At 61.7% G+C, this 56,688-nt stretch carries 58 protein-coding genes (2 of these 58 running past the window's edge); 25 read left to right on the top strand and 33 right to left on the bottom strand.

What is annotated here, in order from left to right; genetic code table 11:
- The 4 genes in view from GRI58_RS08110 to GRI58_RS08095 are tightly spaced (at most 45 nt apart) and all read left to right on the top strand, a layout consistent with a single transcriptional unit that may run on beyond the window.
- On the top strand, nt 1-569 hold the 3' portion of the coding sequence (locus GRI58_RS08110; RefSeq protein WP_160753065.1) for a DsbA family protein. It extends 184 nt beyond the left edge of the window; only the last 569 of its 753 coding nucleotides appear in the window; the start codon falls outside the window, past its left edge; it ends in the stop codon at nt 567-569.
- A gap of 28 nt (nt 570-597) precedes the next feature.
- On the top strand, nt 598-4,020 hold the full coding sequence (locus GRI58_RS08105; protein WP_160753064.1) for an AAA family ATPase: 3,423 nt from the start codon (nt 598-600) through the stop codon (nt 4,018-4,020).
- Between the two features lie 45 nt (nt 4,021-4,065).
- On the top strand, nt 4,066-5,610 hold the full coding sequence (locus GRI58_RS08100) for a sensor histidine kinase (RefSeq protein WP_237452183.1): 1,545 nt from the start codon (nt 4,066-4,068) through the stop codon (nt 5,608-5,610).
- Nucleotides 5,607-5,963, top strand: coding sequence for a response regulator (locus GRI58_RS08095; RefSeq protein WP_160753063.1), 357 nt, complete (start codon nt 5,607-5,609; stop codon nt 5,961-5,963). Before GRI58_RS08100 ends, GRI58_RS08095 begins: the two co-directional genes overlap by 4 nt.
- 80 nt (nt 5,964-6,043) lie before the next feature.
- Here the strand turns inward: GRI58_RS08095 and GRI58_RS08090 are convergent, their stop codons facing one another.
- The 5 genes from GRI58_RS08090 to rpmF form a co-directional block, all read right to left on the bottom strand.
- Nucleotides 6,044-6,412 (bottom strand): MerR family transcriptional regulator, encoded by a 369-nt coding sequence (locus GRI58_RS08090; RefSeq protein WP_160753062.1) that lies wholly within the window; start codon nt 6,410-6,412, stop codon nt 6,044-6,046.
- Between the two features lie 4 nt (nt 6,413-6,416).
- Entirely contained in the window at nt 6,417-6,713 is a 297-nt protein-coding gene (locus tag GRI58_RS08085) for an integration host factor subunit alpha (RefSeq protein WP_202386878.1), read from the bottom strand.
- A 107-nt stretch (nt 6,714-6,820) separates the two neighbouring features.
- Nucleotides 6,821-7,786: a beta-ketoacyl-ACP synthase 3 gene (locus GRI58_RS08080; RefSeq protein ID WP_160753061.1), complete on the bottom strand. Its 966-nt coding sequence runs from the start codon at nt 7,784-7,786 to the stop codon at nt 6,821-6,823.
- Complete coding sequence (plsX, locus tag GRI58_RS08075) at nt 7,783-8,844, bottom strand: phosphate acyltransferase PlsX (protein WP_160753060.1); 1,062 nt, start codon at nt 8,842-8,844, stop codon at nt 7,783-7,785. The genes GRI58_RS08080 and plsX overlap by 4 nt, the downstream gene beginning before the upstream one ends.
- A 23-nt stretch (nt 8,845-8,867) precedes the next feature.
- Nucleotides 8,868-9,047: a 50S ribosomal protein L32 gene (gene rpmF / locus GRI58_RS08070; protein ID WP_160753059.1), complete on the bottom strand. Its 180-nt coding sequence runs from the start codon at nt 9,045-9,047 to the stop codon at nt 8,868-8,870.
- A 224-nt stretch (nt 9,048-9,271) separates the two neighbouring features.
- Between rpmF and GRI58_RS08065 the strand changes: the two genes are divergently transcribed.
- Nucleotides 9,272-9,667: an MAPEG family protein gene (locus tag GRI58_RS08065; RefSeq protein WP_202386877.1), complete on the top strand. Its 396-nt coding sequence runs from the start codon at nt 9,272-9,274 to the stop codon at nt 9,665-9,667.
- Nucleotides 9,668-9,675: 8 nt separating this feature from the next.
- Here GRI58_RS08065 and GRI58_RS08060 read toward each other — a convergent pair whose 3' ends face one another.
- From GRI58_RS08060 to GRI58_RS08015, 11 genes are all read right to left on the bottom strand, one after another.
- Nucleotides 9,676-10,344, bottom strand: coding sequence for an MBL fold metallo-hydrolase (locus GRI58_RS08060; protein WP_419957034.1), 669 nt, complete (start codon nt 10,342-10,344; stop codon nt 9,676-9,678).
- A gap of 165 nt (nt 10,345-10,509) precedes the next feature.
- Entirely contained in the window at nt 10,510-10,701 is a 192-nt protein-coding gene (locus GRI58_RS15660) for a hypothetical protein (protein WP_237452182.1), read from the bottom strand.
- 410 nt (nt 10,702-11,111) lie between these two features.
- Nucleotides 11,112-11,474: a S24 family peptidase gene (locus GRI58_RS15865; RefSeq protein WP_474093240.1), complete on the bottom strand. Its 363-nt coding sequence runs from the start codon at nt 11,472-11,474 to the stop codon at nt 11,112-11,114.
- Nucleotides 11,475-11,823: 349 nt separating this feature from the next.
- On the bottom strand, nt 11,824-12,738 hold the full coding sequence (locus tag GRI58_RS08050) for an NAD(P)-dependent oxidoreductase (protein WP_160753166.1): 915 nt from the start codon (nt 12,736-12,738) through the stop codon (nt 11,824-11,826).
- A gap of 29 nt (nt 12,739-12,767) precedes the next feature.
- Complete coding sequence (cysS, locus tag GRI58_RS08045) at nt 12,768-14,213, bottom strand: cysteine--tRNA ligase (protein ID WP_160753058.1); 1,446 nt, start codon at nt 14,211-14,213, stop codon at nt 12,768-12,770.
- 32 nt (nt 14,214-14,245) lie between these two features.
- Nucleotides 14,246-15,166 (bottom strand): DMT family transporter, encoded by a 921-nt coding sequence (locus GRI58_RS08040; protein WP_337190923.1) that lies wholly within the window; start codon nt 15,164-15,166, stop codon nt 14,246-14,248.
- Between the two features lie 10 nt (nt 15,167-15,176).
- Nucleotides 15,177-15,848 carry a nitroreductase gene (locus tag GRI58_RS08035; protein ID WP_160753057.1) on the bottom strand — a complete coding sequence of 224 codons (672 nt, stop codon included), beginning with the start codon at nt 15,846-15,848 and terminating at the stop codon, nt 15,177-15,179.
- Nucleotides 15,845-16,276, bottom strand: coding sequence for a hypothetical protein (locus GRI58_RS08030; protein WP_202386876.1), 432 nt, complete (start codon nt 16,274-16,276; stop codon nt 15,845-15,847). Before GRI58_RS08030 ends, GRI58_RS08035 begins: the two co-directional genes overlap by 4 nt.
- Nucleotides 16,276-18,096, bottom strand: coding sequence for a cobaltochelatase subunit CobT (gene cobT / locus GRI58_RS08025; protein WP_160753056.1), 1,821 nt, complete (start codon nt 18,094-18,096; stop codon nt 16,276-16,278). Before cobT ends, GRI58_RS08030 begins: the two co-directional genes overlap by 1 nt.
- Complete coding sequence (gene fsa, locus GRI58_RS08020; RefSeq protein ID WP_160753055.1) at nt 18,097-18,756, bottom strand: fructose-6-phosphate aldolase; 660 nt, start codon at nt 18,754-18,756, stop codon at nt 18,097-18,099.
- 111 nt (nt 18,757-18,867) lie between these two features.
- A complete protein-coding gene (locus GRI58_RS08015; RefSeq protein ID WP_160753054.1) occupies nt 18,868-19,608 on the bottom strand; it encodes a PEPxxWA-CTERM sorting domain-containing protein in 741 nt (246 codons plus the stop codon).
- 279 nt (nt 19,609-19,887) lie between these two features.
- On the opposite strand from GRI58_RS08015, the gene GRI58_RS08010 reads away from it, so the two are divergent.
- Both GRI58_RS08010 and GRI58_RS08005 read left to right on the top strand, forming a co-directional pair.
- A complete protein-coding gene (locus tag GRI58_RS08010) occupies nt 19,888-22,053 on the top strand; it encodes a primosomal protein N' (RefSeq protein WP_160753053.1) in 2,166 nt (721 codons plus the stop codon).
- A 35-nt stretch (nt 22,054-22,088) separates the two neighbouring features.
- The gene (locus tag GRI58_RS08005; RefSeq protein ID WP_160753052.1) at nt 22,089-23,645 is read left to right on the top strand and encodes a cryptochrome/photolyase family protein; all 1,557 of its coding nucleotides are present in this window, start codon (nt 22,089-22,091) and stop codon (nt 23,643-23,645) included.
- 54 nt (nt 23,646-23,699) lie between these two features.
- Here the strand turns inward: GRI58_RS08005 and GRI58_RS08000 are convergent, their stop codons facing one another.
- Nucleotides 23,700-24,137, bottom strand: a complete 438-nt coding sequence (locus tag GRI58_RS08000; RefSeq protein WP_160753051.1) for an FKBP-type peptidyl-prolyl cis-trans isomerase — start codon at nt 24,135-24,137, stop codon at nt 23,700-23,702.
- A 328-nt stretch (nt 24,138-24,465) separates the two neighbouring features.
- Between GRI58_RS08000 and GRI58_RS07995 the strand changes: the two genes are divergently transcribed.
- Together GRI58_RS07995 and GRI58_RS07990 are read left to right on the top strand one after the other, a co-directional pair.
- A complete protein-coding gene (locus tag GRI58_RS07995; protein WP_160753050.1) occupies nt 24,466-25,707 on the top strand; it encodes a cyclic di-GMP phosphodiesterase in 1,242 nt (413 codons plus the stop codon).
- Nucleotides 25,708-25,924: 217 nt separating this feature from the next.
- A complete protein-coding gene (locus GRI58_RS07990; protein WP_237452181.1) occupies nt 25,925-26,488 on the top strand; it encodes a hypothetical protein in 564 nt (187 codons plus the stop codon).
- 228 nt (nt 26,489-26,716) lie between these two features.
- Here the strand turns inward: GRI58_RS07990 and GRI58_RS07985 are convergent, their stop codons facing one another.
- Nucleotides 26,717-27,751, bottom strand: a complete 1,035-nt coding sequence (locus tag GRI58_RS07985) for a bifunctional transcriptional activator/DNA repair enzyme AdaA (protein ID WP_160753048.1) — start codon at nt 27,749-27,751, stop codon at nt 26,717-26,719.
- On the bottom strand, nt 27,744-28,217 hold the full coding sequence (locus GRI58_RS07980) for a DUF1203 domain-containing protein (RefSeq protein ID WP_337190922.1): 474 nt from the start codon (nt 28,215-28,217) through the stop codon (nt 27,744-27,746). The genes GRI58_RS07985 and GRI58_RS07980 overlap by 8 nt, the downstream gene beginning before the upstream one ends.
- Between GRI58_RS07980 and GRI58_RS07975 the strand changes: the two genes are divergently transcribed.
- Complete coding sequence (locus GRI58_RS07975) at nt 28,185-29,921, top strand: S1C family serine protease (protein ID WP_237452180.1); 1,737 nt, start codon at nt 28,185-28,187, stop codon at nt 29,919-29,921. The two genes, GRI58_RS07980 and GRI58_RS07975, sit on opposite strands and share 33 nt — an antisense overlap.
- Before the next feature lie 12 nt (nt 29,922-29,933).
- Here the strand turns inward: GRI58_RS07975 and GRI58_RS07970 are convergent, their stop codons facing one another.
- Nucleotides 29,934-30,761 (bottom strand): TauD/TfdA dioxygenase family protein, encoded by an 828-nt coding sequence (locus tag GRI58_RS07970; RefSeq protein WP_160753047.1) that lies wholly within the window; start codon nt 30,759-30,761, stop codon nt 29,934-29,936.
- A 192-nt stretch (nt 30,762-30,953) separates the two neighbouring features.
- Here GRI58_RS07970 and GRI58_RS07965 point away from each other — a divergent pair, with 192 nt between their 5' ends.
- The 7 genes from GRI58_RS07965 to GRI58_RS07935 all read left to right on the top strand — a co-directional run bounded on the left by GRI58_RS07965 (nt 30,954) and on the right by GRI58_RS07935 (nt 36,824).
- A complete protein-coding gene (locus GRI58_RS07965) occupies nt 30,954-31,508 on the top strand; it encodes a F0F1 ATP synthase subunit delta (RefSeq protein WP_160753161.1) in 555 nt (184 codons plus the stop codon).
- A gap of 28 nt (nt 31,509-31,536) precedes the next feature.
- On the top strand, nt 31,537-33,066 hold the full coding sequence (gene atpA / locus GRI58_RS07960) for a F0F1 ATP synthase subunit alpha (protein ID WP_160753046.1): 1,530 nt from the start codon (nt 31,537-31,539) through the stop codon (nt 33,064-33,066).
- Nucleotides 33,067-33,078: 12 nt separating this feature from the next.
- Entirely contained in the window at nt 33,079-33,966 is an 888-nt protein-coding gene (locus GRI58_RS07955; protein ID WP_160753045.1) for a F0F1 ATP synthase subunit gamma, read from the top strand.
- Between the two features lie 46 nt (nt 33,967-34,012).
- A complete protein-coding gene (locus GRI58_RS07950) occupies nt 34,013-34,378 on the top strand; it encodes a hypothetical protein (RefSeq protein ID WP_160753044.1) in 366 nt (121 codons plus the stop codon).
- A 33-nt stretch (nt 34,379-34,411) separates the two neighbouring features.
- Nucleotides 34,412-35,869 carry a F0F1 ATP synthase subunit beta gene (gene atpD / locus GRI58_RS07945; protein ID WP_160753043.1) on the top strand — a complete coding sequence of 486 codons (1,458 nt, stop codon included), beginning with the start codon at nt 34,412-34,414 and terminating at the stop codon, nt 35,867-35,869.
- Nucleotides 35,870-35,885: 16 nt separating this feature from the next.
- Nucleotides 35,886-36,143: an ATP synthase F1 subunit epsilon gene (locus GRI58_RS07940; protein ID WP_160753042.1), complete on the top strand. Its 258-nt coding sequence runs from the start codon at nt 35,886-35,888 to the stop codon at nt 36,141-36,143.
- Between the two features lie 162 nt (nt 36,144-36,305).
- Nucleotides 36,306-36,824, top strand: coding sequence for a PilZ domain-containing protein (locus GRI58_RS07935; RefSeq protein ID WP_160753041.1), 519 nt, complete (start codon nt 36,306-36,308; stop codon nt 36,822-36,824).
- A 193-nt stretch (nt 36,825-37,017) separates the two neighbouring features.
- Here GRI58_RS07935 and GRI58_RS07930 read toward each other — a convergent pair whose 3' ends face one another.
- The 3 genes from GRI58_RS07930 to GRI58_RS07920 all read right to left on the bottom strand — a co-directional run bounded on the left by GRI58_RS07930 (nt 37,018) and on the right by GRI58_RS07920 (nt 39,182).
- A complete protein-coding gene (locus GRI58_RS07930) occupies nt 37,018-37,779 on the bottom strand; it encodes a CAP domain-containing protein (RefSeq protein ID WP_202386875.1) in 762 nt (253 codons plus the stop codon).
- Between the two features lie 100 nt (nt 37,780-37,879).
- Nucleotides 37,880-38,542 (bottom strand): L,D-transpeptidase family protein, encoded by a 663-nt coding sequence (locus GRI58_RS07925; RefSeq protein WP_160753039.1) that lies wholly within the window; start codon nt 38,540-38,542, stop codon nt 37,880-37,882.
- Nucleotides 38,543-38,549: 7 nt separating this feature from the next.
- Nucleotides 38,550-39,182, bottom strand: coding sequence for a PEPxxWA-CTERM sorting domain-containing protein (locus GRI58_RS07920; RefSeq protein ID WP_160753038.1), 633 nt, complete (start codon nt 39,180-39,182; stop codon nt 38,550-38,552).
- Nucleotides 39,183-39,741: 559 nt separating this feature from the next.
- On the opposite strand from GRI58_RS07920, the gene GRI58_RS07915 reads away from it, so the two are divergent.
- Complete coding sequence (locus GRI58_RS07915; RefSeq protein ID WP_160753037.1) at nt 39,742-41,214, top strand: ArnT family glycosyltransferase; 1,473 nt, start codon at nt 39,742-39,744, stop codon at nt 41,212-41,214.
- Nucleotides 41,215-41,225: 11 nt separating this feature from the next.
- Here GRI58_RS07915 and glmU read toward each other — a convergent pair whose 3' ends face one another.
- On the bottom strand, nt 41,226-42,608 hold the full coding sequence (glmU, locus tag GRI58_RS07910) for a bifunctional UDP-N-acetylglucosamine diphosphorylase/glucosamine-1-phosphate N-acetyltransferase GlmU (protein ID WP_160753036.1): 1,383 nt from the start codon (nt 42,606-42,608) through the stop codon (nt 41,226-41,228).
- A 61-nt stretch (nt 42,609-42,669) separates the two neighbouring features.
- Between glmU and GRI58_RS07905 the strand changes: the two genes are divergently transcribed.
- The 3 genes from GRI58_RS07905 to GRI58_RS07895 all read left to right on the top strand — a co-directional run bounded on the left by GRI58_RS07905 (nt 42,670) and on the right by GRI58_RS07895 (nt 45,609).
- Nucleotides 42,670-43,338, top strand: a complete 669-nt coding sequence (locus GRI58_RS07905) for an HAD-IA family hydrolase (RefSeq protein ID WP_160753035.1) — start codon at nt 42,670-42,672, stop codon at nt 43,336-43,338.
- A 111-nt stretch (nt 43,339-43,449) separates the two neighbouring features.
- Nucleotides 43,450-44,385, top strand: a complete 936-nt coding sequence (locus GRI58_RS07900) for an SDR family NAD(P)-dependent oxidoreductase (protein ID WP_160753034.1) — start codon at nt 43,450-43,452, stop codon at nt 44,383-44,385.
- 69 nt (nt 44,386-44,454) lie between these two features.
- Entirely contained in the window at nt 44,455-45,609 is a 1,155-nt protein-coding gene (locus GRI58_RS07895; protein WP_160753033.1) for a hypothetical protein, read from the top strand.
- Nucleotides 45,610-45,712: 103 nt separating this feature from the next.
- Here the strand turns inward: GRI58_RS07895 and GRI58_RS07890 are convergent, their stop codons facing one another.
- Nucleotides 45,713-45,853 carry a hypothetical protein gene (locus GRI58_RS07890; RefSeq protein WP_160753032.1) on the bottom strand — a complete coding sequence of 47 codons (141 nt, stop codon included), beginning with the start codon at nt 45,851-45,853 and terminating at the stop codon, nt 45,713-45,715.
- 51 nt (nt 45,854-45,904) lie between these two features.
- Between GRI58_RS07890 and GRI58_RS07885 the strand changes: the two genes are divergently transcribed.
- Nucleotides 45,905-46,375, top strand: coding sequence for a hypothetical protein (locus GRI58_RS07885; RefSeq protein WP_160753031.1), 471 nt, complete (start codon nt 45,905-45,907; stop codon nt 46,373-46,375).
- A gap of 498 nt (nt 46,376-46,873) precedes the next feature.
- Here GRI58_RS07885 and GRI58_RS07880 read toward each other — a convergent pair whose 3' ends face one another.
- From GRI58_RS07880 to GRI58_RS07865, 4 genes are read right to left on the bottom strand one after another with little or no spacing between them, the layout of a single operon-like run.
- On the bottom strand, nt 46,874-47,215 hold the full coding sequence (locus tag GRI58_RS07880) for a DUF2794 domain-containing protein (protein WP_160753160.1): 342 nt from the start codon (nt 47,213-47,215) through the stop codon (nt 46,874-46,876).
- Between the two features lie 35 nt (nt 47,216-47,250).
- A complete protein-coding gene (epsC, locus tag GRI58_RS07875) occupies nt 47,251-47,949 on the bottom strand; it encodes a serine O-acetyltransferase EpsC (protein ID WP_160753030.1) in 699 nt (232 codons plus the stop codon).
- A 30-nt stretch (nt 47,950-47,979) separates the two neighbouring features.
- Nucleotides 47,980-48,588 (bottom strand): HdaA/DnaA family protein, encoded by a 609-nt coding sequence (locus tag GRI58_RS07870; RefSeq protein WP_160753029.1) that lies wholly within the window; start codon nt 48,586-48,588, stop codon nt 47,980-47,982.
- A gap of 17 nt (nt 48,589-48,605) precedes the next feature.
- Complete coding sequence (locus tag GRI58_RS07865) at nt 48,606-49,913, bottom strand: heavy-metal-associated domain-containing protein (protein WP_237452179.1); 1,308 nt, start codon at nt 49,911-49,913, stop codon at nt 48,606-48,608.
- Between the two features lie 73 nt (nt 49,914-49,986).
- Here GRI58_RS07865 and purM point away from each other — a divergent pair, with 73 nt between their 5' ends.
- The gene (purM, locus tag GRI58_RS07860) at nt 49,987-51,084 is read left to right on the top strand and encodes a phosphoribosylformylglycinamidine cyclo-ligase (protein ID WP_160753027.1); all 1,098 of its coding nucleotides are present in this window, start codon (nt 49,987-49,989) and stop codon (nt 51,082-51,084) included.
- Nucleotides 51,056-52,054, top strand: a complete 999-nt coding sequence (gene purN, locus GRI58_RS07855; protein WP_160753026.1) for a phosphoribosylglycinamide formyltransferase — start codon at nt 51,056-51,058, stop codon at nt 52,052-52,054. Before purM ends, purN begins: the two co-directional genes overlap by 29 nt.
- 13 nt (nt 52,055-52,067) lie before the next feature.
- Here purN and GRI58_RS07850 read toward each other — a convergent pair whose 3' ends face one another.
- The 4 genes from GRI58_RS07850 to GRI58_RS07835 all read right to left on the bottom strand — a co-directional run bounded on the left by GRI58_RS07850 (nt 52,068) and on the right by GRI58_RS07835 (nt 55,016).
- Nucleotides 52,068-52,505 carry a nuclear transport factor 2 family protein gene (locus tag GRI58_RS07850; RefSeq protein ID WP_160753025.1) on the bottom strand — a complete coding sequence of 146 codons (438 nt, stop codon included), beginning with the start codon at nt 52,503-52,505 and terminating at the stop codon, nt 52,068-52,070.
- Between the two features lie 83 nt (nt 52,506-52,588).
- Nucleotides 52,589-53,011, bottom strand: coding sequence for a nucleoside-diphosphate kinase (ndk, locus tag GRI58_RS07845; RefSeq protein WP_160753024.1), 423 nt, complete (start codon nt 53,009-53,011; stop codon nt 52,589-52,591).
- A gap of 114 nt (nt 53,012-53,125) precedes the next feature.
- A complete protein-coding gene (locus GRI58_RS07840) occupies nt 53,126-53,557 on the bottom strand; it encodes a DNA polymerase III subunit chi (protein WP_160753159.1) in 432 nt (143 codons plus the stop codon).
- Nucleotides 53,558-53,561: 4 nt separating this feature from the next.
- Entirely contained in the window at nt 53,562-55,016 is a 1,455-nt protein-coding gene (locus GRI58_RS07835; protein ID WP_160753023.1) for a leucyl aminopeptidase, read from the bottom strand.
- A 160-nt stretch (nt 55,017-55,176) separates the two neighbouring features.
- On the opposite strand from GRI58_RS07835, the gene GRI58_RS07830 reads away from it, so the two are divergent.
- Nucleotides 55,177-56,688: the 5' portion of an LPS-assembly protein LptD gene (locus GRI58_RS07830; RefSeq protein ID WP_419957033.1), read on the top strand. Its footprint extends 774 nt past the window's final position; only the first 1,512 of its 2,286 coding nucleotides appear in the window; the start codon lies at nt 55,177-55,179; its stop codon lies off the right edge, out of view.

Genomic DNA, 56,688 nt, shown 5'->3' with positions numbered 1-56,688 from the left:
TCGGAAACCCCGATGCCCCGATCAAGCTGGTGGAATATGGTTCGCTGAGCTGCCCGGTCTGCGCGCGTTTCGGGCAGGAAGGCTACGAGCCGCTGATGAACAATTACGTCAACACCGGCAAGGTGAGCTACGAACTGCGCAATTTCGCAGTTCACGGCCCGATTGACCTCGTCCTGGCGCGGATCGTGCGCTGCGGCTCGACCGAGGCGGTGATGCCGCTGTCCGAGCAGGTCTGGATGGATATCCCCAAGCTGATCGAACCTCTCGAAGAGAACCAGGCCGGTTATCAGGCGGCGATGAACCAGCCGATGAATCAGCGCTTCATCGCGATTGCAGAGGCCGCCAAGCTGTTCGACTTCTTTGCCCAGCGCGGGATTAGTCCCGCACAAGCGAAGCAATGTCTGGCCGATGTGCCGGCGATGGAGAAACTCGCCAATGATACGCAGGAACAGGGCGACAAGTTCAACATCAACGCCACTCCGACCTTCTTGATCAACGGTCAGAAGCTCGACAATGTGACCACCTGGTCGGCACTCGAACCCGCCTTGCAGCGCGCCGGCGCTCGGTAGGCGCGGGCGCGGGGGGCCGATAGCGACGATGCTCTTCCGGCAGCTCAGACTGAGCGGCTTCAAGAGCTTCGTCGAGCCGTCCACCCTGCGCATCGAACCGGGGCTGACCGGCGTTGTCGGTCCCAACGGTTGCGGCAAGTCCAACCTTCTCGAAGCTATACGCTGGGTGATGGGCGAAAATTCGCCCAAATCCATGCGGTCTGGCGGGATGGAAGATGTCATATTCGCCGGGACCGATCGCCGCCCTCCCCGCGATTTCGCCGAGGTCGTGCTCCAGGCGACCGGTGACGACGGCGAGGATTTCGATGTCGTCCGCCGGATCGAGCGTGGCGCTGGCAGCGCCTATCGCCTCAATGGCAAGGACGTCCGGGCCAAGGACGTTGCGCTGACTTTTGCAGATGCGGCCACCGGAGCGCACAGCCCCGCTCTCGTCAGCCAGGGCAAGATCGCGCAGGTGATTGCCGCCAAGCCGACCGAACGCCGCATGATGCTGGAAGAGGCTGCCGGTATCGCAGGCCTCCACGTACGCCGCCGCGATGCGGAATCGAAACTCCGCCAGACCGAGGCCAACCTCGCCCGGCTCGAAGACCTGATGGCCGGACTCGACAGCCAGATTGCCTCTCTGCGACGGCAGGCAAAGCAGGCCGAACGCTATCGCAAGCTGTCCGACGACATCCGCCAGGCCGAAGCGCGGCTGGTGTTTGCGCGCTGGCGCGATGCCGCCGCCGCTGCCGATGAAGCGAAACGTGCCGCCGGTGCAGCCGATGCGGCAGTCGAACAGGCCAATTCAGCGGCCAGCACAGCGCAAAAGGCCCAGCGGGCGGCAGCAGAATCGCTCGCCGAAGCGCGCGAGGAGCAGGCCGATCGGCGCGATGATGCCAGCGCTCATGGCCATCGCATGGCCGCACTCACCAGCCAGCTCGAGGCCGCAGAACAGCGTCTCGCCGATCTCGACCGCCAGCGCGAACGGCTGGAGGCGGATCGTGGCGATGCCGACCGGCTGACCAGCGATGCCGCCGCGGCGCTTTCACGGCTGGAGAAGGAACTGGCCGCGAGCCAGAAATCGCTCAAAGCCGACGAACAGCGCCGCCCCTCCCTGATCGCGCAATCCGAAGACGCCGAACGCGCCAGCCGGGCCGCCGAACTCGCCCTCGCCAAAGCCACCGCCGACAACGCCGGGGTAGAGGCGGAGTGGCGCGTGGTCGAAGCCGAGATCGCACAGGCGCAGTCGCGGCTCGACCGGCTCGAAGGAGAACAGCGACGACTGGCGGACCAGCGCGCCGCGTTGCTGGCGCAGGGTGACGGCAAAGCGGCTCGCGATGCCGCACAACAGCAGGTGGACCGGTCGGCGAAGGCCATCGTGGCTTCGCGCAAAGCTCTCGAAGCGATGCAGGGCCGCAAAGCCAGCTTGCAGCAGGCGCGCGACGAGGCCGGCTCGGCGCTGGCCTCGGCAAAGGCAGAACTCGCCGGGATCGAACGCGAGTATGAGGCCCTGCGGCGCGATCGCGAAGCGCGTGCGCGGGCCGCGGGCAAGCGCGCGGGCAAGCGGCAGGCGCTCGACGCGGTGCGCGCAAAAAAGGGGTATGAGCGCGCCCTAGCCGCCGTCCTCGGACGCGACGGCAAGGCCGTGCTGGGGGAAGCCGAAGGCGAGGACGGTCGGTTCTGGACTGGCGCCAGCGCGCCTTCTCCGGTCGCTGACAATCTCGCGGCACACCTGGCCGATTGCCCCGATGAGCTCGCAGCAAGACTGGCACTGGTACATGTCGCAAAGGAAGACGACGACCGCGTTCTTGGCCCCGGCGAATGGTTGGTGACGCTCGACGGAAGGCTGCGTCGCTGGGATGGCTTCGTCGCGCGCGGTGAAGGTGCGGCAGAAGCGGCAAGGCTGGAGGCGGAAAACCGCTTCCACGAACTGGAAGACCAATTGCCGGCCCTGCGCGACGCCGTAAACACTGCCGCAAGCGCGCAGGATCAAGCCGCGAGCGAGTTGGCCGAATTGCAGCGCACGCTCATTGCTGCGGAGCGACAGGTGAACGAGGATGCCGAGGGCGAGCGGCAGGCGTTGCGCGCACTCGATCAGGCCGAGGCTGCGCTCGAACGAATTGCCACGCGCTCTGCCGAACTCGACGTCGCTCTGGACGAGCAGCAGACCGCCATCGAGACTGCACGCACCGATCTGGCCACCGCGGAAGCCAAGCGCGACGCCCTGCCCGATCCGGCCGCAGGGCGCGCCGGGCTGGAAGCTGCGAGGGCCAAGAACGAAGCCGCACGCACCACCTTGCAAGCGCGTATCGCCGAGTTGGCCGCACACGATCAGGGGCTCGCCGTCGCGCGCGAGCGGACGGCGGCGCAGCGCAGCGACATGGCCAACTGGCAGGCCCGCTCGAGCGAAGCGGCGCGGCGTCTATCCGACATGGCCCGGCGCTTCGAGGAAATCGAAGAGGAGCGCGCGGTTGTCGCCGCCAAGCCCGAGGGGCTGATGCGTGAGATCGAGCAAGGCGATGCGGTCCGGGAACGGCTGACGCGCGATCTTGCCGAAGCCGAGGCCAGACTGAAGTCGGCCAGCGAGGCGGCTGACGAAGCGGATCGTGCCTTTGCCGCCGCCAACGAAGTGCTGGCCGAAGCGCGCGAGAACCGCGCCGGGCTGGCGGCACGCGCGGAAAATCAGGAAGCCCGCCGGATCGAGATGGCGCGCATCTCGGGCGAGCGTTTCCAGTGCCCTCCTCCCCTGCTGGCGGACAAATTTGGGTTCGAGCCGGACACTGTTGCCAGTGCCGAAACCGAAGGCGAGGAAATGGACCGCCTCAGCGCCAGCCGCGAGCGGATCGGTCCGGTCAACCTCGTCGCGGCCGAGGAACTGGAGAAGATCGAGGCCGAACATGGCGCAAGCGCGGAGGAACAGGCGGAACTGGCCGAAGCGGTCAATCGCCTGCGCGGCTCCATCGGATCGCTCAACCGCGAAGGACGCGAGCGGTTGCGCGCTGCGTTCGAACAGGTCGATGCCCATTTCCGTACGCTGTTTTCGCAATTGTTCGAAGGTGGGCAAGCTCATCTGGCGCTGATCGACAGCGACGATCCGCTTGAAGCCGGGCTTGAAATCTATGCCCAGCCGCCGGGCAAGCGGCTGCAATCGCTCACCCTGCTGTCAGGCGGCGAGCAGGCGCTGACCGCTGTGGCGCTGATCTTCGCGCTGTTCCTGACCAACCCCGCGCCGATCTGCGTGCTCGACGAAGTCGACGCCCCGCTCGACGATGCCAATATCGAACGCTTCTGCGACCTGCTCGACGCAATGGTGAACGAGACCACCACCCGCTATCTTATCGTCACGCACAACGCCGTGACCATGAGCCGGATGCACCGCCTGTTCGGTGTAACGATGATCGAAAAGGGCGTTAGCCGACTTGTCAGCGTGGACCTTGGCGGAGCGGAGGAACTGCTGGCGGCGGAATAATGGTGGCTTGCCCGGATCGACACCGGCACGCAACACGCACAGACATTGCAACCTGCTGCGATTGCTGCTTCAGACTCAATCCCGGTTCAAAATGATGAATTTGCGTATTTTGCTGCAGGACATCCCAATTTGTGGGACTGGTGGAGAATCGCATATCTATATTTGCCTATGAACATAGATTTTGAACAGGTTCTCGGCCTTTCGCCGAACCCCTATGTGCTGATGGACAGCGATCTGCAGCTCGTCTGGATGAACGATGCCTATTTGCGCGCGACGATGCGCGAGCGCGGGGCGATCATCGGGCGAAAGATGTTCGAAGCCTTTCCAAGCGAGGGTGAAAGCTTCCAACTGCTTTCCTCCTCGCTCGAGCATGTACTGAAAACGGGTGAGCCGGACGAGATCGCACTGATCCGCTATCCGATTCAAAATCGCGACGGCTCTGTGGACACCCACTATTGGAGCGCGACGCATACGCCGATCCTTCGCGACGGTTCAGTCGAGTTCATTCTTCAACACACAGTCAACGTCACCGAAATTGAAAAGCTGCGTCAGACCCGCGACGAGATGGGAATCATGCGACGCGCGCAATCCGTTCAGGCGGAAAACCTCAGCCTGAAGAACGAAACCAAGGCCTTACTCGACTATTTCGAACATGCGCCAAGCTTTACAGCAGTTTTGTTGGGTCCGGACCATCGCTTTGGCGCGGCCAACGAGGCCTATCGCAAACTCGTCGGTCGCGAGGATCTTATCGGGCAGACTGTCGCCAGTGTCCTGCCGGAAGTCGTGGATCAAGGCTTCGTAACGCTCCTCGACAAGGTCTATCAGAGCGGCGAGGCCTATCTGGGCCAGCAAGAGGAACTTTCGCTAGCCGTAGACGGTCAACCGGAGCACCAGAAATTTGTGCTGAACTTCGTCTACCAGCCGATATTCGATGATGACGGTTCGGTATCCGGCATTATCGTTCAAGGCCACGACGTCTCCCAGGAAGTACAAGCGATCGAGCGGCAAAGCGTCCTCGTCAACGAGCTTAACCATCGGGTCAAGAACACGCTTTCGATCGTGCAGGGTCTGGCGATGCAATCGCTCAAGGACCGGGAGGCCGAGGAAGGTAGAGCGATTTTCAATGCCCGGCTCCGCGCGCTAGCAGCTGCTCACAATCTGCTGACCGAGGCATACTGGAAAGAAGCGCTGGTCGAAGAAATCGTCAAAGCGACCAGCGAAGCTGCCGTCGGCGAGGCCATACGGCAATTCGATTTGGACGGCGACCGGGTCATGCTCGAACCGCAGGCGGCGGTATCGCTGGCAATGATCGTTCATGAGCTTTGCACCAACGCGTTGAAATACGGCGCGTTATCCTCGGACAAGGGACGGATAAAGGTTCGCTGGAAGCGAGATCCTGAAGCAGCAAGCCGGTTCATTTTCTCCTGGGAGGAGAAGAATGGTCCACAAGTTTCAACACCGCAGGGCACCGGATTTGGAACCAGATTGATTTCCCGCGGTATTGATCAAAACGGTGAGGAAAGCGCGATAATTACGTTCGACCCGAAAGGCATGCGTTATACGATGCGTGCTGGATATTTTCAGCAATGAACATCGCTGGCTTGGAAGTCCTGCTTGTAGAAGACGAGATCATAATCGGTTTCGCGCTCGATGATCTTGTGTCGGACCTGGGCGCTCGCACGACACTTGTGACCACAATCGAAAATGCGATATCGACACTGGCGGTCCGAAAGTTCGATCTGGCCATTCTGGATGTCAACTTGCACGGCGAACTTACCTATCCCCTGGCCGATCTTCTCTCAGAGCAAGGCTGTCTGTTCATATTTGCCACCGGATACGGCGCCGTTGCGCATCCCGACCGTTTCGCCAACGTTCCGACCGTGAGCAAGCCGTATAGTTCGACCGAAATCCTCGCCGCGCTGAAGCAAACCGAAACGACTTAGCTTAACGCATCGTCGCACAAGGATAAGGCTCGAATATCGGCCAACCCTGCCAGTTTGAGAGTCTATTACAGACTCTGAGTTCAGTCCTGTAATGCTTCAACCAAGGTTGCACGAAGGGTTTTCAACCGCGGTAGGACGTCTTGCGCCGGCTCCGTTCGTATCGATTTTTCCCGCGCGGGCGCTTCGCCTGCTGGTCCACTTTTCAAAGCCCCCTTCGCGCCTTTCAGCGTGTAGCCTTCGCGGTTTACCAGACGGTCGATCGTGCGGACCGTTTCGACATCTTCGGGACGATAATAGCGCCGCCTACCACTGCGCTTCAGTGGCTTGAGCGTGGGAAACTGCTGTTCCCAATAACGCAACACATGGGGCTTGATGCCGAGCGCTTCGCTGACTTCGCCGATGGTGCGCAGCGCACCATCATCCTTGCCGTCGTCGAACAGCCCGGCCATCAAGTCAATCCTTGGATATCCGGTCCTTGAGCAACTGGCTCGCCCGGAAAGTCAGCACGCGGCGCGGCGTGATCGGCACTTCCACCCCGGTCTTGGGATTGCGGCCTACCCGCTCGCGCTTGTCACGCAGGATAAAGCTACCGAAACCGGAGATCTTGACGTTCTCTCCCTCGGTCAGAGCCTTACCCATCTTGTCGAGAATCGATTCGACCATATCGAGCGATTCCGCTCGACTGAGGCCCATTTTGCGGTTGATCGTTTCAGCCAAATCAGCGCGTGTCAAAGTACCGACAGATCGCATGTCGCCTCCCTCCTATTGCCAGCGCGACCCGGCAGTTTCCTGTCTTGGAGACATACAATATTACGCCTCGTTTCGCAATAACTTGCAGCTATCGAGGGGTGCTGCATTCATATGCGCAGGAGAGCAGCTCCCCATGTGAATCCGCCGCCCATGGCTTCCAGCATGACGAGCTGGCCCTTCTGGATACGGCCATCACGGACGGCCTGGTCAAGCGCAAGAGGTACCGAGGCGGCCGAAGTGTTGGCATGCTGGTCCACCGTCACGACCACCTTTTCGGCGGGCAGACCAAGCTTGCGTGCAGTGGCATCGAGGATCCGGGCATTGGCCTGATGCGGCACCACCCAATCGATATCCGAAGCTAGGAAACCCGCCTGTTCAAGCACTTCCCTCAGGACATCGGCAAGGTTCACGACGGCGTGACGGAAGACCTCGCGCCCTTTCATCCGCAGCTTTCCGACCGTTCCGGTCGTCGCGGGACCGCCGTCGACATAGAGCAGTTCCTGATGCGCGCCATCTGCGTGCAGCTTGCTGGCGAGAATGCCGGGGCCGTCATCGGTTACGTCCTGCGCCTCAAGCACAATCGCGCCCGCCCCGTCGCCGAACAGCACGCAGGTCGTACGGTCTTCCCAGTCGAGAATGCGGCTGAACGTTTCCGCGCCGATAACCAATGCGCGCTTCGCCATGCCGGTGCGCAGCATCGCGTCCGCGGTGGTAACGGCATAGAGAAAGCCAGAGCACACCGCCGCAACGTCGAAGGCGATCCCGCCACGGCAGCCGAGCGCGGCCTGAACCTGCGTCGCGGTGGCGGGGAAGGTGTTGTCGGGTGTGGCGGTCGCCAGAACGATCAGATCGATGCTGGCTGCTTCGATATCCGCCGCCTCGATCGCGCGCTCGGCCGCTTGAGTCGCCAGCGTGGAGGTCGATTCGCCCTCACCGGCGATATAGCGTTGGCGAATACCGGTACGCTCGACGATCCACTCGTCGGTCGTATCCACCTGCTCCGCCAGTTCGGCATTGCTCACCAAGCGCTTCGGCAGCGCGGACCCTGTACCCAACAGAACGGAGCGAATCACTTTGCGGCTGCCTCACCGCGCGTCGAATCGCGCAGGCGATCCTCGCCCAGTTCGGCCAGATCCTGTGCGATACGATTGGTGATATCATCCTCCAGCAGGCGCGCGGCGACTTCTACCGCATTGGCGACACCCTTGGCGCTGGCGCTGCCATGGCTCTTCACCACCACGCCATTGAGGCCAAGGAAGACAGCGCCATTGTGATTGTTGGGATCGAGGTGGTGACGCAGCAACTCGGTCGCCGGACGCGACACGAGGAAACCGACCTTTGACCGGAACGACGAACTGAAGGCATTGCGCAGCAAGTCGGTAACGAAGCGCGCGGCGCCCTCGATCGCTTTCAGCGCAATATTGCCGGAAAAGCCATCGGTGACGATCACATCGCAATCGCCGCGGTTGATCTTGTCGGCCTCGACGAAGCCCTCGAATGTGAGCGCCAGGCCCGTTGCGGCCTTTAACTGGGAGGCAGCGTCCTGCAATTGCTCGGTGCCCTTGGTTTCCTCGGTTCCGATATTGAGCAGGCGCACGCGCGGCGCATCATAGCCATGCACGATGCGAGCATAGGCAGCGCCCATGATTGCGAACTGGACGAGGTTGCGCGCGTCGCATTCGCGATTCGCGCCGAGGTCGAGCATGACCACGTCTTGATCCTTGAGCGTGGGGATCAGCGCAGCCAGCGCGGGCCGATCGATACCGGGCATGGTGCGCAGCGCGAGTTTGGACATCGCCATCAAGGCACCGGTGTTGCCCGCGCTGACGGCAGCGCCGGCGGCACCGTGCTTTACCGCATCGACAGCGAGGCCCATGCTGGTGGTCTTGGCACGGCGCAGCGCCTGGGTCGGCTTCTCGTCGCCGCCGACCACATCGTCGCAATGGAGGATCTCGGACGCCCCGGTTAGACCCGGATGATGGGCCAGTGCGGTTTCGATGCGCTCGCGGTCGCCCACCAGCAGGAACTGGAACTTATCATGTCGGCGACGCGCAAGCGCGGCACCTTCTACCATGACGCGCACGCCCTCGTCGCCGCCCATCGCGTCAACGGCGATACGCGGCAAACTCATGGCGACCTCCAGCTAATTGTCGGTCAGAGACCGACAGCTACGACTTCGCGACCGTTGTAATAGCCACAATGCGGGCACAAATTGTGCGGGCGCTTGAGCTCACCACAATTGTTGCACTCATGGAAGGCCTCGACCTTCAGCGAATCATGCGCACGGCGGTTGCCGCGGCGGTGGGGCGAAACTTTTCTCTTGGGGACGGCCATGGTGGCACCTGTTCCTCAAATGCTTGAATATCGTCTGTGGTGGCCGCCCTAGGGGAAGGTCTGATAACGCACAAGTGCGTTACCACATATTCCAGCCCGTGACGGGGAACGCGGGCCTATAGCGATTTCTCCAAGAGATGCAAGCGGGGGACAAAGCCGACGCATCCGATTGCCGCCATCCGGGCGACTGGATAGCACATTTCGCAGTTAACGGGAGAGTATCCATGATCGTCTTGCCGATTACATTGACTTCCGCCGCCTCGGCGGCGCTCATCAATCTCTGGCTGGCTGTTCGCGTGGGGCAATTGCGTATGCGCCTTAAGGTGGTCCACGGCGACGATGGCGGCGGCCCCCTGACTCGGCGGATGCGCGCACAGCTCAATTTCGTCGAGAACACAGCCTTCGTACTGGTGCTGATCGCGGCCATAGAACTGGCGCGACCAGGCCAATTGTGGCTCGCGGTGGTGGCGGGCGCCTACATGCTCGCGCGCGTTGCACATGGCATCGGAATGGATGGCGAGACCGCCACCAAGCCGCGCGAGATCGGGGTACTCGTGACCATGCTGACCCAATTGGGCCTGGCGATCGTCGCTGCCCTGATCGCTGCACGAGTGATGTAGCGGCCGGATCAGCTCAGGGCGTAATCGCTGACGAAGGCGTTGGTCTTGCGTTCCTGACCGAAAGTGCTGGTGGGGCCGTGACCGGGGATAAAGGTCACGTCCTCGCCCAGTGGCCACAGCTTCTGGGTAATCGCGTCGATCAGGTCCTGATGGTTGCCCATGGGAAAATCGGTGCGACCGATCGAGCCCTGGAACAGCACATCCCCAACCACGGCGAATTTGCTCGGGCGGTGGAAGAACACCACGTGTCCGGGCGTGTGGCCGGGGCAATGGATCACTTCCAGCTCCAGTTCGCTCACCGTCACCGTGTCTCCATCCGACAGCCAGCGATCGGGTTCGAACACCTGCCCGCGAATACCGTATTTGCAGCCATCCTCATCCAGCCGACTGATCCAGAAACGGTCGGCCTCATGCGGCCCTTCGATGGGCAGGCCGAGTTCCTTGGCGAGCACACCCGCCTCCCCGCAATGATCGATATGGCCGTGGGTGATGAGGATCTTTTCCAGCTCCACCCCGGAATTGGCGACGGCTGCCATCAACTTGTCGAGATCGCCGCCCGGATCGATCAGCGCGCCCTTGTTGGTGGAAGTGCACCAGATTAGCGAGCAGTTCTGCTGAAGCGGTGTAACGGGCACGATGCCGGCTTTCATCGGCGGCGTTGTTGAGGTTTGCGTCATGCGGAGGAAAGTGGCGGCGTGCGCACGGGATTGCAAGGTTGGGGCGAATGTCCGGAACCGGCCCTATTGTGATGAAAAACTCCATCGTCCGTTTTGGTCGGCAACAATAGAATTTGGATGCATCTCTCGACACAGCAATGATTCAACCAGCGAACTCACTCTGTATCATTGTTGCCAGAAGTTAGGCTCCAGCTTGGCGGGTCCGACTTTTTCAACAGAATAGGGTCGTTTGCTGACATGACAAGAATCGCACATCTTGCGATGATTGAGGTAGCCGAGAGTTTGACTAATGTCCTTGGCGCGGCGTCTCGAAGTCATAGTAGGCATCCCCGCGTGGATCATAATGGCAGCAGCCATGTTTCTACGTGAACCGGGCGAAGAACCGCCAATCTGGGGCTTTTTCGCAGCAGGCATATTCTTCTTGGTCTGGACATTCCGTTTTCTCTCTGAGGAGAAGAAGTTCTTTCAAGATTGAGCAGCGTCGTGCGACGTCCAGTTCCCACCCCAAAAGCTGCTGCTGCCAAAGCAACGCTGTGACAATCTCTGTCCTACAGCGAACAATCTTGCCACATTCGGAACTGCTCTTTGAAATCGTCGATTTACGCCACGCCAGCACCGTTTGACCTTTCGGCAAACGGGCGTGCTTTCGCCAAAGCAACGAAAGTCACACCACGATATCGAAAATAGCGCCCAAACTCTTGTGATATCGTATGATAATTCAAAAGGTCACAGGTTTCAAAAACCGCTACAGCGTTCCACAGCTCGGATCACTCCCGAGTGAAGAACCTCAAATCCTCCCTCCCTTCCACACCACACGCCCGATGACCTCCACCTCCTCGCGAGCGAGGTCGATCGGGGGATAGGCCTCGTTGGCGCTGATCAGCGCGACGCGGCCGGGTGGGCGGTACTGGAGCTGTTTGACGTGCAGCGCATTCGCCGATGCGAACCACGAACACGCCCTCGCCCGAACGCTTGTTGCGATCCACGAAAACCTCGTCTCCCGAACGCAGCAGCGGCTCCATACTGTCGCCTTCGACACTTTCCGATTCTCGCGCCGCTTGCCGCGCGAGCACGAATTTGCCGTGGCCGGTCAGCTGGTTGCCGATGCCAGTGTAATCGAAGTAGATCATCGGATTGCGCCCAATCCTCGCCTCGCGGTACGGTGCGAGATCCCGTCGCTGAAAGATAGCTGACCGGCCGACGCAAGCGGGCTTCCAGCCTGAACCGGAAGCCCGCCGCCAGACGTCGGCGACCCGAAGGACGTCAGGCTGGCTGTTGTGCATCTGGGCAGCGCGACGGCATCATGAAACGGAGGCCTAAAAATCCGACGGAGGGGGGCATCGGATTTGCAAGGCTTTGCCCGAACCACGGCGCGCGCTGCCCGTTCGACCGTAGTAAGCGCGCATGCATGTCCCGGCGGTGTCGCGGAAATTAAAACGCCGTAAGTTGGTATTGCTCGCCTGTGGAGCGGGCGGAGCGCTAATAGCCCAGTTCGAGATCGAGTTGCGGCGTGACCGGCTCACCCCGATGCCAGTTGGTAAGGTTCTCGATGAAGCGATCGGCCGAGCGCATGAACATCTTGGTCTGCGCGCGGCCCGACAGGTGCATTGTGATTTGCGCATTGTTAAGCGCCCACAACGGATGCTCGGGCGGAAGCGGCTCAGGCGTGGTAACGTCGAGCAGCGCGGCCTCGATACTCCGCTGCTGCAAGGCTGCCACCAGCGCGTCCTGATCTACGACATTGCCGCGCGCGATATTGACCAGCACGGCGTTGGATTTCATCTTCGCAAGTTCGTCCGCCCCGATCATCGCCTCGGTCTCCCCGGTCGCGGGTACGGCCAACACAACCCAGTCGAAGTCGCCCAGCTGCGCGCGCCATTCGTCCGGGCCGAGCGCGCCATCGGCACCCGAGCGGCGCACCGGCACCACGTCCATGTCGAATGCCTCGAGCCGGGACTTGATGAGCGACCCGATCGCGCCGAGACCGAGCAACAGCACCCGCTCACCTGCAAGCTCGCGCTTTCCGGGGCTGTCCATCAGCCACTCATGCCGTCCCTGTGCGTGGACCACATCGCGATAGCCCTTGGCATGGGCGAGCATCAGCATCACGACATATTCGGCTATGGTGATCGCGTTGATCCCCGCCCCGTTGGTCACCACCGTCCCACGATCGCGCAACATGTCGAGCGGCAGGAAGTCGAGCCCCGCGTAGATCGAGTTGAGCCATTTGAGCCCCGTCGCCGCGCGGACAGTCTCGATCATCGGAGCATGTTCGGTAAAATCGAACCAGCCGATCTCCGCTTCGGGTGCGAGTTCGAGCGCCTGTTCCTTGCTCATGAACCAGCGCGGCTCGATCCATCCGGGCAAGCGCGGTTCGACCAGCGGGCGGATCATGCCCGACAGGACGGCGACAGTTTTCCTGCTCACAATTTCCACTCCCAACCCAGCGGGTCGCCGTCCATCACCTCGATACCATCGGCCATCAGTTCGTCGCGAATCGCGTCCGAGCGGGCGAAGTCACGGGCAGCGCGGGCATCCTTGCGACGCTCGAGCGCGTCCTCGACATCCTCCTCATCCAGCTCCGCATCCTTGGGTCTCAGGCGCAGGTCGGCACGGGTGAGATTGAGCAGATCGAGCCCCAGCACCTCGTCCATCCGCGCGATCGCCGCGCGCTTGGCATCGGGATCGACCTTCTTGACCGCCAACGCCTCTTCCAGTGCCACCAAAGCTTGCGGCGTGTTGAGATCATCCGCGATGGCTGCCTCAAAACGATCCGCCATCGGCGCGAGCGCAGGGTCGCGCCTGGCAGATTGCTCGCCATCACCCAGCCGTTCGACGGCGATCAGGATGCGTTTCAACCGGGTCAGCGCCGCGCCCAGCCCCTCCCAGCTGAACTCCAGCTCACTGCGGTAATGCGCCTGCAGGCACAGCATCCGGTAGGCGAGCGGGTGATACCCCTTGTCGCTCAGCAGTTGGAGCCGCAGGAACTCGCCGCTCGACTTCGACATTTTGCCGGACCGTTCGACGAGGAAATTGTTGTGCATCCAGATCCGCGCACCGCTGGCACGCGGATCGTCGAGCGAGCCGCAGCCGCAAAACGCCTGATTCTGGGCGATCTCGTTGGGATGGTGGATTTCGCGGTGGTCGATGCCGCCGGTGTGGATGTCGAAAGGAAAGCCGAGCAGCTCGCCGCCCATTACCGAACATTCGAGATGCCAGCCCGGCGCGCCCTTGCCCCAGGGGCTGTCCCACTCCATCTGGCGCGTCTCGCCCGTCGGGGTCTTGCGCCAGATGGCGAAATCGGCGGCGTTTCGCTTACCAGCGACGGCCTCGATACGCCCCTCTCCCTCTTCGGTGACGGCGCGCGCGAGCCTGCCATAATCGGCCACGGTCGAGACATCGAAATATAGCCCGCTGTCGAGTTCGTAGCAATGCTTCGGCGCGATCTCTTTCGCGAAATCGATCATCGCCTCGATATAATCGGTCGCCACCGACCAATGCGCGGGCTGGCGAATGTTCAGCGCCTTCACATCGGCCCAATATGCCTCTGTGTAATGTTTCGCGATATCCCAGATCGATTGCGCCTTTTCAGCCGCCGCCTTCTCCAGCTTGTCCTCTCCCGCATCGGCATCGTCGGTCAGGTGGCCGACGTCGGTGATGTTGATGACATGGGTGAGCTTGTAGCCCTTGTAGCTCAGCGTCCGGCCCAGCACGTCAGCGAACACATAGGCGCGCATATTGCCGATATGGGGGTAATTATAGACCGTCGGACCGCAGCTGTAGACGCGCGCTTCGCCCGGATGGACGGGTTCGAAAGTTTCAAGGCTTCGCGTCAGCGAATTGAACAGCTTGAGCGGCATGTCTGTCATGGCACTCGGGCTTAAGCGGCACGTTCGCGCAGTCAAGCACCATGCGCGATCAGCAGCAGCGCCACCCCGCCGGTGATGAGAGCAAAGCCAACCGCCTCGCGCCGGGAGAGCCAGCGGCCCGCCATCCCGCGCGAGACCAGCGCAACCACCGGCATCTCGATCAGCGCAAGCGTGCGGACATTGGCAGCAATGGTCTGCGAATAGGCAATAAACCAGCACGCAGTGGCCGACCCGCCGAGCATCCCGGCAACCACACACAGACGCCATTCACGCAGCGAATTGCGCAAGGGCGACATGTCTGTGCTGGCAAACCACGCCAGCAATATGACGGTCTGGATCGCCAGCGATATCACCAGCATGATGAGGCTTCTCATGAGGAAGCTGCTTTGGGGTACGGCATGGATCGCTGCAGAAAAGCAGATCGTGGCAAGGCCGAACAAGCCCCCGCTACCCACGCCCGTCAACACCGGTTTCCAATCGGCAAGGCTGCTCCAGCTATCGCCCTGCTTGAGCGATGCCATCACGACCCCGCAGGTCACTACCATCACCGCAACCCAGCCGAGCACGGGCAGGTTCTGGCCCAGCAGGATCAGGCCGAACAGTGCGACGATGACAGGCTCTGTCTTGATATAGGCGTAGGCGACGCCGAAATCGCGCTTGGCCATGACCACCAGCATCAGCCATGTGCCGAAGATCTGGACCACGGCCCCGGCCACCACCCATCCCAGCGCGTGGGGGCCGATCCGCGGCAAGCGCTCTCCACTGAATATCAGGTAGCCAACGAACAGCACGATCGCCATCGGCAACCCGAAGATAAAGCGCGCCTGCGTCCCGCCCAGCGGCCCGACCTTGGCGGATAGCCGCGCCTGCGTGGCGTTGCGGAACACCTGCATGGTGGCCGCCGCCAGCGTGAACGGGATCCACAGCCAGCTCACCGGGAGATTTGCGGTCACGCGGGCAGGCTCAGAAGCCGTCCCAGCGGATGGCTTCGTCGAGCGGGGCGCGCTTTACCGGGAAATTGTTCACCGGGGCATCGGCATCGCGATAGCCGATCGCCATGCCGCAGAAGAAAATGTGGTCTTCAGGAATATCGACCATTTCGCGCACCTGCGGGCTGTACGCGGCCCATGCCTCTTGCGGGCAGCTGTCCAGCCCCTCCTCGCGCAGCAGCAGCATGACGGTCTGCATCCACATGCCGATGTCGCTCCACTGCGGCGGACCCATATATTTGGGCGTATGGACCAACATCAGCACGGGCGCGCCAAACGCCTGAAAATTACGCGCGAACCATTGGAGCCGCTGCGCCTTGTCCTCGCGAGCAATGCCCATCGCGGCATACATATCCTCGCCCACGCCGAAACGCCGCGCTTCGTAAGCACCGTCAAGTTCGGGCGGATAGATATTATATTCCGGCGCCAGCGCCGCGCGGCCCTTGGGAAACTCCCCTGCCACCCGCGCGAACAGCGCCTGCATAGGCTCCCCGGTAAGCATGACCGCATTCCACGGCTGGACGTTCCCGCCCGAAGGCGCGCGCTGCGCCTGTTCGAGCACGCGGGTTACGATAGCGCGGTCGACAGGCTGGTCGGTGAACGCGCGGATCGAGCGGCGCGTAGCGATGGCTTCGGAGACTTTCAATTTTCAGGCCTTTTGTTTGTCTCGCGGACTGATGGTAGAGAATCTTCGCGGCAGATAATTTCCACACATTGGTCCACACCGACGACCAGCCAGTGAGTTAAGTCTGATACGAGTGCACTAGTCGACTCTCCGCGTATCCGTGCAAGATAATCGCTCTTTGCGAGCGTATAGATCGTCGCTACCCCAACATTCTCGGTGTGCCGTGCGGACCAATAGTCGAGCATATCCGCTTCATCCTGTGAGCAAAAGCTGACGGGGCGTAAAAAGCAGATCACAAATGATCGAACATGATCGTGGATTGTGATTTCAAGCTCTCGACGTTCAGAGGACCAGCTTACGCTTGTGATTTCATATAGCCCTGCCCACCCGCCGGAGTTGGGTGGCTGCTTTTGTGCAACAACAAAACCCGATGGAACGATTACGTCCATCACTCCACCTCGAACAACGCCGCCAGCTGTTCGATGATCGTTCCGCCCAGCTGCTCGACGTCCATGATCGTTACCGAACGCTTGTAGTAGCGGGTCACATCGTGGCCGATGCCGATGGCGGCGAGCTGGATCGGGGATTGCTTCTCGATCCAGTCGATCACCTTGCGCAAATGACTTTCCAGATAGCCCGCCGCATTCACGCTCAGGGTCGAATCGTCGACCGGCGCGCCGTCGCTGATGACCATCAATATGCGGCGGTCCTCGGGGCGGCGGAGTAGGCGGTCGTGCGCCCATAGCAGCGCCTCACCGTCGATGTTTTCCTTCAGCAGCCCCTCGCGCATCATCAGCCCGAGGTTGCGGCGCGCGCGGCGCCAGGGCTCGTCGGCCTGCTTGTAGACGATGTGACGCAGATCGTTGAGGCGACCGGGATTGGCGGGGCGGCCATCGGCCAGCCACATATCGCGCGCCTGCCCGCCCTTCCACGCGCGGGTGGTGAAGCCGAGAATCTCGGTCTTGACCCCGCAGCGTTCCAGCGTGCGGGCGAGGATGTCGGCGCTGATCGCGGCGATGCTGATCGGCCGCCCGCGCATACTGCCCGAATTGTCGAGCAGCAGCGTCACCACCGTATCCTTGAACTCGGTATCACGCTCGATCTTGTAAGACAGCGCGTGGCCGGGGCTGACCACCACGCGTGTCAGTCGCGCGGCATCGAGCATCCCCTCTTCCTGGTCGAAGTCCCAGCTGCGGTTCTGCTGCGCCATGAGCCGCCGCTGGAGCCGGTTGGCGAGCCGTGTGACAACGCCCTGCAATCCGGCGAGCTGGCTGTCGAGATAGGCCCGCAGCCTCTCCAGCTCCTCCAGATCGCACAGCTCACCCGCCTCGACCACCTCGTCGAACTTGGTGGTGTAGGCGGTGTAGTTGAAATTCTCGGGCAGCTCGGTCCAGGGGCGATTGGGGCGGACGGGCATCATGCCTTCCTCGCCCTCTTCCGACGGGTCGCCCTCGCCCATTTCCTGCTCGCCCTCGACCTCTTCGCCGTCGGCTTCGCCGTCTGCATCGCCCTCGGCGGTCTCGCCCGCAAGTTCGGCGGCCTGCGGATCGGCAGAGCCCTGGTCCTCGCCCTCCTCGTTGTCCTCGGGCGTTTCGCCTTCCTCGTCCTCGCCTTCCTCGCTGTCCGCGCTGTCACGCTGCTCAGGGCGGGTGAGATCGAGGTTACGCAGCATGTCGAGCGTCAATTGCTGGAACGCGCGCTGGTCGGAGAGCTTGTCGGCCAGCGCACTCATATCGCCGCCTGCCTTCTCCTCGATCCATTCGCGCACCATGTCGACTCCGGCGCGGGCGCGCTCGGGGATCGGCTGGCCGGTCAGCGCCTCGCGCAGCATCAGCGACAGCGCGGTAGGCAGCGGCACTTCCTCGGCGCTGCTCGCGCGGGTGATCGGATCTGCGGCGGTCCGCACGTCGAGGGCGGAGGCGAGATTGCCGCGAATCCCGTCGAAACGGTTCGCGCCGATCGCTTCGTAGCGAACCTGCTCGACCGCATCGTAGCACGCCCGCGCAATCGGCTCGGACGGTGCGCCGCGGGCATGGACGCCCTCGTTATGGTGCCGCAGCCTGAGCGCGAAACTATCCGCAAAGCCGCGCGCTTCACGCGCCTGATCGGGCGGCAAATTGCGCCCCGGCAAAGGCACGCGGAAATTGCGCCCGCTGGAGCTGGGCGCATCGGCGGTCCAGGCGACCTCCACCTCGGCCTCGTGCGCCAGCGCACGGGCGGTGCCGGTCAGGGCCTGCCGGAACAGGTCGAGGGGAGTTTGCTCGGTCACTTATGCGGTCGGGATCGACTGACCGGTCTTGGCCCAATCGGCGAGGAAGCCTTCGATGCCCTTGTCGGTCAGGACATGGTTGGCAAGGCCGGTGATCACCTTGGGCGGCGCGGTCATCACATCCGCCCCGATCCGCGCGCATTCGAGCACATGGACTGGATGGCGGACGCTGGCGGCGAGAATTTCGGTCTCGAACGCGTAATTGTCGTAGATCAGGCGCATGTCGCGGATCAAGTCCATCCCGTCGAAGCCATTGTCGTCATGACGGCCGATAAAGGGCGACACAAAGGTCGCCCCGGCCTTGGCCGCGAGCAATGCCTGATTGGCGGAGAAGCACAGCGTTACGTTGACCATGGTGCCATCGCCCGTGAGCTTGCGACAGGTCTTGAGCCCTTCGATCGTCAGGGGCACCTTGATGCAGACATTGTCGGCGATCTTGCGCAGCGTTTCCGCCTCACGCATCATGCCGTCATGGTCGAGCGCGACCACTTCGGCGCTGACTGGACCATCGACGATCCCGCAGATTTCCTTGGTCACCTCCATGAAGTCCCGCCCCGATTTGTGGATCAGGCTGGGATTGGTGGTGACGCCGTCGATCAATCCGGCTTCGGAGAGTTCGCGGATGGCGTCGATTTCGGCAGTGTCGGCAAAGAATTTCATAATGCAGCGGGACTCCGGCTGAGATGTTCTGCCCGCCTACAAACAAAACGCCCCGGCAAGCAATGCCGGGGCGCATGTTTTGTCGATTGCACCGCCCGAAAGGGCGCGCGATCAGGCGTAAGTAAGCGTGGTTGTCGGACGCTTGCGGCGCAGCATCCCGCCGACCATACCGAAGCCCAGGATCATCAGCGCCCATGCCGCCGGTTCGGGAACCGCAGTTTCCGGAACGCTGTAGGTCAATGACTTGATCTTGAACCCGTCGCGCTTGCTGTCGGGGTTCGAGAAAGCCGCACCGATCAGCCAGACGTTCGCGGTATTGCCGACCGAGTTGATGTCGCGGCTCTGCGAGCCGTTGCCGTTCGAATTGGAGGCGTAGGTCGAGAAGTAGCTGGAGAGATCCGACGCGCTCGTACCGGAGATGTAGGAGATGTCGCTCGCCCAGTTGAAGCCTGCCAAATCGATGAAACCGATGGTGGCATCAGTGTCGTTGTAGTAGTCGCTGCCGCCGTAATAGCCGGTCTTGAACAACGCCTTGTCGAGTGTCACTGACTGGTCGAAAGCAAGGATGACGAAATCGGTGTAACCCTGATTGTCGATCGTGTGCGAGCCGTCGTTGGCGTTGTTGAGAACGCCCATGCCATTGCCCGACCAGCTGCCCAGCTTGGCCGTTTCGACCTTGGCTTTGTTGTTAATACTGAACGCCGAGACCTTTACGTTGACCGTGCCATCGGTGAACGACTTGCTCGGCTGATAATTGGCACCGCCATTGTCGAACAGAATCTGTCCGGCGGATGCAGGAACCGCAGCGCTTAGTGCAGCCGCCGCAACGATAGTTGGAAGAAGGTAACGCATGAAAAACCCCTGATTGTCCATCTAAGACCCGCCGATTCGAATGTCGCGATCCCGGTGATTCAATCACCCTTACGGCTTGGCTCGTTGTTATTACCGAATGTTAATCTTCGCAACTGCAAAATCTTAGTCTGCGCCAAAATGAGACAGCATTGCGCCGCCGGCTTCTTGCTTTTCCGAATCGTCGGTTTGCGCAGCAAACAACGCTGGATTTCATTCATCAGCGACATGCCAATGAGCGGGTTGCCTGTAGTGAGCAGCAGGGACACATAGGGGCGAGTAATGACCCGCGTACGCTGCCTCGTTTTCAATGCCGCCCTTGGCCCGCTCGATTATCGCCTGCCTGACGGCATGGCGGTCGAGGCCGGTTCGGTGGTTGCCGTGCCGCTCGGGCCGCGGACAATCGTCGGAATCGTTTGGGACGAAGGGCGTCTGCCGGGCGATCCCGTCCCCGAAGCCAAGCTGAGGCCGATACGCGAGGTCTTGCCGGTGCCGCCCATCGCCGCGCCGCTCAGACGGCTGATCGAATGGTGCGCGGATTACTACTGCGCCTCGCTCGCCTCGGTCGCGCGCATGGCGCTGTCGTCCGGCGGCGCGCTCAAGGGTCCTGCCACGGCCATCGAGTACCGCCTGTCCGGTGGCTTGCCCGAACGCATGACGGCGCAGCGCCAGGCCGCAATCGAAGCGCTGGAGGGCGAACAGGCCTCGATTCGCGAACTCGCCGGATTGGCAGGCGTGTCGGAAGGCGTATTGCGCGGGCTGGTCAATCAGGGCGTGCTCGAGCCGGTCGAGGTCGATAGCGACCGCCCTTATCCCCTCTCCGTGCCCAATTTTGCCGTACCGGACCTCAGCGCCGAGCAAGCCGAAGTCGCCGAGACATTCGGAACCTCGGTCCGCGATGGGGGCTTTGCGCCCTATCTGCTCGACGGAGTGACGGGTTCGGGCAAAACCGAGACCTATTTCGAGCCCATCGCCGAAGCCTTGCGAATGGGGCGGCAGGCGCTGGTGCTCTTGCCCGAGATCGCACTCACCGAAGCGTTCCTCACGCGCTTTTCCGAACGTTTCGGGGCAGCGCCGGTACTGTGGCATTCCTCGCTCAAATCTACCGAGCGCAGGCGGGCATGGCGCGCCGTAGCCAGCGGCTCGGCACAGGTCGTAGTCGGCGCGCGCTCGGCGCTGTTCCTGCCTTTCAGGAAGCTCGGCCTGATCGTGGTCGACGAAGCGCATGAGGTCAGCTTCAAGCAGGACGACGGTGTGCGCTACAACGCCCGCGACGTGGCGGTGATGCGTGCGCATTTCGAACGTGTGCCGGTCATCCTCGCCAGCGCGACCCCGGCACTCGAAAGCCTCGCCATGGCGGAGAACGGGACCTACACCCGCCTCCAACTGCCGAGCCGTTTCGGTGGAGCGCAACTTCCCGCGATCGACACTATCGACCTGACCAGGGAAAAGCCCCCGCGCGGGCATTGGCTGGCCGAACGGCTGGTGGCGGGGATCGAGGAACGTCTCGAACGCGGCGAGCAGGCGCTGCTGTTCCTCAACCGGCGCGGCTATGCCCCGCTGACGCTATGCCGCAATTGCGGTTTCCGCTTCCAGTGCCCAAATTGCAGCGCCTGGCTGGTCGAACACCGCTTTACCGGGCAGCTCGCCTGCCACCATTGCGGGCACGAGACCCCGGTGCCCGAACGTTGCCCCGAGTGCGGCGAGGCCGACTGTCTCGTCGCCTGCGGCCCCGGCGTGGAGCGGATCGCCGACGAGGTGGCCGAGCGCCTGCCCGAGGCGCGCGTGTTCGTGGCCACTTCCGACACGCTCAACTCGCCCGGACGCGCGGCGGAATTCGTCTCGCTGGTCGAGCAAGGCGCGGTCGATGTGATCGTGGGCACGCAATTGGTAACCAAGGGGTTCCATTTCCCCGAGCTCACTCTGGTGGGCGTGGTCGATGCCGATCTCGGGCTGGAGGGCGGCGATTTGCGCGCGGCGGAGCGGACCTACCAGCAGGTCGCACAAGTCGCCGGGCGCGCCGGACGCGGGACCAAGCCGGGCGAGGTGCTGATCCAGACGCGCCACCCCGATGCGCCGGTGATCGCCGCGCTCGCCGCCGGGGATCGCGACGCCTTTTATGAAGCGGAGACAGAAGCTCGCCGGATGGCAGGTGCGCCGCCATTCGGGCGCTGGGCGGCGATCATCATTTCGAGCGAGGAGGAAGGCGAAGCGCGCGAGGCGGCGCAGAAGATCGGCCGCGCCAAGCCCGATCTGCCCGACCTTGCGATCTATGGCCCTGCCCCCGCCCCGCTCAGCCTGCTGCGTGGACGCTATCGCTATCGCCTGCTCATCAACGCAAAGCGCAGCGCGCAATTGCAGGACATCATCCGCGGCTGGCTCGGCCCGCTCGACCATCCCGCCGGAGTGCGCGTGGGCGTCGACATCGATCCTTATAGCTTTGTCTGAGGGCACTTCCATGACCCCGCCTCGTTAGCCCTGTCATGACCTGCCCCGTTCTCGTCCCCATCTTCGGCGACCAGCTCACCCGCACGATTGCGAGCCTGCGTGGGCGCGCCAAGGACGATACCGTAGTGCTGATGATGGAGGTGTGGGACGAGGCAAGCTACGTCAAACATCACAAGCAGAAGATCGCGCTGATCTTTTCCGCCATGCGCCATTTCGCCGCCGAACTGGAACAGGCGGGTTGGCAGGTCGACTATGTGAAGCTGGACGATGAGGGCAATTCGGGCAGCTTCACCGGCGAGCTGGCGCGCGCGGTCGAGCGACACGAGCCCCGCCTGATCCGCTGCGTCGAGGCGGGCGAGTGGCGGGTGCGCGAGGCGCAACGCGAATGGGCGGACAAGTTCGCCTGCGAGGTCGAACTGCTCGAAGACGACCGTTTCCTATGCTCCCCATCCGAATTCGCCGCATGGGCCGAAGGGCGTAAGGAGCTCCGCATGGAGTTCTTCTACCGCGAGATGCGCAAGCGGACAGGCCTGTTGATAAAAGATGGAAAACCTGTGGGCGGGCAGTGGAATTACGATCCGGACAACCGCAAGCCGCCCAAGGATGGCCTCTCGGCTCCGACGCGTCCGCTGTTCGAACCCGATACGATCACGAAAGAGGTCACAGCGCTGGTCGAGGACCGCTTCGACGGCCATTTCGGCACACTCGACTCTTTCGGCTGGCCGGTAACGCGCGATCAGGCCGAAAAAGCCGCCGACGCCTTCTTCGCCGAACGCATCGAGAAATTCGGCCCTTATCAGGACGCGATGGTGGCGGGCGAGGACCAGCTGTACCATTCGCTGCTCTCGACCAGCCTCAACCTCGGCCTGCTCGATCCGCTGGAACTGTGCCAGCGCGCCGAACAGGCGTATGAGGACGGGCGTGCGCCGCTCAATTCGGTTGAGGGCTTCATCCGCCAGATCATCGGCTGGCGCGAATATGTGCGAGGCTTCTACTGGCACCAGATGCCGCATTTGCAACGTGCCAATGCACTCAATGCCCAGCGCGCCCTGCCCGAATTCTTCTGGACTGGCGAAACCGACATGGCCTGCCTCGCCGACTGCATCCGCTCGACCCGCGACAACGCCCATGCCCACCATATCCAACGGCTGATGGTGCTCGGCAATTTCTGCCTGCTCGCCGGGATCAAGCCGTGGGAAGTGCAGGACTGGTTTCTAGTGGTTTATGCCGACGCATACGAATGGGTCGAATTGCCCAATGTCGCGGCAATGATCCTCTATGCCGATGGCGGGGTTCTGGCGTCAAAGCCCTATGCGGCGAGCGGCAATTACATCAACAAGATGAGCAACTACTGCGCCTCATGCCGGTATTCGCCGAACAAGAAGGCCGGCGACGGCGCATGTCCGTTCAACCCGCTCTACTGGCACTTCATGCACCGCCATCGCGATACGCTGGAGAGCAATGCGCGGATCGGGCGGATCTACGCGACATGGGATCGGATGGGGGATGCCAAACAGCGCGAGTATCTCCAAAGCGCGGAGGTGCTTCTCGACACGCTGGAGCCAGCAACGAAAGGCTGGGCTCGCGACTGAAAGGGCGTTCCGGACCAGCCGCACTGCGCGATCGGGCCGGAACTCGGTTGCGGTTTACGCCGCCTGCTTGATCTCGCGCAGGGTGACGCCGAAGGTCAGGTCTTCACCGGCAAGCGGGTGGTTGCCATCCGCCTTGACCGTCTGATCGCCCACCTCGACCACATAAAGCGTGATCGCCGAACCATCCTGCTGCTGCGCCTGCAAGGCCATGCCAGGTTCGGGAGCGGGTTCAGGCGGCAGATTGGCACGCGGAATATCGATCAGCAGCTCTTCACGGCGCGGACCGAAAGCCTTGTCGCTGGAGACGGTCACGGTCTCCTGATCACCCACAGCCATGCCGGTCAGCGTTTCCTCGATCTGCGGGAAGATCGCGTTTTGACCCAGCGTGATCGTCTGCGGACCGGTTTCCTTGGTATCGCCGACGACAGCGCCATCGGTCCTGCTTACGGTATAATCGATGACGACGGTGTCGCCGTTGTTGGGGGTTGCCATAAATATCCTTCTTGAACTGGATTTGTGCGACATGGGGGCGTCGCCGGGAAATGCGCATCGTATTCGAGCGCGTCGGCCCAATTGTCGCAAGCGCGGCGGCACTAGTCAAATGAAGCGCCCATGCGACAGGACGGGCTGACCTATCCCTTGGGCCGGGCGGCGTGATCGCTTCACCTGCGAAACCCGCGCGAGATTTCGGCCATTGCGCCGATCTACAATTCTTAACCCGTTATAGACCACAAGCTTTTATCTGATCGGCAGAACGGCATTGGTAACCTCTGACCAGGAAGCATGTGCGCGGCGATTCCCGCCACGCCGGATGATGGGAATGACGAGACGAATACGGCCCGACGAAGTTGAAATGGGAATGTACGTCGAGGGCTTTACCGGCTCATGGCTTTCCCATCCCTTCTGGCGCGCTAAATTCGTCGTCGACGATCCCAAAACCCTTGCCCGAGTCCGCCAGAGCGACGTGGACTACGTGCTCGTCGACGACGGTAAATCCGTGCGTCCCGAACCTGCTGAAGACTCGCCATCCCAGGTGCCGAGCAAGACGTCGCAATCCCATCCGTCGCGCGAAAAACTGCGCATCTGGCCCAAGAATACGGCTTTTTCGCCTGTCGAACGCGAAAGGACCGATCTGCAACGGGCACGGACGCTCGTCACGCGCTCCAAGAAGCTGATGCGCGAGACCTTTACCGATGTCCGGCTGGGGCGTGCGATCCGGATGAACAAGGTCTCTGACATAGTGGCCGACGTTGTCGAAAGCATCGAGGAAAGCCCGGAGGCATTGCTCAAGGTTGTCGGGCTCAAGAAGAAGAGCGAATATACGTATATGCATTCGATCGCCGTGTGCGCACTGATGGTCAATGTGGCGCGCCAGCAGGGCAAACCTATGTCCGAGAGGCGTAAATACGGCCTTGCAGGCCTGTTGCATGACCTTGGCAAGGTGGGCATCCCGGAAGAAATCCTCAACGACGAGGGCAGCTTGACCGACACCCAGTTGCTTGAGGTCCGCAAGCACCCGCAGTTCGGCCACTCGATCATTTCAGAGCTGCCGGAAATGCCCGACCATGCGCTCGATGTGTGCCTGCACCATCACGAGAAGATGGACGGTACGGGATATCCCAAAGGCCTCGCCGGGCACGAAATTTCGGAGGTCGCCCGGCTCGGCGCGATCTGCGATGTCTACGATGCCCTCACCTCCGATCGCGGATACAAGAACGCCTGGACGCCGGTCGATGCGCTGGCTTACATGTGGGGAACCGAGGGTCATTTCGACCGGTCGCTGCTGTTCGCCTTCATGCAGAGCGTCGGCATCTTCGCGCCGGGGATGCTCGTGACCCTGCGCAGCAATCGCCGTGCCGAGGTGCTGGAACCGGGCAAACGCCGCGGCACCACACGCTTGCGATTATGCGTCGATCCGGCAGCCGATGCGTCGGCCGAGCCAGAAGAGATCACGCTGACCGATGACCCGGACGGAGAGCAGATCGCTGGATATATAACTCCAAAAGAGCAGGCAGGTTTGCGCGAAACGATGGGCTTGCCTGCGGCGGAACAGGTCCACTGAAATTCAGCCAGCGATCCAGTTATTATCGAATATGGATAGGCAACCGCCAACAATACGATTTGCATAAGCGGCCAGCTCGGCTTTCGACAGCGTACCCGTCACCACCGGAAACGAAACTGCGCCAGTTAAATGTGTTAGGGGATGGCGTTGCGGTTATGTCTGCAATGTTGTGGAAGCTGACATTGTCAGAGTAATCGAGATCATTGATAGTTCTTACGTGATGCGCCCGAAATTCGTGTTAACAGCTATAATCATTGTGGCATGTGCTGCGTGTTCAGCTGACGATGCAAGTCCCGCTGTACCTGAAGCTGCGTGTGGGATCGCGCTGGACTACGCTAAGGCGTTCAAAAGCAAATCAAGTCGACAAATCGCCATTTGGCAAAGACCCGAACCGCGCTCGCCTTTACCGCAGAAGGTACAATTATTTTTGCGTCAAAACCCACGGTTCAAGAATGATCCAACTCTTCCTTTAATCCTTGAGTCTTCTGACATTCGCAATGTCAGTGTGGTAGAGCAATGTCCTAGTCTGAAAAGTTGGCTGAACGAGACAAGCGTTTTGCATGACGACCATCGAATCAATGCGATAACTCTCCTAAGCCAATGGCCGGTGAATTTGCTCGCGATGTCGGTTCCCGTTCTAAGTAAGGACGGCTCGACTGCGCTGATGTATACTAGTGAATCCTCAGGCCCACTTGCAGCCGGACACTTCGCCATAACCTATAAAAAGACCGCGAAAGATAGATGGGTGCTGTTAACTAAAGAGGCGCTCGCGATAAGCTGAAGCAACGGCTGCAAATTCGTAGATAGCTGCCGACCGATCTTTCCTACCCGCGCCACCCCATGCCAGCGTCCCCGCATGGCGATCACGCTCGAAAATCGCGTCCTGGAAGTTCTCAAAGCTGCCGTTTTCGCCACTGCAACTTTTTACCTTCAGGACCGTGTTCCATGTGTTCCATATCCTCGGAATACCCTGCGGCTTTCCAACTTCGGTCCAACACGCCCAGAAAGCTTAATCCGCACCCTCCCGCCGCAGCAGTTCGCGTTTGATATCGAGGCCGTAGGCATAGCCGCCGAGATCACCGCCGGTGCGGATCACGCGGTGGCAGGGGATCAACACGGCGACATTGTTGCGCGCGTTCGCACTGCCCGCCGCGCGTACCGCCTTGGGATTGCCCGCCGCCGCGGCGATCTCGGCATAGGTGCGCGTTTCTCCAGCAGGGATTTCGCGCAGCGCCTTCCAGCACGCCTCCTGAAAGGCGGTGCCTTTTACATCGAGCGGGATATGGGCGAAGTCGCCCGGCGCCTCGACGCTGGCGACCACTTCGGCCAGCAGCGCCTCAAAATCCGCCCCGCCTTCGACCAGCGCGGCCTTGGGAAAGCGGGTGCGCAAGGCTTCAGGCCCTTCGGCGAAGGAGAGGCGGCACACACCCTTGTCGGTTGCGGCGACCAGCATTTCGCCCAGAGAGGTATCGACCACCGCCCAGTGGATCGTCACGCCCTCGCCGCCCTTCGCCCACGCGCTCGGAACCATGCCCATCTTGTCCTTCGTTGCTTCGTAAAAGCGGCTTGGCGCGCCATAGCCGGCTTCGTAAATTGCGCCCGTCACGCTGCCCTCGCCCAGCGCATCGCGCGCCCGCTCTTCCCGCAGCGCGCGGGCATAGGCAGCGGGCGAGAGCCCGGTGGCGCGTTTGAACAATCGCTGGAAATGGGTCGGCGAATAGCCGGTGAGCTGCGCCAGTTCGTCGAGCGTCGGCGCAGCGTCGGTCGTCTGCCGAATCTCGTCGATCGCGGCGAGCACCGCAGCCTCCTCGTTCGATTGCCGGTCGGGCGCGCACCGCTTGCACGCGCGCAGGCCCGCCGCCTCCGCCTCGGCGCAGCTTGCGTAAAAGCGCACGTTCTCGCGCTTGGGCGGCCGTGCGGGGCAGGACGGACGGCAATAGATGCCGGTCGAGTGGACGCCGGTCACGAAGGCCCCGTCATAGCGCCGATCCTTGGCCAGCGCGATGCGCCAGCGCTGCTCGTCAGTGAGCGCGCGATCAATCATGGTGCCGCTCCACCGCGGCGAGGAAACATCCGTATGCGGCATTGTGCGCATGGATATAAGCGATCGAATCGTCGGCGAACAATGCGCGGATTACACCATCTCCTTCGCCCGGTGCCGCGAGCATCGCCTTGCGCATCATTCCCTCACCGTCGAACGCGCGCAATCCAATGGATCGCCGGTCGAGCATCGGTGGTACCCGGTCGGTCCACGGAACTGAGCGTTTCGCTTCCTGCCTCACATAGATTGCGTGGGCCATACGGAATGGCCTGGCGACATCGTTGGAGACATGATGCAACAGCATGACCGCCTCCCCCTGTGCCGCATCCTCCAGCGAGACCCGGCAAGGAAAACCCGTATCGCTGGTGGCTGTCACCAGCTCGGCGAGATTCGCCGCGCGTTGCTCTTGATCCATGCCAAACAGCGGGGCGAAGGTTTGAGGGTCGAGTCCTTCTATTCGGTAAGTCACGGCAGGTTCCTTTCAGCTGCCTGTTCTACGCCCTCCACCGCCGGTCGCATCCCGGCGCTTGCGGTCAATGTCATGGGCAAGCTAAAGGCGGCGGCAATGCTGCGTATCGCCAGACTGCTCGCCGTCGCCTTTGCCCTGCTTTCGGCTTCGCTGCTGCGCGCCGATCCGTCCGACATCGATGCCGCCGCACGCGGAGTGGTACGGGTGGTGATCGTCAGTACCAATCAGGACGGCGTATCCCCGGTCGGCCACGGCACCGGCTTTGCGGTGACGCCCGACACGATCGTGACCAACGCCCATGTGGTGCGCGACGCGGCTCAGGACGATGCGCTCAAGATTGCCATTGTCCCTTCGGACGGCGGGCGCGCGGTCTATGGCCAGATCCTCGCGTTTTCGCCGCGCAACGACCTCGCGCTGATCTCCATTTCGAGCGCAATCCACCTGCCGCCGCTGGCTATCGCCGGTGGACCGCCCCCCGATGCCGGCGAAGTGACTGCGGTCGGCTATCCGCTGAACGTCGACCGGGCGCAGGGGTTGAGCCTCGCCGACATCATCCAGTCGCAACCGCCGGTAAAAAGCCATGGCTATCTGTCCGGCACACGCCCCAGTCGCCAGTTCGACACGCTGCTTCATACCGCTCCGATCGGGCGCGGCAATTCGGGCGGTCCGCTGCTCGATGCCTGCGGGCGCGTGCTCGGCGTCAACAGTTTCGGCGCCGATTCCTCCAGCTCGGATGCCGAATTCTTCTTCGCGGTGTCGGACAAGGAACTGATCCCGTTTCTGCGCGACAACGGCATCGATGCGCGGATCAATTCCAGCCCCTGTCGCTCGATGGCCGACCTCAATGCGCAGGAACGCGCACGCGCACAGCAGGAACAGATCGACGCTCGCGTGGCGCTGGAGGGCCGAAACGAGGCCGAGCGTGCCAAGCGCGACCGGGCGCAGTTTGTCGCCGAGATGAAGGTGCGCGACGAACGCGACGACCGGATGTTGGCGAGCGTGCTGCTGCTGCTGATCGCCGCCGGGCTTGGCTGGTGGGCTTACGAGAAGCGCCCCCGGACGACGGCGGACGGAGAGCCCGCACCACTTCCGCAGCCAAACAAGATCGCATTTGCGGGGGCCGGAGTGTCGGTTGCGCTGGTCCTGTTCCTGCAAATCACCCGCCCTGGCATCGACGAGATCGACCGGCGAGTGACCGCCGCGATGGCGCCCGAGGCGAAAACGGGTTCGGGGCAGGACGAGGTTTCGCTCGACGGTCACAAGGGCACACGGCGTTACCTGTGCCATATCGACCAGCAGCGTAGCCGGGTGACGACTTCGCGCACCGACGATCTCGATTTCACCTGGAACGCGACCGGCTGCGTCAACGGGCGCACGCAATACGGCTTTGCCAATGGCAGCTGGCAACGTGTCCTGGTGCCGAACGAGGATCAGGAGGTGTCGGTCAACAGCTTCGATCCTGACCGCCGCGAGTTCCGGGTCGAACGCTATCCGCTATCGAACGAGGCAATGCAGGCTGCGCGCGCGGCCCGCGGCAAGTATTCCGCACCCGAATGCGGGGGCAATGCGGCGGCCGCCAAGCTCGGCGATCAGCAAGCGGGCGTGCTTTCCGCCCTGCCCTCGCAGCCCAACGAGCGGCTGGTATATAGCTGCGACGTCGTGGGCGAGGACGGCCAGCCTGCGAAGGCCGGGCCAACGCCGTAATATAAGTCCGGGCTAGGCGGCGAGCGGTTCGCCGGTCAGGGTGATGCGGTGCATCTCGCGCGCATGGCCCTGATAATCGTTCATCGCATTATGCCAGGTGGTGCGGTTGTCCCAGATCGCCACCGAACCGTGTTGCCACACCACACGGCACTGATGCGTCGGGTTCATCGCCTCGGCGAACAATTGCTGGAGCAGCGGCAGGCTCTCTTCGCGCGTTTGTCCGGTGAAGTGGATGGTGAAGGAGGGATTCACATAGAGCAGCTTGCGTCCGGTGCGCGGATGGCGAATCACCACCGGATGCACCGCACCGGTGCGCACATCCTGCCCACGCAATTCGCCCCCGATGTCCGTCTGCGAATAAATTCCGCCCTCCTTATAGACATGGTCGGCGGTGTGATAGGCGGACAGGTTCTCGATTGCGGCCTTCAACTCGTCAGACAACGCATCGTAAGCGGCACCCATGTGCGAAAACAGCGTGTCCCCTCCCGACGGCGGCAGAGTGCGGGCAACGAGGATCGAGCCCATCGCCGGAACCTGGTCATAAGAATGGTCAGTGTGCCACGCCCCGCCGATATTGGTCTGCTGATCGGCGCGTTTGCGGACCAGCGCGATCTCGGGATAGGCGGCTTCGAGCGGGAAATATGCGTTGAGGTCGATCCCGCCCCATGCTTTAGCGAAGGCGATGTGCTGCTCGGGTGTCAGCTCCTGATCGCGAAACACCGCAACACCATGCTCGTAAACGGCGTTGCGAATCTCTTCCATCTGCGCATCATCGGCCCGTGCGATCTGCACCCCGTGAATCTCCACTCCGCATTCGGCGGCAAGCGGCTCAAGCGCCATCAACTCTCTCCTTATATGTTATACAGTCCGACCTACTCCAATTGCCCGGTCAGGGGAAATGCCATCACGCGCCGGGTTGCATCGCGTAACTCCCAATGCTAGTCGCGCGCCAGCCTTAGTCGGGGAACCATAGTCGTGCCCACATCGGATAAGGTCAAAATCGCTAATTTCCGAACGCAAGAGGGTGAAGGCGTGGAGATTTCCGCCGGTATTCAGGCTAGCCTGTCAGGACGATATGCTGCTGCACTGTTCGATCTCGCGAGCGAGGGCGGCACAGTCACGGCTGTCGAATCGGACCTCGACAAAATCGAGGCCGCGCTTGGCGAATCGGCCGAGCTCAAGGCTCTGACCGTCCATCCGCGCGTATCGCGTACCGAAGCCGAACAGGCACTTGCCGGTGTCGCACCATTGCTTGGCCTGTCGCAGCTGACTGCCAATTTTCTCGGCGTGCTCGCGCAGAACCGCCGCTTAAATCAATTGCCCGCCGTGATCCGCGCTTTCCGCCAGATTGCCGCCGCTCAGCGCGGCGAGCTCACGGCAGAAGTAACCAGCGCTCGTGCGTTGACCGATGACCAGCTTGAAAAGCTGCGTCAGAAACTGACTGCGCGCGAGGGGCGCACGGTCAAGCTGTCGACGAAGGTCGATCCAGAACTCCTCGGCGGACTCGTCGTGACGCTTGGTTCCAGGCGCATCGACGGTTCGATCCGCACCCGCCTCAACTCACTATCCCAGGCTCTGCAAGCCTGACGCCCGGCCCAAAGGACGAAAGCACATCATGGATATCCGCGCCGCAGAAATTTCCAAGGTCATCAAGGACCAGATCGCCAATTTCGGCACCGAGGCCGAAGTAAGCGAAGTCGGCACCGTGCTCAGCGTGGGCGACGGTATTGCCCGCATCCACGGCCTCGACCAGGTTCAGGCTGGTGAGATGATCGAATTTTCCGACGGCGTGCAAGGCATGGCGTTGAACCTCGAAGCCGACAATGTCGGCGCGGTGATCTTCGGTGCCGACACCGGCATTAAGGAAGGCGATACCGTCAAGCGCACTGGCACCATTGTCGACGTGCCCGTCGGCAAGGGCCTGCTTGGCCGCGTCGTCGATGCTCTGGGCAACCCGATCGACGGCAAGGGCCCGATCGAAAGCACCGAGCGTCGCCGCGTCGAGGTGAAGGCGCCGGGCATCATCCCGCGCCAATCGGTTTCCGAGCCGGTGCAGTCGGGCCTCAAGGCAATCGACGCGCTCGTACCAGTCGGCCGCGGCCAGCGCGAGCTGATCATCGGTGACCGCCAGACCGGCAAGACCGCCGTCGCGATCGACACCTTCATCAACCAGAAGGGTCCGAACCAGGGCGACGACGAGAGCAAGAAGCTTTATTGTATCTATGTCGCAGTCGGCCAGAAGCGTTCGACCGTCGCGCAGATCGTCCGCCAGCTCGAAGAAAACGGCGCGATGGAATATTCGATCGTCGTCGCCGCCACCGCATCGGAGCCCGCTCCGTTGCAGTATCTCGCACCCTACACGGGTTGCGCGATGGGCGAATTCTTCCGCGACAACGGCATGCACGCCGTCATCGTCTATGACGACCTTTCCAAGCAGGCGGTCGCCTATCGTCAGATGTCGCTGCTGCTGCGCCGCCCGCCGGGCCGCGAAGCCTATCCGGGTGACGTGTTCTACCTGCACAGCCGCCTGCTCGAGCGCGCCGCCAAGATGAGCGATGCCGAAGGCGGCGGTTCGCTGACCGCGCTGCCGATCATCGAAACGCAGGCGGGCGACGTGTCGGCCTATATTCCAACCAACGTGATCTCGATCACCGATGGCCAGATCTTCCTTGAGACCGAGCTGTTCTATCAGGGCATTCGCCCGGCGATCAACGTCGGCCTGTCGGTCAGCCGCGTCGGCGGTGCCGCGCAGACAAAGGCGATGAAGACCGTCTCCGGCTCGATGAAACTCGACCTTGCGCAGTACCGCGAAATGGCGGCGTTCGCGCAGTTCGGCTCGGACCTCGACGCCGCGACGCAGAAGCTGCTCAATCGCGGCGCGCGCCTGACGGAGCTGCTCAAGCAGCGCCAGTTCAGCCCGATGCCCTTCGAAGAGCAGACCGTTTCGATCTTCGCGGGCACCAATGGCTTTCTCGATGCAATCGACACCAACCGGGTCACCGAATACGAAGAGCAGATGCTGAGCTTCATGCGCCACGATCACGCCGACGTCCTCAAGGATATCCGCGAGAGCAAGAAGTTCGATGACGGCATCAAGGACCGCACGGTGAAGGCGCTCGAAGCCTTTGCCAAGCAGTTCGCCTAAGGGAGCTGGCGCATGGCCTCGCTCAAGGAACTCAAGAACCGGATCAAGTCGGTCAAGTCGACCCAAAAGATCACCAAGGCGAAGCAGATGGTCGCCGCAGCGAAGCTGCGCCGGGCGCAGGCCGCTGCCGAGGCCGCGCGCCCTTATGCGGAGCGGTTGGCCAAGGTGATGGGTTCGCTGGCGGGCAAGGTGCGTGGCGAGAGCGGTCCGCTGTTGCTGCGCGGCACAGGCTCGAACCAGCGGCACATGCTGGTGGTGGTGAACACCGACAAGGGCCTGTGCGGCGGTCTCAACGCCAATATCGTCAAGGCCGCCAAGGCCAAGGCGCGTGAGCTGATCGCGCAAGGCAAGACGGTCGAATTCTACCTCGTGGGGCGCAAGGGCCGCGCGCCGATCAAGCGCGATTTCGCCGACCGGATCAACAAGCATTTCGATACTTCGAATGTGCGTGATCCGGGCTTCGAGGAAGCAGAAACGATTGCCAGCGAATTGATTGCCATGTTCGATCAGGGCAAGTTCGATGTCGCGCATCTGGTTTACCCGCAGTTCAAGTCGGCGTTGTCGCAGGATCCCACCGTCCAGCAGTTGATCCCGGTCCCGCGTCCCGAAGAGACCGCAACCGCATCGGCGACCGCGCAAGCCGGAGCGGTGGTCGAATACGAACCGGACGAGGAAGCGATCCTCGCCGAACTGCTGCCACGTTATGTCCGCACGCAATTGTTCGGCGCGCTGCTCGAACTCGCCGCCAGCGAACAGGGTGCCTCGATGACCGCGATGGACAACGCTACGCGCAACGCCGGGGATCTGATCAACAAGCTGACCATTCAGTATAACCGTAGCCGTCAGGCCGCGATCACGACCGAACTCATCGAAATCATCGCCGGCGCCGAAGCCCTGTAACAAATCTTGCCGTCCCATCAGGGTACGCCAACCAGGAACTCCTTACGTGAACAGAACTACCCTTCTCCTCGCACTGGCTCCGGCATTTGCTTTGGCCGCTTGCGGTTCGCAGCCGACACCTCAGCCGACGCAGACTGCGGTGCCAACGCCGACCGCGACGATCAATCGCCTTCCACCGCCCGATCAGGAAACCTTCAGCAAGGTGCTCGCCAAGGCATGTCCAGACGCCGACAAGGTGGTGATTGCAACGTGCAAGGCGAATGGCATGGGCGCGACCAGCTTTATCTGCCAGTTCGGCCTCGGGAAAGACAAGTACCTCCGCAACACCGCAACGGTCGATCAGAAGGACGGCGAATACGTCCTCGTCGATGCCGACAAGATTTGCGCCGCACACCCCAAGGGCAAGAACTAAGCCCAATAACCTTTTGACCAGGATAAACGCATCATGGCCACCGCACCCAAACTGAACCAAAGCCCCAACGGCACCATTGCGCAGGTTATCGGCGCGGTCGTCGACGTCGCTTTCCCTGGCGAGTTGCCACCGATCCTCACCGCGCTCGAAACCAAGAACGGCGAGAACACGCTGGTTCTCGAAGTTGCGCAGCACCTTGGTGAGAACACCGTGCGTACCATCGCGATGGACGGCACCGATGGCCTCACCCGCGGGCAGGAAGTCGTGAACACCGGTTCGCAAATCTCGGTGCCGGTCGGTCCCAAGACGCTCGGCCGGATCATGAACGTCGTCGGCGCACCGATCGACGAGCGCGGCCCGGTCGGCGCGGAAAGCACCATGCCGATCCACGCCGAAGCCCCGGCATTCATCGACCAGTCGACCGAAGCGGCGATCCTCGTCACCGGCATTAAGGTGATCGACCTGCTCGCGCCTTACGCCAAGGGCGGCAAGATCGGCCTGTTCGGCGGCGCCGGTGTCGGCAAGACCGTGCTGATCCAGGAACTGATCAACAACATCGCCAAGGGCCACGGCGGCGTGTCCGTCTTCGCCGGCGTGGGTGAACGTACCCGCGAGGGCAACGACCTCTACCACGAATTCCTCGACGCAGGCGTCATCGCCAAGGACGCCGATGGCAATGCGACCTCGGAAGGTTCCAAGGTGGCGCTGGTGTTCGGCCAGATGAACGAACCTCCGGGTGCGCGTGCCCGCGTTGCGCTGACCGGTCTGACCATGGCGGAGTATTTCCGCGACGTCGAAGGCCAGGACGTGCTGTTCTTCGTCGACAACATCTTCCGCTTCACGCAGGCAGGCTCGGAAGTGTCGGCGCTGCTCGGCCGTATCCCGTCGGCGGTGGGCTATCAGCCCACTCTCGCCACCGACATGGGCAACCTGCAGGAACGCATCACCTCGACCACCAAGGGCTCGATCACCTCGGTCCAGGCGATCTATGTGCCGGCCGACGACTTGACCGACCCTGCACCTGCCGCCTCCTTCGCCCACCTCGACGCGACCACTACGTTGAGCCGTGCGATCTCCGAACTCGGTATTTATCCGGCGGTCGATCCGCTCGATTCGACCAGTCGTGTGCTCGAACCGCGCGTCGTCGGGCAGGAGCATTACGAAACCGCTCGCCGCGTCCAGGAGACGCTGCAGAAGTACAAGAGCCTGCAGGACATCATCGCCATTCTCGGCATGGACGAACTGTCGGAAGAGGATAAGCTGACCGTCGCCCGCGCGCGCAAGATCCAGCGCTTCCTCAGCCAGCCGTTCCACGTCGCCGAGGTCTTCACCAACATCCCGGGCGTATTCGTCCAGCTCGAAGACACGGTGAAGAGCTTCAAGGCCGTGGTCGACGGCGAATACGATCACCTGCCCGAAGCCGCCTTCTACATGGTCGGCGGGATCGAACAGGTCGTCGAAAAGGCCAAGAAACTGGCCGCGGACGCCTGAGGCTTAGGAAAACGACATGCCCCTGCACTTCGAACTCGTCACACCGGAAAAGCTGGTTCGCTCCGAGGAGGTCTACATGGTAGTCGTCCCCGGTACCGAGGGCGAGTTCGGTGTGTTGGGCGGCCACGCCCCGCTGATGTCGACCATTCGCGATGGCGCCGTGAGGGTGTTCAAGACCGAAGGAGCTCAGGCAGAGGAAATCGTCGTACGGGGAGGATTTGCGGAAGTTTCCGCGGAAGGACTGACTGTCCTCGCCGAACATGTCACCGACTGAGATTACCTTAGCATACACCAGTTGATTTGGGGGTAGGCGATAGCCTGCCCCCTTGTTGATTCATGGCCACAAGCACCGCCAAAAAAGCGAAAATCATACTATTTTAACCCCTTCGTTTTACTGCACAGTTATCCGCTATCCGCGATAAATGGCTTCATGCTCATGCACGCTCTAACGGCAACATTTGCCCCGGCATCCAATCAACGGGATGCCGATCGCCGGGTCCTCAGGCTGGAAACGCAACTCACCAGAGAGGATGCCCGCCAGGGTGCGCTCGTGCATAACCTGTCGAAGACCGGAATGCTGGTTTCTGCCGACAGCGCGATGACGGTTGGCGAGAAATTCGAGATCGCACTGCCCGACGGCGAAACCTACGCTGCCGAGATCGTATGGGCGGACGAAGGACTGTTCGGCTGTCGGTTCAAGACGCCGCTGTCGCAATCCGTTCTCAGCGCCGCTTTGCTGCGTTCGGATCCTACTCCCACGGCAGCCCCAGCAAAGCCCGAGCCCCTCATACAACTCGAGCGATTGAGGCAATATTGGATTTCGGAAGCATCCGACCTTGCGAGCGGTGCGCTGGCGACCGAAAAACTGCCTCTGGCGACCCGAGCGTGGACCATTCTAGGACTTGCCTGCGCCGCCTGGGTCGTAGTGACGGCAGGCGCCTGTCTTATAGGCTAACACCGTGGTTGCTCATTGCGGCAACAGATTATGCCGCCAGTCCACAGGAGTTGCGGCGCACTCATAAGGTGATTGCTGAATCCCGTTGCAGGGTTATCAGACCCGCCGCTTTCGATCATGTGACGCGCGGGCGACGCTGGCGACAGCCAGACTAAGGAACATCAAAAAGCCAACAGGTGGCGACCCTTCCGGATCAATCGATCTGCGGTAGATCGAAGGGCGAGATTGTGACCTTGCCCACTTGGACCGGCTGGGTCGCGAACAGCGGCGTGTAGTCACTTTCATCCAGCTTGAGCTGTGTTTCGGGCAGGGCAATCCTGAACGGCTCTATTACGGCAGGCGTAAAGCTGATCGAGCCCAAGTCATCGTCATTCCCAGCCGCAACCTGCAATGAAGGAGCAAAGTCGAGGCGCTGCAAAGCTGGATTGGGCTTGAGCGGATTGTCACCCACCACATTGCCGTAAGTGCTGTAGCGGCAGACCAGTACATCCTCGCCATCGCCATGCGCCAGCGCACAGCCGACCTTTCGCGTGTCGTGCCAGATGACCTGCGTGTAGTGTGCGACGTCCAGTATATTGCCGGTAGTGCTATTGTTGGGGAAACTACCATGACGGAAAAAGCGCTTCTCCTTCAGCCACAGTCCAACCATGTCTTCCGGCGTAAACGCGCCTGTAGTTCCGGCCCAGAGGTTTTCGCCTTCCAGCGGTTTTCCCGGTACGTCCGGCGAATGATAGAACTGACCCGTGCTGGCGAGCTTGTTCGCCCAGACCTGCGCATCGCGGGCAAGGCGGTTGTCCCATTGCATCGGTGCCATACCCATTGCCAGCCGGGCACGGTTGTGTCCTGCAAGCAATCGATCATCGAAACCGACATGCATACCCTGCGCGCTGAGCAGCAGCGGGGACGCGCTGACGAGCGCAAGGACGCGTGTGAGGTTGCGGGCAAGAGGTGACATAGGCAAACTCCGCTTGACCACGGGAGCTTGCACGCCGCGGCGCAAAGACGGCGTAAATGCAAAAGGTTAATGCTAGGCTTAAATTGCCGGCGGCAATCGATCAGCCTGCTTTGGCGTCGCCAACGATATCGACGATGTCGCCCTTGTGAGCCAGTTCGAAGAGGCGCTTGGCGAATTCGGTCGGCACGCCAATGCAGCCGTTGGTGGCATGACCCGGCGTCACCTCGCTCCCATGAATCGCCACGCCGTCGCTGCGAAGCCACAGCGAATAGGGCATGGGTGCATCATAGGTGATCGAGTGATAATCCTTGGTCTTGCCGAGAATCGGCAGATGTCCGCGTGGCGATTCCTTGCCATTCGCGCCATAGACGATGATCGCCGTGCCCACTTCGTGCGGGCCGATGAACACCGAGATCAGCTGGCGATCGAGATCGACCCTGATCTTGAGCTTGCCCGGCGGGACACCAACCGTATCCCACTTATACTGGCCGTATTTGAGCTGACCCGTGGTATCGATGATCGATTTGATACCGGCAGGTAGCAATCCGTCCTTCGCGGCCAAACGGCTCGCTTCTGGAGTCAGGTAGAGGCGATCCCCGCTGTCGTGCGCGAGATGCGGCAGCGATGGCGCGCTCGTGACGCTCTTTGGCAGTGCAACTGGTTCGGTACGTGCGGCTTCGGCGGGTGCAAGGACCCAGATGGTCGCACCGACGAGAGCAGCAATTGCAATCAGAACAACCGCAAATCCCATCCACGCACGCACGATGGCATCATACCGCAAGAAGAGCAGCCTTCTTTCTGCGCAACGCCCCGCCGATCACGCCGAATCCAATGATCATGAGCAGCCATGTCGCCGGTTCGGGCACTGCCGATGGTGGAGGCGGTGGTGGAGGCGGTGGTGGAGGATTGCCGCCACCCCCTCCGCCAGTCGGAGGGGGTGAGCCGCCACCGCCGCCCGGCGGAATAAAGACAAAGCCGCCTCCGCCAGGGGTCCCCGGCACAAACGGACTACCCGTCCCCCCACCGATAACTGGCGGAGCGAAATCCAGGCTGGGCAATCCTGGGAGTGCCGCAGGGACAGAGTTAAGTGCGAACTCGGACGGATAGAAGATCTTGCCGAGCGCCTTTTCGGTCGGTGCGGGCTTCGGCTTGGCCTTGGCCAACCGCTCACGCGGCAACGCGCGGGCGCGCTTGCCCTTGCCTTTGCCCTTCAGCGCGATGCCCCCGATCCGGGGACCGGGAGAGCGCGCCTCGAGCGCATCGATCGCTTCAGAGCCCAGTTTGGTAAGCGTATCGAAGCGCCCCAGCGACTGTCCGCTGCCGTCGTTCTTCGTGGGCGCGCTTTCCCACAACACACCCGCTGTCCCCAAAGCAATCGCCGCGGCGGTACCGACTGCGATCATCTTGCCCTTACGGGTATTAAGGAAAGTTAATATTGGCATAAATTTTCTATACCAACCAAATGAATGTGGCGCGGGTAAAAAATGCTAAGTGTACCGAAACTGTGCATCATTTCCCCGAAACCTGAACGTTGAGTCTGCTTGATTTACCATACTAACTGGCTGAGTTTAATTACGGCAGCCGACCCTATGGCGCAATTCCATCCAATATATTCAACCGTATACATAGACCCTGATCGCGAAGCACGCAAACAGGAAACCGGGAATTTAGGTGGATTGTAATCGCCAATTGCTTCCGTCCGTTAACCTTGAATAGTTGATATTCAAGTGTCCCACTCATCCCAATTCGGACCGGTAAGGCTTGTTCATCATTCACGCCCGGACTCAAATGAGCAGACGCAATTGGGACGCTTTCAACAGCAGCACGCGCCGTTCGAGTCGTCTTGGACGCCATCGCCAGTTTTTGGGCGAAGGTAACAGCTCCAATGCAGCAGTTTATTAACCATATTCTGCCAGTGAACCCTGTCATTGCCTCCGTTTCAAGACAGGACCAGCGGACTTGGTGACCACCGCTATCACGACTGATCGCAGCACCTATGGCGCCAAGGCAGCGAGCCGGGCCGCTGTCGTGGCGATTTTGGCTATCGCCGTATTGGCGACGCGCATCATCTGGTTCGGCGATCCCGTGGCCGATATCGACGAACAGCTCTATTCATTGATCGGGCAGCAAATGCTGCATGGGAAATTGCCCTATATCGATCTGTGGGACCGCAAATCCTTCGGACTTTATGCATTATACGCGTTTGCACATTGGACCTTGGGTCCGGGTCCGATCGCTTATCAGACACTTGCCGCGATCTTCACCTTTGCCGGCGCCCTGCTTACTTATCATCTTGCCCGTGATCTCACAGATCGCTTCGGTGCGACCGCGGCGGGGACGCTGTATGTTATCTGGATGGCCGCCTATGCGAGCTATTCCGGGCAATCCGAGGCATTTCACGTACCGCTCATGCTTGGCATGGTCTGGTTGGTACGCGACCCGGATCGTCGCGATGCATCGCGGCGCGCGCTCTGGGCGATGCTCCTCGGCGGGTTGGCCATGCAGATCAAGGTCACGGTGCTGCCGCAGTGTATGATGCTGGGCGGATGTGTGCTCTATTCGCAATGGCGCCGAGGCCTCGACTTGGCAGGCGTCCTGCGCCTCGGCACACTCTACGGGTTGATCGGGGCGATGCCGACCGTTCTGGTGGCAATTTTCTATGCTTCCATCAGCGGGTTCGACGCTTTCATTCAGGCAACTATCACCTCATCCTTCGCGCGCGCGGCCGGACCGCTCGGTCGATTCAGTTCGCGAGATGTGGTGTGGACCAATCCACTCATGATAATGGCCGCGCTCGGCATCTATGGGGCGTTCCGCGTCAAGCGACCGGAAAATCCCGCGCGCTACTGGTTCTACGCCGTCTGGCTGTTGTCTTGCCTGGCAACTGTGTTCCTGCCTTCGACCGTCTATCTCTACTACTACGCCGCGGCGGTTCCGGCCGCGGTGCTGCTCGTTACGCCGCTGCTCGACCGTCGCGGGCCGTTCGGACCATTTTCGGCATTGCTCCTGGTGATGCTGGGAATTCTCATTTTGCAGATTCCCGATCGCTATCAGCTTGCAAGGACGGAGAAAGCCCAAACCACACAGTTGGCAGAAGCTATTGCCCCGCATGTTTCGCACAGCGCCTGCCTGTGGGTTTACGACGGGCCGACGGCGTTATATCGCATGACCGGAAGTTGCCTGCCGACGCGCTTCATTTATCCCGATCACCTGAACAACCTGCTCGAACATGATGCGTTGGGGACCAGCCAACCCGGTGAGGTGCGCCGCATTCTGTCCCACAAGCCCCCAGTGATCGTCGCCGCGAACGTGCCGTTCACTGTGCAGAGCCCGGATGTTGCGGCCATCGTGAAGCGGACTCTCGCGCAGGATTATCGCCCGATCGCCAGTGCCAAAATGCATGACCGCGTAATCACGGCATACTTACGACGCTAAAAGCGCTTGTTTCAGCTTGTCTCGCGCCCCTCTTTCGCGGCAGCTTTCTTCTTTCGCATCGCTTCATGGAAACGGTCCGCCCAGCCTGGCTTGACCGATTGTTCGGCGCGGACCAGCCGCAATTCGCCGTCGAGAACATCGCGCGTCACCGTGCTGCCCGCACCGACGATTGCGTCGGCACCGATTGAAACGGGTGCCACCAGCGCACTGTTCGATCCTATGAACGCACGCGGGCCGATGGTCGTCTTGTATTTGAAATAGCCATCGTAATTGCAGGTGATGGTGCCCGCGCCGATATTGGCCCCTGCCCCGACTTCGGCATCGCCCAGATAGGTCAGATGGCTGGCTTTGGCCCCTTCATGCATCACGGTCTTTTTCACTTCGACGAAATTGCCGACGAAGGCGTTTTTCTCCAGCACTGCACCGGGGCGAAGCCGGGCGAACGGCCCAACTTCGACCCCCTCTCCCAGAGTCGCGCCCTCGAGATGGCAGAATGCCTTTATGTGCGCCCCGTCGGCGACGGTGACGCCGGGGCCAAACACGACATTGGGTTCGATCGTGACATCGCGGCCCAGCTTTGTATCGAAGCTGAAGAACACCGACGGCGGATCGCGCAGCGTCGCACCATCGGCCATCGCTTCCTCGCGGCGAAATTCCTGCCACTGCGCCTCCGCGGCGGCGAGTTCAGCACGGCTGTTGATCCCGGCGACTTCGTCCGGACGGTCGGTGGTGATCGCCGTACACAAATCGCCATCGGCATTGGCGATGTTGACCACGTCGACGAGATAATATTCCTGTTGGGCGTTGTCGTTACCGACTCGACGTAACAGATCGAACATATCCGCAGCACGCCCAGCCATCAGGCCCGAATTGCATACACGGCAGGCGCGCTCTTCTTCGCTCGCATCCTTGTATTCGACCATCTTCGCGATGCGCCCCATATCGTCAGCGATCACCCGGCCATAGTGCCCCGCATCGTCCGGTTCGAAAGCCAGTACGACCACCTTTGGGCTGTCGGCCTCGTGCAGCCGGTCGAGCATCGCTGCCATGGTCTGCGGGCGCACGAAGGGGACATCGCCATAGAGCACGAGCACATCGCCGTCATATCCTGCCAGCGCAATCTCTGCCTGCTGAACCGCATGACCGGTGCCCAGCTGCGGCTCCTGCAAGGCTGTCACCGCGCTTCCCGCAAGCGCATTCTCGAGCTGATCCCGGCCCGAACCGACCACCACCACCTTGCGCGCCGGCCCCAGCGAATCGACGCTCGCCAACAGGTGCATCAGCATCGGCTGACCGGCGATCGGATGGAGCACCTTGTGCAGATCGCTCTTCATGCGTGTGCCTTTGCCTGCGGCGAGAATGATGGTGGCGAATTCGCGGGTCGTGTCGGTCATGGACAACGCCATGCCATCCTTCGCTTGCGGTTTGAAGCGATGATCGCCATCTCCTGATGCGATGAGCGATTTTCCTTTTGCTATCGTAGGTTTCGATCTCGACGGAACCGTACTCGACACGCATCGCGATCTTGGCGAAGCAGTGAACTATGCGCTTGGCATAAGGGGTTTCGATCCGGTGCCAGACGAGAGCATGAAAGACCTCATCGGTGGCGGGGCGAAGCTGATGCTGGCGCGCGCGATCGAGCAACAAGGCGGCCTGCCGGATGACGAGTTCCGTTCACTCTACAAGCAGATGCTGGCCTATTACGGAGAAAATTGCGCCGTCCATACCGCGCCCTTCCCAGGGATGAGCGAGGTTCTTTCCGATCTGTATGGACGCGGGATTCCGTTGGCGCTGGTGACCAACAAGTTCGAAAGCTTTGCCCGCAAAATCCTGACCGAGCTTCAGCTGATCGACTGCTTCTCGACTCTGCTGGGCGGAGATACGCTCGGCAAGGGCACTGCAAAGCCTGCCCCGGACCAGCTACTTACCGCCCGCGAGCGCTGTGGCGGCGGCGCGATGGTGTATATCGGTGACAGCTCTTATGATGTGGCGGCTGCCCGAGCGGCTGAGATGCCGGTTGTGGTGGCCGGATATGGCTATAACGACAAGCCACCGCACGAACTGGGTGGTGATGCGGTGATCGATTCGCCAGCAGAACTGCTCAAGCTGTTGCAGGACTGGTAGGAACGCCGTTACGGAATCGCGCGCTATTGCGCTGCCGGTTGCATCGCCTGCGCGATAGTGCCACCCCGCAGCCACATTGACCTTCACGTAAACCCGACTCGGAGAGAAACCATGACCATCGATTTCAAGGACAAGGTAGCCATTGTGACCGGCGCAGGTGGCGGATTGGGCCGCGAATACGCGCTCGAACTCGGCCGCCGGGGCGCCAAGGTGGTGGTCAACGATCTGGGCGGTGCACGCGATGGCACCGGCCATTCCGACATGGCGCAAAAAGTCGTCGAGGAGATCGAGGCGGCTGGCGGCACCGCGATGGCCAATGGCCATTCGGTCACCGAATACGACCAGATGGAAGAGATGGTTGCCCGCGCCAAGGAGAAATGGGGCGGCGTCCATGTCCTGATCAACAACGCCGGCGTGCTGCGCGACAAGACCTTCGCCAAGATGGAACCGGCAGATTTCGATTTCGTGGTGAAAGTCCACCTGATCGGCTCGGCCTATGCCACCAAGGCATGTTGGGAGACCTTCCGCGAGCAAGCCTATGGCCGCGTGCTGATGACGGCATCGTCGACAGGCCTGTTCGGCAATTTCGGCCAGGCCAACTATGGCGCAGCCAAGCTGGGCCTTGCTGGCCTGACCAAGACGCTCCAGCTCGAAGGCGCCAAATACAACATCAAGTGCAATACGCTGTCCCCGGTTGCAGGCACCCGCATGACCGAGGACCTGTTCCCCGAAGAGGCTTTCAAGCTGTTCGACCCGGTGAATGTCGTTCCTGCCGCGCTGTTCCTGGTGAGCGAAGACGCGCCGACCAACGCCATCGTCGGCGCGGGGGCCGGCGGCTACCACTCGGCATGGGTGATGATGAACGATGCAGTCTGGCTGCCTGAAGGCGAACGCACAGTCGAAGGCTTCGCCGCGCATTGGGACAAGATCAGCGAACAGAACCACCTCCACGCACCCAACTCGGGTTCGGAGCAGTCAGCTGCGATCCTGAAAGCGATGCAGAAGGTGCTCGGCGCGGATGCCGCTCCGTCGAGCGCACGAGGCTGATCGACGAGCCGTATTGACTGAATAACACACCGGACCTATTCTCTCCTTTCGATAACAGGGGAGGGTCCGGTGTATTCCGAAGAGGATATCAATGCAGCGGTGGCTGCCGGCGCGCTGAGCGCCGAGGCGGCAACCAGCTTTCGCGCTCACATGAGCACTGTCCGCGCCATGCCGCGCAGCGATGAGGAGAATTTCCGCCTCATCAACAGCTTCAACGACGTTTTCGTGTCGATCGGGGTTGTGATCCTGCTGATTGCGGTTGGATCGATCGGCGGCGCGATAACGGGATCTCCCAGCAATTCCTCGCTGTTCGGCAGTCTCTTCCCGATCTTCCTGCCCAGCGCAATGGTGGCCGGTGCAGCCTGGGCGCTTGCGGAAATCTTCACCCGGCAGCGCCGCATGGCACTGCCCTCCATCCTGCTGCTGATCACCTTCGTCGGAAGCGTGCTGGCAGCATCCTTCGCGCTGATCTCTTTTCCAATCGGACTGATTGCGGGGATTCATGCGATCAGCGAAAAGGCCATCGGGCAATCGCAGATCGGTGACGCTATGGGCGCCGTGCTGATTGTCCTGATCATGGCCGGTGCAGCAGCGCTGACCACCTATTTCTCGTGGCTGCACTGGAAGCGTTTCATGGTCCCGATCACCATTGCCGCTGGAGCCGGTGCAGTGGTCGCATGCGCCATCGGGGCGGCGGCACTGGCGGTGCAGATCATGACCGACGGGCAAGGCCATTTCCCGATTCTTGGGCTGGTATTCGTCGCCGGGCTCTGCGTGTTCGCCGTGGCAATGCGCTGGGATATGAGCGACCGCGAGCGCACGACCCGGCGCAGCGATGTTGCCTTCTGGCTGCACCTGCTCGCCGCACCGATGATCGCCCACCCGCTGTTCTATTCGCTGGGCGTGATGGACGGTGGCGGCGCGATTGGCGTCGGTGGCGCCCTGGGTGTCATCGCGATCTATGTGCTGTTCGGGCTGGTGGCGCTCGCCATCGACCGGCGTGCGCTGCTGGTGTCTGCGCTTGCCTATGTGCTGGCCGCCCTCACCTTCCTGTTCGACCGTTTCGGCGCAGTAGAACTGAACTTTGCACTGACCGCACTGGTGATCGGCTCTGCCCTGCTGACGCTGGCAGGCTTCTGGACGCCGATCCGCGCCAAGGTCGTGGCGCTACTGCCCGGCAAAGTGCAATTGCGCCTGCCGCAAGCGGGGATGGTGACGGCCTGATCGCTGTAGGACGAGAGTTGGAATCTCCGGCGGCATCCCCTGGATTTGGAACATCCGGAACACGGTTCTGGTGAGAAAATCCCGAATGCCGCCGGAGAGTCATTCAAGGGCGCTTGCCGGCTTGTTCGACCACGAGCGAAACATTCTGGCATTTCAGCCATAGTGTAGGAAAATCACGAATGGTGGTCAGCAACACACAAGCGGCCACCAATAGGTCTGCAACAATTTCCGGTAGCGCGGTCATTCATTCCGATGCCAAGGCTCGAAAAACTGGCCTAGCCGATGAGGTGTGAAAATGATTGGATTGCTGGCGCTGGCCACCGTGTCCATCCATGGCTGCCCAATTGAAAACGCCAAATACGTTTTGCGTCATACACCGGACGTAACTGCATTTTTCAAACCGGTAGATAGAAGTCCGGACTGGCCAGGCGGACTGGCGTGGGGCGTTCATTCCAAGAAAACCGGCAAGACTTCGTGGTGGCTGCCGTGGAACGGCGGTTCCGACAACCTACAAAATATTGCTTCTACGACCGATGTTGCCGCTGAGGATTGGCGCCCTCCCAATCCCGACGGTGGCCCTCGCCCGTTGGGTAATCGGGAGTTTCTCTCCATGGACGTCGATTACAATATTATCGACGAGATACCGCAGAGAGGCAGGTTAGCTCCCGCTCATATCCTGATTCCAGATGCCGGATCTTCTCAAGACAATGTTTTCGTCGCAAAACAGTTCTTCGATCTGGCGAGCTGCACGGGGACAGGCGGCTGAAGTCTTTTGAATCGACAAACCTTACAACTCAGCATCTTGTTGCCCGAACTGACTAAAAAACCTTCTCAACGCCGCTCTAGAACTTGATCTTGAAGCGCACCATTGCCCTGTTCGAGCGGGCCATGCCGAAATCTTCGCTTTCGGTTTCCGCGCTGACGGTCACACCCTTGGCCAGTTGCACTTGCGCTTTGGGGAGGCCTCCGTCGCGCGGCTTACTGGCGGTGTCTTAGAGGCGATATTGGCTGTTGTCCTTACGCCTCGCGCACACGACTATCTCATCGGACGAAGTCGGTCGTGGCTGTTGCGCCTCGCAGGGAGGCGGGGCGAGGATGTCTATCCGGACCGGTTCGTCTGCTCCGGTGGTCTGCGCAGCTGCTGCCAAAATGAGAAGGATCATTCCCCGCCTCCGGGCTGGACCTGTTGTGGCCAGACGCAGAAATATTCGAAAAACCTTTGATTTCAAAATTTTCGGGCAGTCGACGGCAATCGACGTCGCTCTCAGTCCTCCACTGCCTTCACCAGCCGCCGCTCAACCGGGGCAAGGACGCCGGCCAGTTCATGCCCGCGCTTCAGCATTTGGCCGTGCTCGCCGAACAGCGCCCACATACCCTGCCGGTTGCGCAAGGCCGGGCGCTTCTCGATCCGCGCCTGTGGGCGCTCGGCAGTACGGCGGAAGGCCGAGAAGGAGGCGAAGTCCTTGTCGAAATCCATCGCATAGTCGCGCCACTGCCCGGCGGCGACCATCCGGCCATAAAGGTCAAGGATACGCATCAGTTCTTCACGGGTGAAGCTGGTCTGATTCGCGCCGCCTTTGACGAAAGCGGCAGGGAAGGAAATCACCGAACCACTTGCGCCGCCGGGCGTCTGCGGACGGCTCAATTGTCGGTCCCGCTGCGGGTCGCGGGCTCATCCATCACCGCCGAAGCACGCAGAGATTCCAGTTCTGCGCGCATTTCGGTGAGTTGCGCTTCAAGCGTTTCGATACGGCTCATATCGGGCTCGCACGGTTCGTTGCAGGGCGTGCCGTAGGGCATGAATTCGCGCATATAGGTTTCGATCGGCACCAGCGTCGAACGGGCCTTGAAGCCGACCATCGTCGCGCCTTCGGGCACATCGTCGGTCACCACTGCATTGGCCCCAATACGCGCCCGCTCGCCGACGGTAATCGGCCCGATGACCTGCGCGCCCGAACCGATGATGACATTGTTCTCGATCGTCGGATGGCGCTTGCCCCCCACCCCATTGGTCGGGTTGGTGCCGCCCAGAGTCACGCATTGATAGATGGTCACATCGTGGCCGATCTGGGCTGTTTCGCCGATCACCGAAAACCCGTGGTCGATAAAGAAATTGCGCCCGATCTTCGCACCCGGATGGATATCGATCGCGGTCAGGAAGCGGCCCAGATGATTGACCAGCCGCGCGAGGAAGAACAATTCCGCCTCAAACAGCCAGTGTGCCACCCGGTGGAAACCGAGCGCCCATACACCCGGATACAGCAGGATTTCCCATCGCGAGCGCGGCGCGGGGTCGCGCGCACGGATGCTATCGAGATATGCGGTCAGGCGATTGAACATGACAGAAACGAATCTCCCACCAATCGGCGTTCAAAGCAAGCTGGCCTGCTCCGGCCCTTGCACCGATTCCAGCGCATCGCGCCAAATCGACATGGTGGCGGGAAGCTGGCGTTCAAGCGAAATTCGGTCGATTGCGGCAACGACCGCCTCGATTGCGGCGAAACTGCGCTCGATCCGGGGCACGAGATAAGCGCTCGCCGCATCGCTCAGGGCAAGATGGCGCTGCTCGGCATGGGCCTCGATCAAATCGCGCACCATCGCATCATCGGGCGCGCCTATGCCCAACTGGAGCGAGCCGCCCAGCCGCGAGGCCAGGTCAGGCAGTGTGATCCGCCAACCCTCGCGCGCACAAAGCAATAACGGGCTGCCGTCATCCTGCGCGCGGTTCCAGCGGTGGAACAGCGTCGTCTCTTCCACATCATGCGCATCGTCGATTGCCTCTCCGCAGGCGGTTGCGGCAAAATGCCGCGCAAGCAGCGTCTTGCCGGATCGCGGCGGCCCCACCAGCACGGCGACGTGAAATGGCCAGTGCGATGGGTCCGCGAGCGCCTCGATCACCGATGCATTGGCTGCCCCCACCACGATCCGTGTGGAGGCGGTCGCATCGCGGGTGTCGAGCGGGAGAGCGTATTGGGCCATGGCGCGCCTTCAGGCGCCTAGCGCGAGACGGACAGCCCGCCAGCCCCTTCGCGCACGGTAAAGCCGCGCGCTCTCAGCGCCTTGGCAAGCTCCGCCTGCGATCCGGAATAGGTGATCCGCATCACCGACACGCCGCCGATCGCGAGACTGCTCGTTGTCGCCGCGCGCACGCCGCTGGCGCCGCGCGCCGCCGCGAGCGCCGAATCGACCGAGGCGGCGTTGGGTGTCGCGAACTGGACCGTATAGCTGGTCACTTTCACGACAGGCGCAGGTGTCGCCGGGGTATCGCTTCCGCTTGCATCGGTAGTGCTTGTTGCACTGCCGTCGGGAAGCGGGAGCCCCGCAGCGTTGGCGTCGGCAGCAGCGGCAGCCGCGGCTGCATCCTGTGCCTCAAGTTCACGACCGCGTTGCACCAGCGCCGCTATGGCAGGCGGCAGGGCCGGTGCTTCGACATTGAGTGTCGGATCGGGCCGCAGCTTGCCCGCATTGAATGCGTCGGTGAAAATTCCGTCAAACCGCTGCACGGCAGAATCGAGCATCGCATCGAGCTGATCCGGCCCCTGCGCCTTCAAATCGAAGCTCGCCAGCACCTTGTCGTCCGGACCGTAACGGGCGATGAAATGACCGGCGATCGGCCCGCCGGGATAGCTGTAATCGAGCTTGGCGATCGCAACCAACACGTCGGACGCGCCGAACTGGTCGAGCACGGCGCGCCACCACAAGCGGCTGCGCCGGTCGGTCTGCCCGAAAGTGACCATCAGCGAATCGCCGCCTGCACCCACAGGCCGGACGTAATCGATATTGCTGTTCCCCGCCTGGAAGTCCGCCCAGGCTCGCTGCCACTGGTTGCGACGCTGGTAAACGAGATCCGTCCCGGCCGAGACTGTCACAGGGATCAGCAGCATTGGCGAAGATCGCACGATCGCGCCCCCACCGCCGAGATACTGGTTCGCGCGGCCACGGTCGAAAGTCACGCCGAGCTGGGCGATATATCGATGCAGGCCCAGCTGTTCGTGCTCGATCACAATGGCCGAAACCATGCTGGAAATCTGCGAATCGGACAGCTTCGGGCCGCCAAGCTTCGCCCAGGCCAGCCGCTCAGCCTGCTTCCAGCCTTCTTCGCGCGCTGCTTCACCGGTCTTACCTGTCGTGTCGACCTTGATGCCCGAGACCTGGATATCACGCGAAACCGCGACCGGAGCGATCCCACGATCGCCCGATACTTGCGCGCGCACGGCCAACGCAATCAGCACCATAACAGCGCCCGCCAGCAACAGCAGGATCGGTTTGCGATATCGCGGCAAAGGGAGGGAAAGCGACGTCATGTGAAAATTTGATGGGCCTTTTGGCGCATGGGCCATGGAAATCCAAGCGCGAATGCGTATGGCAGCATCCAGGATGAGCGACGATACCACAAGCTACACTTATGCACGCGCAGGCGTGTCGATCGAAGCAGGCAACGCGCTGGTCAAGGCGATCGGCCCGCTGGCACGCGCAACTGCCCGCCCCGGCGCGACCAGCGAGCTGGGCGGCTTCGGTGGATTTTTCGATCCCAAGGCGGCTGGATATTCCGACCCGTTGCTGGTCGCGGCGAATGACGGTGTCGGCACCAAGCTGAAGCTGGCCATCGATAGCGGACGCCACGACACGGTCGGCATCGATCTCGTCGCGATGTGCGTCAACGATCTGATCGTTCAAGGCGCCGAACCACTGTTCTTCCTCGATTATTTTGCCACCGGCAAGCTGGAGAACGGCATTGCCGAGCGAGTTGTCGCGGGAATTGCAGAGGGCTGCAAGCAGGCAGGCTGCGCGCTGATCGGCGGCGAAACGGCGGAGATGCCGGGCATGTACGCCGCCGGTGACTATGATCTTGCGGGCTTTTGCGTCGGTGCGGTCGAACGCGGCGAGCAACTGACCGGAGAGCGTGTGCGCGCAGGACAGGTACTGATCGGGCTTGCCAGTTCGGGCGTGCACTCGAACGGCTATTCGCTGGTCCGAAGGCTGGCAGCCGACAAGGGCTGGAAGCTCGACCGCCCCGCCCTGTTCGACGCCGACCGACTGCTGATCGATGCGCTGATCGAACCGACCAAAATCTATGTGAAAAGCTTGCTGCCCGCGATCCGCGCCGGACGGATTGCAGCGCTGGCGCATATTACCGGCGGCGGACTACTGGAGAACATCCCTCGCGTCCTGCCCGAAGGCGCACGCGCGGTGGTCGACGCCGATAGCTGGGAGCAACCGCGGCTGATGGCCTTCCTGCAGGCGCAGGGGAATATCGAGCCGGAGGAAATGGCGCGCACGTTCAATTGCGGCGTCGGCATGGTGCTGGCGGTGGAGCCTAATGAGGCCGATTCGCTGATCACGGATCTGGCGCAGGCGGGTGAAAACGCATTTGCCATCGGACGGATCGAGCCGGGGCCGCGCGGCTGCACCGTGCGCGGATCGGCGGGCACCTGGTCGGCGCGCGATGCCTGGGAGGCGGACCATTCCGCCTGAGCGCACTGTGCCGCGCGCGCGAATCGCCGTGCTGATTTCGGGCACAGGATCGAACATGGCGGCGCTTCTTTATGCCAGCCGCCTGTCCGATGCCCCGTTCGAAATCGTGCTTGTCGCCAGCAACGACCCCTCCGCACCCGGTCTCGCTCTCGCCGCGGCAGAGGGCATTGCGACCTTCGCACTGGCACACAAGGGCCTGCCCCGCGCCGAACACGAGGCACAGATGGAGGCTGCCATCCTAGCCGCCGATGCGGACTATATCGCGCTGGCGGGCTATATGCGGGTCATCACCGCCGAAACGGTATCGCACTGGAGTGGACGGATGCTCAACATCCATCCCTCTCTGCTGCCCAAATACACCGGCCTCGACACCCACGCGCGGGCTATCGCTGCGGGCGACAGCCATGGAGGCGTATCGGTCCATCTGGTGACCGAGGAGCTGGATGCGGGCGAAGTGCTGGGCCAGATCGCGGTCGCCATCCAGCCCGGCGACACCGCCGATACTCTCGCCCGGCGGGTGTTGTTCGCAGAACACCAGCTCTATCCGCGCGTGCTGGCCGATTACGTGTCGCGCGGGAATAATCCCGAGCACTTGCTTGCAAGGGTGCGAGAACTCGCCCTCGCCCTGCCCGAAACGCATGAACGCTCCAGCCATGGATCGCCCGGTTTCCGTGTCGGCAGCGAGAAGAGCGGCAAGTTCTTCGCGCATTTTGCTGACCAGCATCACGGTGTCGAACACATCGGCCTGCTGGTGAAGACCGGTAGCATGGACGAGCTGGAAAACCTCGTCGAAACGCAGCCGCAGGCCTATTACAAGCCCGCTTATTACGGCGCGAGCGGCTGGGTCGGGCTCATCCTGAATCGCCCGGGGGTAGACTGGAACCACATCGGCGAATGGCTCGAACGCAGCTGGCGCGCGGTGGCGCCCCCTCGACTGACGAAGCTGATGAACGCGGCTGACGATTTCTGACGGCTACGCCGCTCTAGTCGCTGTCGGGTGAATCGCCCGCAAGGTTGCTCATATCGCGAAGATCGTCTGGGGCGAGCTTGCGAGTCATACCAGGCGGTCCACCTTCGGCCCAGGATTGCCATTCCCTTACCTGATCGCCCTCGCAAACGATGCGCCATACGGCACGGCGATCGCCGCCGAGATAGGGACTTCTGACCAGTCCGCGCATCAACACTTCGGGCTGTTTGAAGCTGGTTTCCTCGACCTCGATTGCAAAATCGGGATCACGATCGAACAGCAACTCTATGGCATCGAGCGCCACCTGTCGCCCCACGATGCCTTCGCGCCAGCTATCGATGTAAGTGAAGTCGTCGTGCATCAGGTCGCTGAGCGCGATCAGATCATGCGCGTTGACTGCCGCAGCAAACCGCTGCGCCAGTCCCTTGTCCCTATTGGCTCGACCCCACATCATGCGCGCAGGCTTACCATGCGCGATGAAGCGTGCGTTAACGCAATTGTTACTATGCGATCAAAAGATTCGGGCTTGCGCCCAACTTAACCGACGATTTCGTCCTTGTCGAAGAAGTAGTCGATTTCGATCTTCGCGTTTTCTTCCGAATCCGAGCCGTGAACTGTGTTCGCTTCGATGCTTTCGGCGAAAGTCTTGCGGATCGTGCCCTCGGCAGCGTCAGCCGGGTTGGTCGCGCCCATCACGTCGCGGTTGCGCTTTACCGCATCCTCGCCTTCGAGGACCTGCACCACCACCGGGCCGCTGGTCATGAAATCGCACAGCTCGCCATAAAACGGGCGTTCCTTGTGCACGGCGTAAAAGCCTTCGGCCTGCTCGCGGGTCATGTGAATGCGCTTGGACGCGACCACGCGCAGGCCAGCTTCCTCCAGCATCTTGGTGACCGCGCCGGTCAGGTTGCGGCGGGTTGCGTCGGGCTTGATGATCGAAAAGGTGCGGGTAACCGCCATGGGAGGAATCCTTACAAGAATTTGGGAAAATGTTGCGCGCGCCGATAGCGCCCGGTCTCACAGTCGGCAAGCCCCGTGCGGTTCGAAACGGGACGAATTCATGAAAACGTTTCGTTATGCCCCCTCGCGCCAACCTCGGTCGGTCTGCTTGTGGATGTGCATTTCAGCATCGCCGGAACTCAGCGCACGCCACAATTCCCGTGCCGCCTCTGTCCGTTCCGTGCCGAACAACAGGAAGGCGCGTTCGAAACCTTTTGCTTCTTCGCGCCATTCGCCATCTGCGAGGCAGATCATCTTCGCGCCATTGGCCGCGTCGCACGTTTCCGACAGCAGGATCGGCTGGCGCCCGGTATCCGGATCGCCCGCCATGCCATGGGCGAGAAAGCTGCCGCTGCGATCCCACAAAGCTTGCGACAGCGCAGTGCGGAGCGCTTCCTCGCGCGCGACCACCAACAGCCGTTCCCCGGTTTCGAGCAGCTTGCCCGCCAATAGCGGCACAACCCGCTCAACCGGGTCACGACTGAGCTGGTAGAAATCGATCCGCAGCGGATCAGCCTTCCAGATTGTCCGCCACGAAGCGGTCGATCAGGCGCACGCCGAAACCGGTCGCGCCCTTGCCCCAGCTGTGGCCGGGCTTGTCGGCCCACACCATGCCCGCGATGTCGCAGTGCGCCCAGGGCGTGCCATCCTTGATGAAACGCTGGAGGAACTGCGCGGCGGTGATCGATCCGGCTCCTTTGCCACCGATATTTTTCATATCGGCGATCGGGCTTTCGAGCAGCTTGTCATAAGCCGGGGAGAGCGGGAAGCGCCACAGTGCATCGCCGCTTTCCTTGCCAGCGGCAAGCATCTGGCTGGCCAGCGTATCGTCGTTGGAGAACACCCCGCCATGCTCATTGCCAAGTGCGATGATCATTGCACCGGTCAGCGTCGCGAAATCGACGATTCGCGCAGGCTTGAAGGTTTCCTGCGTCCAATGCAGCGCATCGGCCAGCACGAGCCGCCCTTCGGCGTCGGTGTTGAGCACCTCGATCGTCTGGCCCGACATCGATGTCACGACATCGCCCGGACGCTGGGCATTGCCGTCGGGCATGTTTTCGACCAGCCCGCACACGCCCACGATATTGGTCTTGGCCTTCCGCGATGCAAGCGCGAGCATCGCGCCGGCGACCGCGCCTGCGCCGCCCATGTCCCACTTCATGTCTTCCATGCCTGGTCCGGGCTTCAGGGATATGCCACCCGTGTCAAAGGTCACGCCCTTGCCGACGAAAGCCGTGGGTGCATCGCCCGCAGCGCCGCCGTTCCACTTGATTGCGAGGATCCGCGAATCACGCGCCGAACCCTGTCCGACGCCGAGCAGTGCCCCCATGCCCAGACGGGTCATCTCGTCCTCGTCGAGGACGGTGATCTCGACACCGGTGCCTTCGAAGCGGGCACGACAGCGGGCAACGAATTCTTCGGGATAAAGCACATTGGCAGGCTCGGTCACCAGCTCGCGGGTGAATTCGACACCCTTGGCGACCGCCTCGCCATCGCGCCACGCATCGGCAGCGCCGTCGGGCGCGTTGAAGACCTGCACGGTTTCGAGGGTGACCTTGTTCTCGTCCTTCATGCGCGTGCGATGTGCATCCCAGCGCCAGTTCCTGAGGCGCAGGCCAATCAATACCGACGCGAGCGATGCAGCCGACAGATTGCCCGCATCGAGCCCGATCGTGGTCACGCCCGAAGACTGGAACTTCGCCGCCAGCACCGCTCCGGCGCGTTCGAGATATTGTACGCGTTCATCGGCGGTGGGATCGCCCGCTCCGGCCAGCGCAACGCGAATGACTTTGCCGTCACGCTCGACGAAACCGTCGAAGAATTGCCCTGCGGCACCCTTGAAGCGCGCCGCTTCTGCCCCTTCGACCAGCGATCGTTCGAGGTTATCGGGCAATTTGCCCTTGTTGACGATATGGGCAACGAGGCTCAGCCCTTGGGGACGGGACTGGCTGAATTCGATATGCATGGAAACTCCGGCATTGAACTGTTGGGGGTATGGAATGCGCCTAGGCGCGCGACTTGCCTCTTGCAACCGCCTAGCGGTTCAGCGGCAATCGTGCCGGATATGACGATAGAGTGCATTTATGGGTCTGGACCCGGGCCCGGAGCAATGCGATAGGCCACTGATGCGCTGCCGCCGCGAAAGAGTGTCCGGTTCCCCTCCTTCGCGCGCCGAATGGGCCGCTGCGATGACGCTCGCCGTGCTTCCCTTCGCGGTAAATCCGCTTGCAGCACAGGATCTTCAGCCTGCCCCGCTCGAACATGCGCCCGTGCCCCCGCCCGCACCGGAAAACGATGCTCAGGGCAATCGCCAGATCACTTTCGGTGCCGATCAGGTCAGTTACGACAGCACCAACACGGTCATCACAGCGACGGGCAACGTGCTCCTGCAGAATGGAGAACGCTCGGTCCGCGCGGATAAAGTGGTCTACAACAGCAAGACCGGCAAGATCCTCGCCAGCGGGCGCGTGCGCTTCGTCGATGAAAGCGGCAACCAGCTGTTTACCGACAGTGTCGAGCTGACCGACAAGTTCGAGGCCGGCTCGATGCAGGACCTGCTGATCGCCCTTCGGCAGGGCGGGCGACTGGCGGCCAAATCGGGCGAGCGCAAGGACAATGGCGATGTCGAGCTGAGCTATGCCGCCTACACAGGCTGCCCGGTGGAAACGTCCGATGGGTGCCCCAAGAAGCCAACCTGGAAAATTACCGCGCGGCGGGTGGTGTATGACCCCACCAACGACAAAGTGCGTTTTTCCGGTGCCCACCTGGAACTGTTCGGCGCGCGCATCCTGCCGATTCCCTCATTGGCGATCCGAACCGACGGCGGGCCGGTCAACGGCTTCCTGGTTCCCGATTTCCGCGTCTCGCGCAACAACGGCATCGAGGTCTCGGACAGCTATTATATGCGCTTCGGCGACAACAAGGACCTGACCGCCAGCGCCTATATTTTTTCTCAGGCCCCACCAATGGTGAGTGCGGAATGGCGGCATCTGACCGGCATCGGCGCGTATCAGGTCACCGGCTATCTGACCGAAAGCAAGCGCGCCTCCAACCTCACCGGGAATTCGACCGATACCACGCGCGATCCGCGTGGCTACCTGTTTGCCAATGGCAAGTTCCAGTTCGATCCCAACTGGAGCCTGACGACTTCGATCCGTCTTGCCAGCGACCGCACGTTCCTGCGGCGTTATGACATCAGTTATGATGATCGCCTGCGCTCGACGGCCAATCTGGAGCGTATCGACGACAGTTCCTACCTCTCGATCGCGGGCTGGTACACGCAGACGCTGCGGCTCAATCAGGTGCAGGGCCAGCAGCCGATCGCGCTTCCGGCAATCGATTATCGCAAGCGTCTGGCCGATCCGCTGGCAGGCGGTACGATCGAACTCGAAGTCAACAGCCTCGACCTGATCCGCACCGAAGGGCAGGACACCCAACGTGCCTTCGCCAAGGCCCAGTGGGACCTGCGACGGATCACACCTTGGGGTCAGGTAGTGCAACTGACCGGGCTCGTGCGCGGCGACGTCTATCATTCCGATGCCAACGACCTCACCACCACCCCGATCTATCAGGGTCTGCCCGGCTGGCAGGCGCGGGGCATTGCGGCCGCCGCGGTGGATGTAAGCTGGCCACTGGTT

Origin of the sequence: Qipengyuania algicida, from assembly GCF_009828025.1 — a bacterium.
Classification (GTDB): domain Bacteria; phylum Pseudomonadota; class Alphaproteobacteria; order Sphingomonadales; family Sphingomonadaceae; genus Qipengyuania; species Qipengyuania algicida.
This window is presented reverse-complemented; position numbering and strand designations above follow the sequence as displayed.

Coding starts and splice junctions, on each gene's coding strand:
- purM (WP_160753027.1), top strand. CDS start 49,987: ATGAGCGACGATACCACAAGCTACACTTATGCACGCGCAGGCGTGTCG.
- plsX (WP_160753060.1), bottom strand. CDS start 8,844: ATGAGTTTGCCGCGTATCGCCGTTGACGCGATGGGCGGCGACGAGGGC.
- GRI58_RS08065 (WP_202386877.1), top strand. CDS start 9,272: ATGATCGTCTTGCCGATTACATTGACTTCCGCCGCCTCGGCGGCGCTC.
- GRI58_RS08010 (WP_160753053.1), top strand. CDS start 19,888: ATGACCCGCGTACGCTGCCTCGTTTTCAATGCCGCCCTTGGCCCGCTC.
- GRI58_RS07905 (WP_160753035.1), top strand. CDS start 42,670: ATGAGCGATTTTCCTTTTGCTATCGTAGGTTTCGATCTCGACGGAACC.
- GRI58_RS15865 (WP_474093240.1), bottom strand. CDS start 11,474: ATGATCTACTTCGATTACACTGGCATCGGCAACCAGCTGACCGGCCAC.
- purN (WP_160753026.1), top strand. CDS start 51,056: ATGCCTGGGAGGCGGACCATTCCGCCTGAGCGCACTGTGCCGCGCGCG.
- GRI58_RS08050 (WP_160753166.1), bottom strand. CDS start 12,738: ATGATCCGCCCGCTGGTCGAACCGCGCTTGCCCGGATGGATCGAGCCG.
- GRI58_RS07900 (WP_160753034.1), top strand. CDS start 43,450: ATGACCATCGATTTCAAGGACAAGGTAGCCATTGTGACCGGCGCAGGT.
- fsa (WP_160753055.1), bottom strand. CDS start 18,756: ATGAAATTCTTTGCCGACACTGCCGAAATCGACGCCATCCGCGAACTC.
- GRI58_RS07920 (WP_160753038.1), bottom strand. CDS start 39,182: ATGATCGCAGTCGGTACCGCCGCGGCGATTGCTTTGGGGACAGCGGGT.
- GRI58_RS07985 (WP_160753048.1), bottom strand. CDS start 27,751: ATGATTGATCGCGCGCTCACTGACGAGCAGCGCTGGCGCATCGCGCTG.
- GRI58_RS08095 (WP_160753063.1), top strand. CDS start 5,607: ATGAACATCGCTGGCTTGGAAGTCCTGCTTGTAGAAGACGAGATCATA.
- epsC (WP_160753030.1), bottom strand. CDS start 47,949: ATGTTCAATCGCCTGACCGCATATCTCGATAGCATCCGTGCGCGCGAC.
- GRI58_RS07995 (WP_160753050.1), top strand. CDS start 24,466: ATGACGAGACGAATACGGCCCGACGAAGTTGAAATGGGAATGTACGTC.
- GRI58_RS08000 (WP_160753051.1), bottom strand. CDS start 24,137: ATGGCAACCCCCAACAACGGCGACACCGTCGTCATCGATTATACCGTA.
- GRI58_RS07935 (WP_160753041.1), top strand. CDS start 36,306: ATGCACGCTCTAACGGCAACATTTGCCCCGGCATCCAATCAACGGGAT.
- glmU (WP_160753036.1), bottom strand. CDS start 42,608: ATGACCGACACGACCCGCGAATTCGCCACCATCATTCTCGCCGCAGGC.
- GRI58_RS07955 (WP_160753045.1), top strand. CDS start 33,079: ATGGCCTCGCTCAAGGAACTCAAGAACCGGATCAAGTCGGTCAAGTCG.
- atpA (WP_160753046.1), top strand. CDS start 31,537: ATGGATATCCGCGCCGCAGAAATTTCCAAGGTCATCAAGGACCAGATC.
- GRI58_RS07850 (WP_160753025.1), bottom strand. CDS start 52,505: ATGATGTGGGGTCGAGCCAATAGGGACAAGGGACTGGCGCAGCGGTTT.
- GRI58_RS07835 (WP_160753023.1), bottom strand. CDS start 55,016: ATGCATATCGAATTCAGCCAGTCCCGTCCCCAAGGGCTGAGCCTCGTT.
- GRI58_RS08105 (WP_160753064.1), top strand. CDS start 598: ATGCTCTTCCGGCAGCTCAGACTGAGCGGCTTCAAGAGCTTCGTCGAG.
- GRI58_RS08015 (WP_160753054.1), bottom strand. CDS start 19,608: ATGCGTTACCTTCTTCCAACTATCGTTGCGGCGGCTGCACTAAGCGCT.
- GRI58_RS07970 (WP_160753047.1), bottom strand. CDS start 30,761: ATGGCGCTTGAGCCGCTTGCCGCCGAATGCGGAGTGGAGATTCACGGG.
- atpD (WP_160753043.1), top strand. CDS start 34,412: ATGGCCACCGCACCCAAACTGAACCAAAGCCCCAACGGCACCATTGCG.
- ndk (WP_160753024.1), bottom strand. CDS start 53,011: ATGGCGGTTACCCGCACCTTTTCGATCATCAAGCCCGACGCAACCCGC.
- GRI58_RS07930 (WP_202386875.1), bottom strand. CDS start 37,779: ATGTCACCTCTTGCCCGCAACCTCACACGCGTCCTTGCGCTCGTCAGC.
- GRI58_RS15660 (WP_237452182.1), bottom strand. CDS start 10,701: ATGGCTGCTGCCATTATGATCCACGCGGGGATGCCTACTATGACTTCG.
- GRI58_RS07890 (WP_160753032.1), bottom strand. CDS start 45,853: ATGACCGCGCTACCGGAAATTGTTGCAGACCTATTGGTGGCCGCTTGT.
- GRI58_RS08085 (WP_202386878.1), bottom strand. CDS start 6,713: ATGCGATCTGTCGGTACTTTGACACGCGCTGATTTGGCTGAAACGATC.
- GRI58_RS08030 (WP_202386876.1), bottom strand. CDS start 16,276: ATGGACGTAATCGTTCCATCGGGTTTTGTTGTTGCACAAAAGCAGCCA.
- GRI58_RS07885 (WP_160753031.1), top strand. CDS start 45,905: ATGATTGGATTGCTGGCGCTGGCCACCGTGTCCATCCATGGCTGCCCA.
- GRI58_RS07940 (WP_160753042.1), top strand. CDS start 35,886: ATGCCCCTGCACTTCGAACTCGTCACACCGGAAAAGCTGGTTCGCTCC.
- GRI58_RS08005 (WP_160753052.1), top strand. CDS start 22,089: ATGACCTGCCCCGTTCTCGTCCCCATCTTCGGCGACCAGCTCACCCGC.
- cysS (WP_160753058.1), bottom strand. CDS start 14,213: ATGACAGACATGCCGCTCAAGCTGTTCAATTCGCTGACGCGAAGCCTT.
- rpmF (WP_160753059.1), bottom strand. CDS start 9,047: ATGGCCGTCCCCAAGAGAAAAGTTTCGCCCCACCGCCGCGGCAACCGC.
- GRI58_RS08090 (WP_160753062.1), bottom strand. CDS start 6,412: ATGGCCGGGCTGTTCGACGACGGCAAGGATGATGGTGCGCTGCGCACC.
- GRI58_RS07865 (WP_237452179.1), bottom strand. CDS start 49,913: ATGACGTCGCTTTCCCTCCCTTTGCCGCGATATCGCAAACCGATCCTG.
- GRI58_RS08060 (WP_419957034.1), bottom strand. CDS start 10,344: ATGACGCAAACCTCAACAACGCCGCCGATGAAAGCCGGCATCGTGCCC.
- GRI58_RS07870 (WP_160753029.1), bottom strand. CDS start 48,588: ATGGCCCAATACGCTCTCCCGCTCGACACCCGCGATGCGACCGCCTCC.